Here is a 51,106-nt window from a genome sequence, read left to right on the forward strand (position 1 = left end):
TTTACCGCCGTTGTTTTGGCGACTTTATTATAATATCATTTCTTTTTTCTTATGTCAACACTTTTTGAAAAGTTTTTTTGGTGCGGCCGAGAGGACTTGAACCTCCACGGGGTCGCCCCCACTAGGCCCTCAACCTAGCGCGTCTGCCATTCCGCCACGACCGCTAAATACATAAAATGAATAAGATGCGGGTGAAGGGACTTGAACCCCCACGTCGTAAAGACACTAGATCCTAAGTCTAGCGCGTCTGCCAATTCCGCCACACCCGCAAGAAATGAAAATGAGCCATGAAGGACTCGAACCTTCGACCCTCTGATTAAAAGTCAGATGCTCTACCAACTGAGCTAATGGCTCTTTATGGCTGGGCTAGCTGGATTCGAACCAACGCATGACGGAATCAAAATCCGTTGCCTTACCGCTTGGCGATAGCCCAATAATTTTAAATGGCGGTCCCGACGGGAATCGAACCCGCGATCTCCTGCGTGACAGGCAGGCATGTTAACCGCTACACCACGGGACCATCCAAAATTATGTATAAAACAGTCAAATGGTGGAGGATGACGGGATCGAACCGCCGACCCCCTGCTTGTAAGGCAGGTGCTCTCCCAGCTGAGCTAATCCTCCACAGAATATGTGAATAAAAATCAATGGTGACCCGTACGGGATTCGAACCCGTGTTACCGCCGTGAAAGGGCGGTGTCTTAACCGCTTGACCAACGGGCCATTATAAATGGCGGAGAAGGAGGGATTTGAACCCTCGCGCCGCTTACACGACCTACACCCTTAGCAGGGGCGCCTCTTCAGCCACTTGAGTACTTCTCCATATGGCTCCACAGGTAGGACTCGAACCTACGACCGATCGGTTAACAGCCGATAGCTCTACCACTGAGCTACTGTGGAATAATATTCATCAGACTTCTTACATTGTAATCGACATTATATGTAATGTCAATAAGTTTTTGTAATTTCTTTGCCGTTTATTTGAGACGGCTTTATTAATTTATCATAATCAATCTATTTTAGTCAAGCATCTTCTACATTTTTTTTAATTTACCTTTACACTTCCCACACACATATTTAACCGTGTTCACTTTTCTTTTTCGAACATATTTTTGCTCACACTGCATACATACATATATGTGCTCTTTTTTCTTTCCATCACTTTCTTTTTTCAATGCCTGACAAAATCGGGGGGCGCCTACTTCTTTCATTAGGCTTTTAAAGTCTTGATCTCCATGCTTATACCCTTTCCCCTCAATATGCAAATGATAGTGACAGAGCTCATGCTTAATAATTTCTACTATTTCCTGTCTGCCATATTGTTCAAAGTATTTGTAGTTTACTTCTATATTAGATGTACGTAATAAATACCTTCCACCTGTCGTACGTAAACGAGAATTAAAAGTGGCTTCATGACGAAATGGTTTGTGAAACAGCTTCAATGAAATTTCTTCTACAAGTATTTGTAAATCCTTATCATTCATCTTATATACTCCTCTACTGTATGAAATCACCTGACTAGCTCTTTGGGCATACACTTCATTACATACTCACTATTTACCTTATCATAAATGAAAAGGAGTGATTGTCCTTATGCCAATGTGGCTACAAAAACAAATGAGGCGCGCTTATTCTGAAAAAGACCGTGCACAAATAAAATTGCTCAATCAATGTTGGTTTTTTTATCAAAAAAATAACTCCGCTTCTTAAATCACTTCTTTTTACAAATAAAATTGCCTTTTCAGAAAATCTGAAAAGGCAATTTTATTATTGATGAGGTGGAATCATCGTCAGTGCGACTCTTCCTTTTTTCATATCTACGTCTTCTACCCACACATTCACCAAATCTCCTACTGAAACGACATCGAGGGGGTGCTTAACGTACCGATTCGTTAATTTAGAAATATGAACTAGACCGTCTTGCTTAACTCCTATATCGATGAACGCTCCGAAGTCTACGACGTTTCGCACCGTGCCTTCAAGCTGAATACCTTTTGCTAGATCCTCTAGCTTCAAAATATCCTGACGGAGCAAAGGTTTTGGCAGTTCGTCACGGGGATCTCTTTCCGGTCTTACGAGCGCTTCTATAATATCTTTTAAAGTAAGCTCCCCTATGCTTAATTCTTCTGATATTTCGGGTAAAGAAATATGTTTTAATGCTTCTTTTACTTTCTCCGTTCCAAGCTCAGTCTCTTTCAATTCCGCTTTCTTTAAAAGCTTTTTAACGTCTCCATATGTTTCAGGATGGATACCCGTTCTGTCTAAAGGTTCTTCACCTTCTATAATACGTAAAAACCCAATACACTGCTCATACGTTTTAGCACCTAGACGCGGAATTTTCTTCAACTGTTTTCGGTTAGAGAATTTCCCGTTTTCATCCCGATATTTTACAATGTTTTGAGCAACTGTCTTATTTAGACCAGCAACGTATTGTAGAAGCGAAGCAGAAGCCGTGTTTGCATTTACTCCTACCTGATTTACTACTGTCTCTACAATAAAAGTCAGTGAATCATTTAATTGCTTTTGAGACACATCATGCTGATACTGCCCTACCCCTACCGACTTAGGATCAATTTTCACAAGTTCAGCCAGCGGATCTTGCAGCCTTCTGGCAATCGATACAGCGCTTCGCTCTTCTACTTGAAAATCAGGAAATTCTTCTCTAGCAACATCAGAAGCCGAATATACGCTTGCTCCCGCTTCATTCACAATCAAATAATAAACTGGGTTTTCAATTTCTTTAAGAACATCCGCTACAAATTGCTCCGTTTCGCGAGATGCCGTTCCGTTTCCAATTGCCACTACTTCAATAGGATATTCAGCGAACATTTTCTTTAATTTAGTTTGCGCTTCAGCTGCTTTTCTCACAGGAGGATGTGGATAAATAACATCAATTTTTAATACCTTGCCTGTTTCATCTACTACAGCTAATTTGCAGCCTGTTCGAAAAGCTGGATCTACTCCTAATACCACTTTTCCTTTCAATGGAGGCTGGAGAAGAAGCTTTCGTAAGTTTTCAGAGAAGATGTGAATAGCTCTTTCTTCCGCTTTTTCTGATAGCTCTTTACGGATTTCACGTTCAATAGATGGTTCTATTAAGCGTTTATAGGCATCTTCTATAGCTGAGATGATATAACCTTCAGCTGAAGAATCCCTTTTCTTGATTACTTCTTTATGTAAATATGAAAGAATACGATCTGTAGGCGCATCAATACTCACTTTTAAAATACCGTCTTTTTCTCCTCTATTCATAGCTAAAATACGATGAGGAACGATTCGTTTTACCGCTTCTGTATATTCATAGTACATTTCATAGATATTTTTTTCATCTTTTTCCCGATCTTTGACTGAAGTAACAATTATGCCATCTTTTACAGTGGTCGCACGAATCCATTGACGGTAAGATGCTTCGTCAGAAATTTGTTCCGCTACAATGTCTAGGGCTCCCTGAATAGCTTCGTCAGAAGATCGAACTCCTGATTCTTCATTTATGTATGTTTGCGCTTCATTCTTCACTTCAGAACGCGGAAAGCTTAGTAGCCACTGTGCTAATGGTTCAAGACCTTTTTCTTTTGCTACAGTTGCTTTTGTACGTCGTTTTTGCTTAAAAGGGCGGTATAAATCTTCTACCTGCTGCAATTTCTTCGCTTGATGAATTTGAGCAGCCAGTTCCTCAGTTAATTTCCCTTGCTCTTCAATTAATCGACGAACTTCCTCTTTACGCTCCTCTAAATTCATTAAGTAGTTCCAGGAATCTAAAATATTCCGGATTTGGACTTCATCCAAAGCACCAGTTTGTTCTTTTCTATATCGAGCAATAAAGGGAACTGTATTACCATCTTCTACTAAAGCAATTACGTTTTGTACTTGCTTTTGTGAAATCTCTACCTCTTTACTTACACGTTGGACAATTTGATTATCTAATTTCGTTGCAACAGACACAGCTTATCCTCCTACCTAAATGAAACTTTGTCTCTATTGTAACAAAACTCACATGCAATAACACATGTGAGCTAAAAAGAAAGGCTATGCAGTTGGAAGATGACCAGCGATATACGTAATATCGTCATTATGAGAGCGAATTGCTGCCTGTAGCCGTGTCGACAATTGATCTACATTCATCGAGTTAGCAAAAACAGATTTAATCTCTTTTAATTCTAAGCCATCTGTATGAATCAAAAATTTAGAACCGGAGTCATACGGGAAGGTTTGGGTGCGGAACTTTTGAATTTTCCCTGATAAAAAACCTTGAATTGGCAGAGGGTACGTTAATTTCCCCTCCGGAGAATACAGATAAAAGCGGATATTACCTACATTTGTGTAATGAAATTCGTTATGTTTTTTATCAATTTTCAAAATAGCTACTGCCGCACCTCTTGTGTGTCGAGTAGCTTTGTTGCACTTAGAAATGATCTCATCCACATCCAGATGATGATGAGCTTTCGCTACATCCGTAACAGCTACAGAAGCGGCTCTCGCTTGTTCACCGCTTCCTAATCCATCTGCCACTGCACACAGAAAATAGTCATCCGTTTCTTTGACATAGTAACTATCTCCACAACACACGTTCCCCTGCTTTGGTTCTTGATATATATGAGTTTGAATCGACTTTGTATTAGGGTCTACTGTCATCACGACATATACTCCGAATCGTTAGAATCTGAGCGAGCTGCAGTCCTTAGCTTATCAAGAGCTCTTCTTTGCAGTCGAGATACATGCATTTGAGAAATCCCTAGCTTCTCACCGGCATCTTTTTGACTCAGATTTTCGATAAATGTATAGCGAATTACTTCTTTTTCTCTATCGCTTAATACATGAAGAATCTTTTCTAACACTAAGCGCTGATCAGTTTTCTCATAACCCGACTCTTGTTCACCTACTAAATCAAGGATTGTAACAGTACTTCCATCAGAGTCTGCTTCAATGGAATGATCAACAGACAACGCTTGATAACTTTGCCCCATCTCCATCGTTTCTAAAATTTCTTCCTCTGTCACTCCGATATGATCAGCAATTTCTTTTACTTGAGGAGATCGCTGTAAACGGGTTGTTAGCTCTTCGACAGCTGCTTTAATTTTAGGACCTAATTCTTTGATGCGGCGCGGTACGTGAACACTCCACGTTTTATCGCGTAAAAATCGCTTAATCTCTCCAATGATTGTAGGAACAGCAAACGATTCAAAGCTTCTTCCAAATGAAGCATCATACCTTCTAATAGCTCCTAACAGTCCTAGCATCCCTACCTGCACAATATCTTCATGTAAGCTTCTGCCTTTTGAATAACGACGTGCAATAGATTCAACAAGGTTCTTGTAATGTACTACTAGATCACTTTGTGCTTCTTCATCCTGCGTCTTTTGAAAGCGCTCAATTCGTTCCTGAACCTGTTCTTTAGTTAATTTCATAGGTTGAGACTGTGTTTTCATCACTCTCCACCTGCTCTCTTTGCACATACTTAGTCATCATTAGCGTTACACCTTTTGAATTGACCATTTTCACTTCGTCCATTAGTGTTTCAATTAAATATAAACCAAGTCCACCTTCAGGAAGAAATTCAACTTCTTTTGATGTTTCATAAGGTCCTATATGTTCCTTAAGTTCTTCAAAATTAAAGCTTTCACCTTTATCGACCACCATGATTTCTAAACGGTCATCAAATAAACCAAAACCTACTCTCACTTCACCATTTTCTTCACTCTTGTAAGCATGCTGTACGGCATTTGTACATGCCTCACTCACGGCAATTTTCATATCTTCAATTTCATCATAAGAAAAACCCATCCGGTTCGCTACACCAGACAGCGTCAGTCGAATAATTGCTACGTAGTCTGGCTTAGCAGGAATCTTCATCTCAACAAAGTCATAAGGCTGTTTCATTTTACGCCACCTTCTACTTGTGAATTCACGTTTAAAATGTCTGTGAGGCCCGTAATATCAAATAAGCGCTTGATGCGCTCTGATACACCAACAAATTTCAAAGAACCGTTATTTTTCTTATTGGCTTTTAACAATGCAATAAATACACCTAGTCCTGTACTATCCATGTATGATACATCGGTTAAATCGACTATAATTTCCGGTTCAGTATGTTCAGTAATTTCCATGAACTTTTCTTTTAGCTTAGGTGCTGTATATGCGTCAATCTCTCCAGCCAGCTTAATACGATATGCTTGACCGTCCTTTTGTATATCTATTTTTAAATTCATCGTATTAGTAGACCCCCTCTAATTTTGTGCTATATTTTCTGTACCCTTATTTAGAATACTTAAACTAAACTCTTCAAAATAATCAATGTAAAGTCATCCCTCAATTGAAAATGCTGTAATTTCTCCAGCTCTTTATATACAGATTCTACAATTTCTTGAGGAGACAAATGCATGTATTTTCGAATTAATTTTATGATGTCCAATCTTTCGATAAATCCTTCTTCAGTTCTGCATTCTGTTACACCATCTGTTAATAGAACAATCATATCGTCTTTTGAAAGCTGCTGCTCGTACTGAAGATATTTCACATGACGATCGACTCCTAGCACGAGTCCTTTTGCTTCCAAATCTTCAAATGAATCAGCTTTAGCATCATAATAAAAGCCTGGCTCATGCCCTGCAGATGCGTAATCAAATAAGTTTGTCTCGGGATTATAGCTTCCGTAGAACATCGTAATAAACATACTTGGATCTACGTTTCGCTCTACAATATTATTCAAGTTCTCTAATACGTAACTTGGATTTTTTCTTGAGTCCGGTAAGCTGTCCATTGCATACTTGATCATAGACATACACATTGCAGCTGGAATTCCTTTTCCGATCACATCGGCAATGGCAATACTTAACCCACCGTGCTCTTCTTCTACAAAGTGAAAATAATCTCCGTTCATCTGTTTAGCGGGTACACTAATAGCGCCAATTTCTAAGGTTGAACTAGCCGGAACCTTTGTCCCCAACAGCGTCTGCTGGACGTTAGCGGCAACTTCAATTTCAGAACGAAGTTCCCGCTGCTTATTTTTTAATGTTTGGTGCTCACGAAGAGCAAGACCGTAGCTGATCATTACTTCAAGTAAAAAGTCTAGAGAATGCAGCACTTTTTCTGGAATATCAGAATAAATTTCTTCAATCACTTCTTTATGAATGCTCACAATATCTTCTGGCGATATTTCATTCTCTAAAGATTTTCTACTTAGTTTTTGTCCTTGATACAAAATTTGTTCATTTTGTGTTTGGATATAGTTCCCCAAAATATCTTTGTATAAATCTCTCATCTCTTTATCAAAAGACATTATCTATTTCCTCCTACCGGAGCCACTTAACTGCTTTAATCTCAGTACCTTCTCCGACATTTGTTTCGATGTCAAACTCATCCATCAATCGTTTTACCCCAGGAAGCCCAGCTCCTAGCCCACCCGATGTTGAGTATCCATCTTCCATTACTTTGCGAACGTCGGAGATACCTGGCCCTTCATCTGTTGCTACGACAAGAAGACCGTTTTTTCCTCCACGATTTAATTTCTCAATATAGATTTGACCCTTACCCGCATATAGGTAAATATTACGAGCTAATTCAGAAATGGCGGTTGTAATACGAGCTTGGTCAACTGTTCCAAACCCTAGCTCTTTCGACACATTTCTACCTAATTGGCGTGCCGCTACGATGTCCCATTCTGTTACGATTTTTACGCTGGATTGGAATTCCATATACTAATCCCCCAATTCCGATTGGAGTTTCTCAAGACCTTTTTCTAAATCGAGTGCAGTAAGAACATCGTTTAGGCCAATCCCTAACTCAACAAGTGTAATAGCTACTGCAGGCTGGATACCTGTTAATACTACTCTGGCCCCCATCAAATTAGACATGCTAACCACGTCACCTAACACTTTTGCGATGAATGAATCGATCATATCAATTGAAGTTAAATCGATTACCACTCCTTTTGCTCCAGTTTGATGAATTTTACTTAGCAAATCTTCTTGGAATTGAATAGCCGTTTGATCATCCAGCTCCCATTGAATGGATACCAATAAATAGTCGTACAATTTCAAAATGGGTATTCTCACGTTTATTCCTCCGATTCTATATCAACTATTTTCCGCTCAGTCATTTCTAACGCAAACTCTACACCTTTTTTTAAAGAGTTTTTCGTAATAATTTCGTTTAAGTTAATACCTAAGTTCACAATAGTCTGAGCAATTTCCGGACGAATTCCTACTAACAAACACTTGGCTCCAACCAAACGTACAGCTTCAGCAGCTTGAATGATATGATGGGCAACCATCGTATCTACTACTGGTACTCCGGTAATATCTATTAATACGACCTCTGATCGGTGTTTTACGACACCTTGCAGTAAATTTTCCATAATTTTCTTCGCGCGATCAGTGTCAATTGTTCCTACAAGCGGCATTACCGTAATTTTATCAAATACCGGTATTAATGGAGCAGACAATTCTTGAAGTGCAACTTTTTGCAACATAACTGTATTTTCCCACGAGTTGGAGTATTGTTCTACTATTTTGTTATAAATAGGGCTTAACCACTTGTCAAACCGATAGAATAATTCGGAATGAGTTTGATCAGCCTTTACATGTTCACTGTTTACATACCCTTCAACCACTACATGCCCCAAGTTACGTACACCCTGTGTCAAATAAGCAAGAGGCCATCCTAAACTCACAACTCGTCCTACTACTTCCTCTAGTTCCTCGGCAAAATTTTCCTGATCACGGAATGCTTTTGCCAAAAGTAAATTTACAAAATCAGAGCTTACATTTACGTACACTTGCTCGGATACAATGTTTTTAATCCGCTCTGTTTCCACATCATTCATTAACACTAGCCATCGATCAAAAATTTCTGATTTATGATTTTGTATATAATTGAATAAATCTTGATTCATGAGGTCCTCCTTGTGAGTCAATACACTCATTTATATCTATATATATATTATCATTTTTAAAACGTTTCTTATTACAATATACGTTTACTGATTATTCCTAGTCAAATTAAAAAAGTTGCTCATAAAGGAGCAACTTAGCATAAATGGAAGTATAATTCTAAAAGTCGATAAGTCCTACACTGATTTGCAAGGCTTCATCCACTCTGTCCATCATTTCATCATCTAAATGGGTAATCTTGTCTGTTAGCCTCTGTTTATCAATAGTACGAATTTGTTCTAGTAAAATAACTGAATCTCGCTCAAATCCATAGCGCTTTGCATCAATTTCAACATGCGTAGGTAACTTTGCCTTTTGAATTTGAGCAGTGATCGCAGCTACAATAACAGTTGGGCTAAAACGATTGCCTATATCATTTTGAATGACAAGTACAGGGCGAACGCCTCCTTGTTCTGAGCCAACAACAGGAGATAGGTCAGCAAAATAAACGTCGCCACGTTTGACTACCAAGTCATTACCCCCCGCTTACTAAACGATCCACAGTATGATCAGCTTCATACTCTGCTAGAAAAGCCTCGGAAGCAATATTTAAGTTTATCTTTGCCATCTCCATATATCCACGTCTCATTGATTCGCGAATATGGCGTTTTTTTCGCTCACGAAGGTACAATTTTGTTGCTTGGTGAATAAAATCACTTCGGTTGCCATTTTCTTGTTTAACCATAAGATCGAGCTCCGATACTAAATTTTTCGGTAATCTTACTAGGATTTCTGTAGTTGCGCTCGCTTCAGACACAAACATACACCTCCAACATCAATACACACACCAATAGTCTCATCTTTCCTTATCATAACATTGATTAGCTTTAATGGAAAGTTAATTCTGTCAATTTCTACACTATTATCGTCAATTGATACCCTCTTTTATGCATGGAAGTTATTATTTTATTGTCTTTTGTTCAAAGGCTTTTTATGTTGACTCAGGAAGATATATATTCAGCGCAAGATATAATTATTAACATCAATGTGCTGCGAATCTCTTGTATAAACCCTCGGAACCCTTGCTGCAATCATGCAAGGGATTTCATAATTGATTGTTTCAAGATGCTTCGCTACTTCATCAATTGTAATTTCAGCACCTTTTTGTTTCCCGATAAATGTAACTTTTGTACCCATTTTATACATTTTAGGTAATTTAATCATCAATTGGTCCATGCATATCCTACCAACAATTGGCATTTTAACTCCATCTACTAACACTTCAAAATTACTTAATTTACGAATCCAGCCGTCTGCATATCCTACTGGAATAGTAGCAATCCATTCATCTTCTTTAGCTTCATAAGTAGCTCCGTAACTGATATGACTGCCTTTTTTGACTTTTTTAACATGCACAATACGGCTGTGCAGCGAAAAAGCTTGTTTTAACGGAATTGGCAAGACTTCTTTTAATTCCTCAGAAGGACTTAATCCATACATAGAGATACCTAAGCGTACTCCATTAAAGATATCTTTGGGACGACGAAGCAAGGCTGCGCTATTTGCACAGTGAATCACCGGAGGTGTAAAATTATGCTCTTTTACAATTCGAACCATTTCCTCGAAAAATGTGTATTGGTCTTCAAAATAAGAAGAGTTTAGCTCATCTGCTGTTGCAAAGTGTGTAAACACTCCGTCCAGCACGAATCCTGAGTGGGAAGCGATGATGTTCATTGTTTCGTGTAATTCTTCTTTTGTTCTAATTCCCAAGCGCCCCATGCCTGTATCTATTTTTAAATGCATATGCAACTGACTGTTTTCACCGAGTACAGACGCCGCTTCTTCAATCCAAGCTTTGCTGTAAGCAGTGACCGTTACACCCCACTCCAATGCGGTTTGAATGTGTAAGGTAGGTACGGCTCCTAATACTAAAATGGATTCCTTTATTCCTTTTTTTCGAAGAGCAATAGCTTCATCCAAAAAAGCTACAGCTAGCATATCAGCGCCCGCTTGAAGCGCAATCTCTGCTACTTCTTTATCCCCATGCCCGTACGCATTGGCCTTTACTACGGCCATTAGCATTTTATGCCCCGGTATCAGTTCTCTTACATGATTCACATTTTGAAAAATGGCTTCTACATCAATTTCTGCCCATGTTTCTCTATAAAATGCATCCATTACTACGACACTTCCTTTTTTCAGAACCATTCTAAACGTACTTTCCTCTGTTAGTATAATACATCTATAGCCAAACTTCATCTCGATCTTTATTCAAATTAAGCAAGAACAAGCCTACATATATGCAGGCTTGTAAGCTTCTCTTATTTTCCCATCTGACTTTGCACAGATCTAGCAACTGTACTCAATTCATCTGGTGTTAGCTGATCAGAAGCCAGCATAAAGTCTACTCCATTATATGTCCAAGATAGACTTTTATCCGTTAAAGCTCCCACAGTAAAACCTAAATCAAATGGCTCTCCGGCAGTAACTGTAGATGTTGCTGTTTTAGCTACTTGAGCTTTTTCTTGTACAAGCGTAAACGGCTTTTCTCCTTTGTACATTAAAACAACTCTCTCGCCATTTTCCGTCTCAATTTTCTTTTCCTTGGACAGCTTTGTACCTTTTGGAACATCCTTAGGATAAAGAACGCTAAATGATTTTTGCTGAGCTAATGTCGGAACGTCAATCTTTGCACTTGTCATGTTCCTTTTTGTATCAAAAGCCCCTTTATCAAACTTAGAATCGAACTTCACCTTAGAGAAATCAACTTTTATTAACACTTTATTATCCGTATCCATGATTTTAACCGAAACAGGCGCTAAGTCACTTTTGTTCAGCGTAATTTCTTGCTTAGGAAGCATTGTGCTATTTTGATAGTTGGTTTTTGTTTCAAAAATATAATGCTTATCCGTCGATTTAAAACTTGCCTTTTCATCCTTTACAATATCTTGGACAAGGGATTCATACAAATAGGCTTGACTGCTATTTTGCGGCCAGTCGCTTTGAAAACGAAAGCTTTTATTTAAGGCAGGCGTTAAAACAAAAACCCCTTCATCATTACGCAAAATCATTTGGCTTTGATCTTTCTTTGTATTTTTCAAATTCACTCGATAATACATAGGCTTACTATGCCAAATCTCTACATCGTATACTTGAGCATCTTTCCCTGTATTTAATGTCATCTTAGCATCTGATTTATACCCCGCCATTTCTTGTACCTTGGCATCCAATGCATCTGTTACATCCTGCTGACTTTTTTCACCGCATGCTGATAAGGCTAAGAGAAAAAAGGCGCAAACAAATAAGCCAATCCATTTTTTATGCATTTCCCCAACTCCTTTATTTCGTATATTCACAACTAAACGGAGAAGCAAGAACATATCTTGTCTCCCCTATCCACACTATGAATATATGAACAAGAAATAGTGAATATGCAGACTAGCTTGACAAGCGTTCAATAATTACTTGAGCAATCGCATAGTGCGCACTGTGGGAAATAGATACGTGTACCGACGCGTCCAGTGGTTGTTTTGTAACAATGTGGGGTTTTCCTCTTTCATCATTCACGATTTCAATATCTTGGAAGCTGAAATCTTTTCCTATTCCTGTTCCAAGAGCTTTCGAATATGCTTCCTTCACAGCAAATCTTCCTGCTAAAAATTCGACCTTGCGTCGGCTTGATAGCTTTTCATAGCGTTCTCTTTCGTTTTTTGTTAAAATTCGAGTAATAAAAGCGCTTTGACGCTGCACCATTTTTTCAATCCGCTCTAACTCTGTAATATCAATTCCAGTTCCTATAATCATTTTCATTTAATCCTCTCTTACAGAATAGTATATAAAAATGCCTTTATAAAAAGGAGTGACAAATATGTTCGTACGCACAGAAAATGCAGCTGAATTTAAACGTTTTTATCCTGTTACCTTCACGCTTATCTGCATCCACATTGCGCTATGGTTACTTGCCGCTCTTCCCTCACACCTTGCAGAATCTTTTATACATCAGCTTATTGGTATGAATAGCTTAATTTCCCAAGGAGACTACTGGCGGCTTTTCACACCTATCTTTTTGCATCTAAGCTTTTCACACCTTCTTTTTAACTCATTTTCATTGTTCTTGTTAGGACCGGGTGCTGAGCGCATTCTTTCTTCTTATAAGTTTCTTCTATTCTACCTTACGTGTGGATTGCTTGGAAATATCGTTACATTTCTAATCCAACCTTCTTTTTACAGCCACGTGGGTGCATCCGGTGCCATTTTCGGACTGCTTGGATTTTACCTCTATCTTGTCATAAAACAAAAGCATATGCTTTCTAAAAGCAACCAGCAAATCATTGTCGTTTTTTTAGTTATTGGATTACTTTCAGGTCTGCTAACCCCAGGAACCAACAACACTGCTCATTTCGCTGGAGGTATTGCTGGATTTCTTCTCGCTTTTCTTATATTCAAACAGAAAAACAAGCCACAGATATGAGGCCTGCTTTAGGATTTAATATAAAAAGTGGATGAGTTAATAAATTCCACATCTTCATAAGACTTTAAATCTCTTACTAACTGAAAGAGTGCTTCATCTTTTTTCTTAGCTTCAATCATGCAATCAATTTGCGGTATTGTTCCATTTACTTCTTTTAAAAAGCTGTAAAACCCATTAACATCGATATAATCTGCATGAGCTCTAAATTCTTTATCACTTTTAGGACTAGATATATGCATTTTTAGAGGCAGCGTTTCATGTTCCCATGTTCGAATGATACGGTCCCAATGCTCTTGCCATGAAGTTTCATCGTTGTTCGCCTGATGATGATGAAGATCAAAAATGATTGGGACATTTAGTTTTTCACATAAATACAGGACGTCCTTTATATGAAAGGTTGTATCGTCGTTTTCCAACATAATCATTTGCTGAAGGGATTGAGGTACAAGCCCCCAATTATGAATAAACTGCTCCAGTGCTTTTTCTTTATCATTATAAGCTCCTCCAACATGTAAAACACAGCGATTTTGAAGCGGAATATTCATTCCTTTCAGCAACTTTTGATGCATGCGAAGAGTTTGGATAGAATGCTTAAAAACCTCTTTATCCGTTGAGTTTAAAACAACAAAATGATCTGGGTGAAAATCTACTCGCATTGGGTGTTCCTTCAAAAATACAGAAATACGCTGAAGAGCATCTTTTAAAGGAGCTATGTAGTTCCACTCTTTTAGCGCCTCATGGTTAGCTAATGGAATTAACTTAGAACTGAATCGAAAAAACTCAATTTCACTCCACGCGTTATGTTTTAATAACCGTAAGCAGTTTTCTAAGTTGGATATTGCAATACGTTCGAGCTTGCGAATGGCCGCTTCATGGTCTTTCACACGCTGAAATTGTGCAAAAGTCATGGTTTGAGAAGGAGAACTATTTTCCAAATGAACGCTCATCGCCACATAACCTAACCGAACAATGGTCGACATTAGTGAACACCCCATTTTATTTTACTCATAGTGTGCACCAATAAAATAGCAATTAACACATTAAAAAAAACGAGCCTGTTAAGGCCCGTTTTTATTTTACGCTTTGCTGCGAGAATCTTTACGATTACTGCTGCTATTGCGATTTCTATTATCACTGCCGTTGCTTCCACCGCGACGCTTGTCACCAAAACGCTTTGAGTTTCCACGACGATTTTGCTGTGAGTAGTTTTTAGAGTTAGAACGTGAACGACCTCCGCCATTTCCACGTTTGTTTTTATCACCTTTTGCAATTACCGGTGGTTCAGCAGTTAATTGAATTGGTGATTCGTTTGGTTCTTTTGTAAATAATTTGATTGCCGCTGCCACTAATGAAACTGAATCGTGCTCTTCAAGTAACTCTTCTGCCAACTGTTTGTAGTAAGATAAGTTGCCTTGTGTCACAGATTCTGTTAATTTGTCAGCTGCAATACGCTGTTGACCTTCCATTGCTTCATCAAGCGTTGGAGGAGTCATACGCTCCATTTTACGTTTTGTTGTACGCTCAATATTGTGTAACTGTCCAGTTTCTCTTGGCGTTACAAATGTCATAGCAGCACCCATTTTACCAGCACGTCCTGTACGTCCGATACGGTGTACATAGCTCTCCGGATCTTGAGGGATATCAAAGTTGTATACATGAGTAACACCAGAAATATCAAGTCCGCGTGCAGCTACGTCTGTCGCAACTAATACATCAATAGAACCTTCTTTAAATTGACGTAGTACAGATAGACGTTTCGATTGCGTCAAGTCACCATGGATACCTTGTGCAGAATAACCACGCATATTTAATGCTTCTGATAACTCATCAACACGGCGCTTTGTACGACCAAAGATGATAGCTAATTCAGGTGATTGCATATCTAAAAGACGAGTAAGGATATCAAATTTACGCTTTTCTTGTACTTCTAAATAATACTGCGTAATGTTTGGCATCGTTACTTCTTTTGCTTTTACTTTTACCACTTTTGGTTCGTTCATGAATTTTTCAGCAATGCGACGGATTGGAGTAGGCATTGTTGCTGAGAATAAAAGTGTTTGGTGGTTCTCAGGTACGTTTGATAAGATTTTTTCAATGTCTTCGATGAATCCCATGTTTAACATTTCATCTGCTTCATCTAAAATAACTGTATGAACGTCTTGTAGACGAAGTGTACGACGATTAATATGATCTAGCATACGCCCTGGTGTCCCTACGATGATATGAGGGTGCTTTTTCAATGCACGAATTTGACGACTGATATCTTGACCACCATAAATTGATAGCACGCGTACGCGCTTTGTTTGACCAATTTTGTAAAGTTCTTCAGATACCTGTACAGCAAGTTCACGAGTAGGAGCAATAATTAACCCTTGAATTGCATCTACGTTTACATCAACTTTTTCAATAAGAGGAATACCAAATGCCGCTGTTTTACCTGTTCCTGTTTGTGCTTGTCCGATCAAATCGTGACCTTCTAGTGCTAATGGGATAGTTTCTGATTGAATTGGTGTTGCTTCTTCAAAACCCATTTTACTCACAGCTTTATTAAGCTGTTGACTTAATCCTAAATCTTGAAATAATGCCAAGTTTTTCAAACTCCTTTTATATTTAGACTATCTATATTTTACAAAAAAAAGCATTCTCCGAGGAAACGGAAAATGCTCTAAACGACTACTTCAATAAATTCAACGTTTAGAGTATAAGCGCCTCAAGACACTCAGACTACATCATAACACTATGGCTTTCCGTTTGCAATAGAGCTTACTTATACTCTTTTTAATATCACGATAATTTATACATCATTTTTGAGATAACTTCCTCAAGCTTCATTCCTCGAGATGCTTTCACTAAAACCACATCTTCTCTTGTTGTAATCGCTGTTAATTTTTTAACAAGCTCATCTTTTTCCTCAAAGTGCATTACCTTATCTTCTGCAAAATTATTTTTTGCTCCTTGCTCAATTTCAACAGATAAGGGACCGTATGTTAGAACATAATCAATTTTTTCTGCCTGAATAAACTCTCCCACTTCTTTGTGGAACTCTTTTTCCTGATCGCCTAATTCAAGCATATCCCCGAGAACAAGAATTTTTTGCTTATAGCCTTCTAAATCATGCATCAACGTGATAGCAGCTTTAACGGACGTTGGACTTGCGTTGTATGCGTCATTAATGAAGGTCAGGCCATCTGTTCGTTTCACAAGCTCCATACGCATATTTGTTAGCTTTAATTCTTTTAAACCCTTAGCGATTGTTTCATTGTCTAGTCCAAAATAATGACCTACCGCAATAGCAGAAAGCGCATTGTGAACATTATGTTTACCTAATACCGGGATAAAGAATGAATATGTTGTTTCACGTGAAACAGTGAATGTTGTTCCTAACTCTTCAGCTGAAATAGCACTTGGATACAAATCGTTTTGTTCTGAGCTGCCAAATGTCACCGTTTCAAATAATGGATTAACTACGCGCGACGTTAAAAGTGGCTCATCACCATTGTAGACAAGCTGACCTGTTGGCGCTAAGCCGCTTGTAATTTCTAATTTTGCCTCCGCAATTCCATCACGACTTCCTAAGTCTTGAAGGTGCGATTCTCCGATATTTGTAATAATGGCCACATCAGGCTCCGCTAAATTAGAAAGAAACTCAATCTCTCCTCGGCTGCTCATGCCCATTTCTAAAACTGCAATATCATGAGTTTCATCTAAACGCAAAATAGTAAGCGGCATGCCAATATGGTTATTAAAGTTTCCATCTGTTTTCAGAACACAGTAAGTTGTATCAAGCACAGCTTTCACCATGTCTTTTGCGGTTGTTTTTCCGTTACTTCCTGTAATGCCCACTACTTTAATATCTAACTCGTGACGATAGGATTTCGCTAATTGCTGAAGAGCTTCTAGCGTATCATCGACTAAAATAACACTAATGTCTGTCGGTGGGTTTTCTTCATCTTTGTTCCACAGAGTAGCGACCGCTCCGTTTTCAGTTGCTTTATCGACAAATGTATGCCCATTAAAACGTTCCCCTTTAATTGGGATATATAAATTGCCTTGCTGAATTGTTCTCGTATCAATTGAGACTCCCTCAATTCCAGCTGCTTTGTTCCCGCTATGAAATACACTTCCTGGAATCATTGCAGCTAGCTGTTTAAGCGTACGTTTAATCATTGTTGGTTTGCTCCTCTCGATATAAAGTAAACTGTGGATACTATTAATTGAAACTAAACACAGAAACACTATTCATGATGAATAGTGTTGTGTGAGTTACATTGTGTGTTTAATTTGCTGCTTTTCGGTATGACGTTCAATTGCTAGTGATACAAGTTTTTCGATTAAATCTGGATATTCAACGCCTGCGTGTTTCCACAATAACGGGAACATACTGAAAGGTGTAAAACCAGGCATCGTATTCACTTCATTAATAATGAATTTACCTTCTGATGTTAAGAAGAAATCTGCACGTACAAGACCAGATCCATCAATTGCTTTAAATGCTTTGATTGCTAGTGCTGACATTTCTTGATGCTGTTCTTCTGTAATTTCAGCTGGAATAATAAGACCTGTATCGCCGTCTTCATATTTTGCTTTGTAATCGTAAAACGCTTTTTTAGGTAAGATTTCTCCAACTACTGAACAAGCTGCTTCATCATTCCCTAACACACCAATTTCAACTTCACGACCAACTGCTGCTGCTTCTACAATGATTTTTCGATCAAATAAGAAGGCTTCAACAAATGCCGCTTCTAACTCTTCGCGGTTATCACATTTGCTAATCCCAACGCTTGAACCCAAGTTTGCTGGTTTAACAAAGCAAGGGTATCCAAGTGCTTCTACTTTTTCATAAGCAGCCGTTCGATCTGCTTCCCACTCGCGGCGGATAAATGATACGTACTCTACTTGAGGCAGACCTGCCTGTGCAAACAGCTGCTTCATTACAACTTTATCCATACCAGCTGCTGAAGCTAATACGCCGTTTCCAACATAAGGAATATTCAATAATTCTAATAATCCTTGTACCGTACCATCTTCTCCATTTGGACCATGAAGAAGCGGGAAAATAACATCTAGCTGATCATCTGTTTTTGAATCTGTTAATGCAAACATTTCTGTATTCAATGAAACTGGTGAAATAGCTGTTCCGTTATCTTGAATTTCTAATTGGGCAACTGTTTCAAGCGGACCAGTCAGCTGTGTGCCGCGAATCCATTTTCCTGTTTCTGTAATGTAAATTGGATGCACTTCATATTTATCGTGATTAATTGCTTTTGAAACTGCTAGAGCTGTTTGTAAAGATACTTTATGTTCAGCGGATTTTCCTCCGTATAAAAGGCCAAGCTTAATTTTCACTGATGTTCCTCCTAACACATATTCATCTTTTCTATTTTATCATGCACGTTTAGATAGTAAACAGAAATATTAACTATTATTACGTATGTCAAAATAGCTAGGCTTGTGAAAGAAATTCCATCGCCTACCTTTATTATTTAGAATTACCTTTTTCTTTAGCTCATTTGCTTTTTCAAAAAACTTTATTGATTTTAAATCTTTTTTAAAAGTTTATTTGTACAGTTTATTTATGCTAAAGATAACCATCAATAATTGAAATTATCGTTCTGGTACAAATCAGGAGGTTCAACAAACATGAGTAAAATAGGAAAGAAGATGATTGCTGCATGCAGCGTAGCCATTGGAAGTATTTATGCAACGGGTTATATAAACACCCTATCTGACGCGCAAGCTGTTCAAGTCACGCCGGCTCATCATCAGAAAAAAACGACCGATCAGACAGACAATCAACCGATTGTCAATGACAGCTGGGGAGAAGATATAGCTTCGTCTAATAAAAGCCAGTCATCAGCAAGTACCAAAAGTTCTGCTCCTAAAACAAAATACAAAGATGGTACATATTCTGGCCAAGGAAGCAACCGTATCGGAACTGTCTACGTATCCGTGACCATTAAAAATGACCGAATTGATACAGTTGAAATTACAGAAGCGGATACTCACTATTCTCAAAGTTACATTGAGAACCTTCCGTCTCAAGTCGTACAAAGACAAAGCTCAGATGTCGATGTCGTGAGCGGAGCAACGCTTAGCACGGAAGATTTTCAAAATGCGGTGGATAACGCACTTCAGCAAGCAATGAATGCATAAAGGAGAAACGAATGATGCCCATAAAAACGTATAGCCGCTCTGTCTTATCTATGGGAACAATCGTGTCCATTCAAGTAATTGCTCCCCAATCAGAGGAAGCAAATGTCCTTCACCATATTTCAAAGGCATTTACTATTTTTAAGACCGTTGAAACGACATGCAGTCGATTTGATGCCAAAAGCGAAGTTATGAAGCTAATTAGACATATCAAAGAACCTGTTGCCGTTAGCCCTCTATTATTTGAAGCCCTTCATTTCGCTATCTTAGTAGCAAATGAAACGTATGGAATCTTTGACCCAACGGTAGGAAAACAATTAGAAAACCGAGGTTTTAACGAACATTACTTATATGGAAATTCCATACAAACGGACGAAGCAGTCGATTCTGGAAGGTATAAAGATATCGTATTGGATACACATAAAAAAACGGTTCTCTTACAAAAACCGATGATTATAGATCTTGGAGCGGTTGCCAAAGGATTAGCTATTGATCTGGCTGCCCGCTCCCTTCCTTATCAGCATTTTATGATTAATGCCGGAGGAGACATTCTAGTTAAAGGACTCAATCAACACGGAGAGTTATGGAAAGTCGGGATTCAGCACCCTTGGATTCAAACGCAGTCATTACTGACTTTACGTGTAACAGATACGGCTGTCTGCACATCAGGAAATTATGCTAGAAAAAATAAGACGCAACCATCCATGCATCATTTGGTTAATCCCTTATCCCCATCCACTCGAAGCAGTCTAATGAGTTGTACAGCGATTGCTCCTTCTGCCATGCTGGCCGATGCATTATCTACATCAGCTTTTATTTTAGGAGCGGAAAAAGGAGTGAATTTATTGAATGATGCCGACATACGCGGCGTACTCTTCGACTCTAGCTTCACTCCTTTTTTCACATCAGATATGGAGGAATGAATGAATTATGACCACACGTTCTGAACGAAGAAGCGGTGTTAAATATATTAGTACACCAAAAGGTTATATTATTGTAGATGAAAACAAACCAAAAGAAATAAGTCGGTGGGCGCAGCTAGTTAAAACACCTAAAAGATACGTGATGGCTATGCTGCTGCTTTTAACCTTATTAGGTGAATTCAACTCTTCTGCCTTTCAAGGATTAGGACACCTACTGCTTGCCATATGCTCGGCGGCCGCCTTAGATTTAGGATTTTCTTTCGCTTATAAAAAGAAAATTCAGCTCCCTGACGGCGGGATCATTACTGGATTAATTATTGCCTTAGTGCTTAGCACATCTACACCGCCTTCGGTCACATTTTGCACCGTAGCTGTAGCGATTTTATCCAAGCACTTAGTAAAAGTAAAAAAGAAGCCTATTTTTAACCCTGCCGCTTTTGGTCTTCTCTTTTCGCTTATTGTCTTTTCAAGCGGCCAAAGCTGGTGGGGAAGCTTATCTTTACTACCCGTCTGGCTCATTGTATTCGTGTTTGTGACAGGGTACCTTGTGACAAGCAAAGTAAATAAATTCCCTCAAGTATTTGCGTTTTTAGGCGTGTATTTTGCTGTTTTTGCGATTATGTCATTAATAGGAGTAGGTGATGTAGCGGATGCTTTAAGAGCTCCTTTTGTCAATTCTGCTTTATTTTTAGCCTTCTTTATGGTGACGGATCCGCCAACTTCTCCTGTGAAGTATAAAGACCAAATTAAATTTGGGCTGCTTGCGGGGGCAATTAGCGCCGTAGATTACTTAGTTTTTGGCGGTCTCGCCTATTTATTAATTGGCCTGTTAATTGCTAATGCGTGGAAAGCATGGAAGGCTGTAAACAAAAAAGTAACAAAAAAAGCTGCCTGACGACAGGCAGCTTTTTTCATAGCGGAATTTTCACATGAAATTCCGTACCCACGTTTTTTTGACTAAAAACCTTAATTTCTCCGTCATGAGCTTGTACAATCCATTTGGCAATCGCCAGACCTAATCCTGACCCTCCTTCGGCACGGGCTCGGCTCTTATCACTTCGATAAAAACGATCAAACACATACGGAAGATCTTTCGCTTCAATTCCAATGCCTGTGTCTTTGACAATTAGCGTCATAGAGTGGTGATGTTTCTTTAGACTAATATGAATGCTTTCTCCAGGTGGGGTGTACTTAAAAGCGTTGTCTAATAAAATCATACATAGCTGATGAAGTCGTTCTTGATCTCCTCCGCACATTAACGATTCAATTTCCCTTGTGAAGTGCAGCTCTTTTAGTTCAAATATAGGATCAAACTGATTAGCCACTTTATCAACCAGCTCACCCATATTAAAGACCGTTTTGTTTAGCAGCTGTGCACTTGAATCAGATCTAGCCAGTGTTAGTAAGTTGCCAACCAGCTTCGTCATCCGCTTCACTTCGTTTAAGCTTTGATAAATATTTTCGCTTTCTTGCTCAATCGTATGATTTGGTCGTCTAAACAATAGCTCGAGATGCGTTTGCATCACGGAAAGAGGCGTCCTTAACTCATGGGAAGCATCTGCAATAAATTCGACTTGTTTGTTCCAAGACTTTTGGATAGGTACAAGCGCTCGATTGGCTAAAAACAAGCCAGCTACAAGCGAAAGAAGCAGTCCAATAAAAGCTGAAATGATAAGAAGAAAAGCAAGGTGCTCTAAGGTTTGAGTTTCTGGATCTACGTTTAAGACAAGTTGAATTGTTGAAACGTTTTGATCTTTTATATATCCTTCGTTTTTCACATTCATCACTCGATAAGCATGACCGTTTACTTCTTGCGACGTTTGGATTTTTCCTTCTGAGAGTGCAGGCTTAAAGTCGTCAATATCGTTTGTATATAACCCTTTTTTAGGTGTAATTTTGATTAGTTTTTTATCACTGCTCCAAAGTAAAAACGCAACGCGCCGTTCTGTTTCTCTCTCATTGTTTTCTTGGATCTCATGTAAGTTTCTTTTTTTAACCTGCTCGCTCATCTCACTTAGCCGATTGTCCGGGTTTAAAAAAATAAGATGCTGCATGTAAAAATACAAAACTACACTAAAAATGCTCAAAATAACCATCAGCACCATTGTGTTAAATAACACAAGCCTGATTCTCGTTTTTTTAAACATGCTCTTCCCCTTTTAACATAAAGCCTACGCCTCTGACTGTACGTACATAATTGTCACAATTAAAAGGCTGAAGCTTCTTTCTTAAATGGTGAACATAGACGTCTACTACGCCCACTCCTACATCAGATGTAAATCCCCATACCCGATTAAAAATTTGATCTCGAATAAGGATTTGTTCTTTATTTCGAATAAAATATTCTAAAAGCTGAAATTCTTTAATCGTTAACGTTAGGGCACTCCCATTTATCATAACTTCATGATTGGCTTCTCGTATAGAAATGGGACCATATGAAATCATCCCTTCTTCTGCCTGCAAGTCTCTGAGCATTACCCTTAACCTCGCAAAAAGTTCAGCCATGGCAAAAGGCTTAACCAAATAATCATCGGCTCCATAATCGAGTCCTTTCACTCGATCTTCTACACTATCTTTTGCGGTGAGAAAAATAACTTTCGTCAGTACCTTTTGTTTCCTTAGCTTTTTTAGTATGTCAAGCCCTGTCATACCAGGCAGCATAATATCTAAAATTAAGGCATCATAAATATTCTGCTCTGCTAAAAACAAACCTTCATCTCCTTCAGAAGCACAATCAACTTCATATCCTTCTTCTTTTAAGCCTTCTACGATACCGTGTAATAATGAAGCATCATCTTCTACTACAAGTACACGCATATCAAATTCCCCCTTTTGTGCTTACCTCAATAATCATTATCTTAGCATGTCACTTTTAAAAATATTTTAAAACTAGCGCGTTATCATCTCTTATACTTTATAAAAAAAGTTATGTCTGCAAGCAGACATAACTTTTAACTAAACGCTATTTATGATCAGGACGTCGGTAAATGAACACCGCTTCTTTTGGCAGTTTACCAAACAAAAAGCTAGCAAACGGTAAAAGACGATGACATCCCCAGATAATTAGGTAACAGCCTGCTAATGTTAAAATATAGCGTGCCAAGATTTCAAAGTGAAACATGTAATTGCCTTGTATTGGTACTGCTTTTGCCACAAAGTTTAAAACCATTGGATGAATCAAGTAAAATCCAAAAGAGTACATGGCAATATTTTTAACAACCGTCACGGACTTCACAGAAAGCTTTTCAGCTAATATCTCTGCAATTCGGAAAAAGAAATAACTTCCCACGACCAAATAAATTGTATTAACAGCCTCATACGTAAAGCCTGAAATTTGAATTGTCTTCATTGTGTATAAGTGATAATTTAACAGTGAAATAGCTATTCCCGATCCGAGCGTCACCAGAAATAATACAATATTTGAACGACTATACTTTTTATCCACTTGTTCGCGATAATAAATACCAATCCAACCGCCGAGTAAAAACGTAGCCATCGTATTTAAAAATAAATTAAATGAAGTGATATGATACGTATTGTTAAGCATTAAATAACCAAGCTGAATGATAATACCAAACAGCCACATGTATTTTTTAAAAATGGTTACTTTTTGTGCTAGCCACACAAAAACCGGCAGCACAAGATACACTTGTACAATTAAAAAGATAAAATGAAGCTGATAGTAAGACTCTCCGCGTAAAATACGCCTTGCAATGTCAGCTGCATTTAATTCTGTTGCTCCCACATAATACGAATAAAATTCATAAATAAGTGCCCAAATAACATAGGGAACCAAAATATATGTCACTCTTCGAGCATAATACGTTTTCCATAAAGTCTTTGTTAACGGCTTGTTAATATAACTATAAAAGAAAACCAAACCTGTGATCACAATAAAGATGCCTGCTTCAATTCGAACAATTCGATTAAGAAAATGATATTTCTGATAAGCTTCGCTTGCAAATGGCAGTACCGTTGCATATGCCGCTGTTACGTGTACGAGCACAACCATCATCATAGCGAATAAGCGTAAAAAATAAATGGATTGAATATGCTGCTTTTGTTTTTGCTTCACTTTTTCTCTCCTATATCATGTGAAATATAAATTCTAGATGAATAATAGAACATTCAATTTTTTCTTATCTTTCCCGTTTTTACAAATAAAAAAGCTAATAACATAAAATAAATGTTATTAGCTTTACTCGTTTGTATTTTATCTTTCCTCTTGCTATGACGCAACTGAATTTACAAAAACAATAAAGAACTTAAATACAAAGACCTAATTAAATCCCTTTTATTTACGGTGCATTTTAAATTCTAAAAATAATTCGTTGTAATAAGCAAGCATTCGTTTGCCTAAGTTATTATATACTTCAAGCTTTTTTGTTAGTTCTTCCTCTGGATAAAAACGTTCATCTTCCGCTACTTCTTTCGGCAAATAATCTAACGCTTTTTTATTAGGCGTAGAATATCCTACATATTCTGCATTTTGAGCAGCGTGTTTAGGATCTAGCATAAAATTCATGAATTTATGTGCGCCTTCTACGTTTTTAGCCGTTTTTGGAATAACCATGTTATCAAACCATAAATTCGAACCTTCTTCTGGAACAACGTAATTCAGCTTATCGTTTTCACTCATAATTTCAGAAGCATCACCAGACCAAACAACGCCAACTGCCGCTTCTTCATTTGCTAGGAGCATCTTAATCTCGTCTCCTACAATGGCTTTGACATTTGGTGTTAATGTATCAAGCTTTCTTTTTGCTTCTTGAAGATGAGCTTTATTCGTGTCATTTAATGAATAATTTAAGCTGTTTAGCCCCATTCCCATCACTTCTCTAGCGCCATCTGCAAGTAAAATTTGATTTTTTAGCTTAGGATCCCATAAATCATTCCAACTCTTTATCTTCTTACCATGAATCATATCAGAGTTATAAACAATACCTACAGTTCCCCAAAAATAAGGAATAGAGTACTTATTGTCAGGATCAAAAGATAAGTCTAAAAAACGCGGATTAATGTATTTTAAATTAGGCAGCTTCGAATGATCAATTGGCAACAGTAAATTGTCTTCACGCATCTTGCTAATCGCATATTCAGAAGGCACGGCAATATCAAAAGTCGTACCGCCTTGTTCAATTTTGGTCATCATTGCTTCATTCGAATCGAAGGTCTGATAAATGACTTTAATTCCGGTATCTTTTTCAAACTGTTTCACTAAGTCAGGATCAATATAATCTCCCCAATTATAGACGGTCAGCGTATCTCCTCCCGAGTAACCTTCGGCATTGTTCAAATGATGAACCACATACATAAGAACGAAAGAAAGGATGACGATGAAGATAAACGGCTTTGCTAATTGCTTCATTTTCCAGTCGCCACCCCTTTCACTTTATTGCTATATCGCTGACTGATAAAGTAATAACCAATTACAATCAGCACGGTAAACATGAAAATAAGAGTAGAAAGAGCATTGATTTTCAGCGATACCCCTCTTCTTGCTAACGAATAAATTTCTACTGAAAGCGTAGAAAAACCGTTCCCGGTCACAAAGAACGTAACCGCAAAGTCATCCAAAGAGTAAGTTAAAGCCATAAAAAAGCCTGCAAAGATACCCGGACGAATAAATGGCAATACCACTTTCGAAAGTACTTCAAAGCGGCTTGCGCCCAAATCACGGGCTGCATCGAGCAGTGTCGGACTCATTTCCTGCAGCTTAGGCAGAACCATGATGACCACAATCGGTACACTGAATGCAATATGCGCTAATAATACCGATATAAACCCGAGCTTTACACCGATAATGGTAAATAGAATTAAAAAAGATGCGCCAATAATAACATCTGGACTCACAATTAACACATTATTAAATGTTAACAGCGTGTTTTGAACACGTCTGCGCTTCACGTATACGATAGCAAGTGCTCCTATCACGCCAATAATCGTTGAAATAACCGAAGACAATAGAGCAATAATTAAGGTATTTAAGACAATAATGAGCAAACGTGTGTCTTGAAACACTTCTTTGTACCAATCTAACGTAAACCCTTCAAATTCTCGCATGTTTCCTCCGCTGTTAAAAGAGTAATACATTAAATAGAAAATGGGCGCGTATAAAATGAAAAATACAAAAAATAAATAAAGGTGGCTGAACTTCCACTTTCTCTTCATTTTACACACCTCTCTTTCCAGTGCCTGTTATGAGCATCATAACGGCCATCGCAATAATTAAAAAGACGGCAATTGTGGCTCCCATGCCCCAATCCTGCGTCACTAAAAAATGTTGTTCAATCGCCGTTCCCAGTGTAATAACGCGGTTTCCAGCAATTAAACGCGTAATCATAAAGAGTGATAGTGCTGGAATAAAAACAGCCTGACAACCTGATTTAACCCCTTCTAGCGTTAGCGGAAATACCACGCGCTTAAATGTCACCCATGAAGATGCCCCCAAGTCTCGAGAAGCGTAGATAAGCGAGGGATTAAGTTCTTCTAAAGAGTTAAAAATCGGCAAAATCATAAAGGGGATAAAAATATACACCGATACAAATACAAAACTAAAGTCAGTAAATAAAATTTGATGAGTGCCAAGTCCCAGAAATTCAGTAAATTTATTAACCGTACCGTACGTGCCAAATATACCTAAAAAAGCATAGGCTTTTAATAATAGGTTAATCCACGTCGGTAAAATAATCAGTAGAAGCCAAAGCTGCTTATGCTTAAGCTTTGTTAGTAAATAAGCTGTGGGATAAGAAAAAACCAAGGAAAATAACGTAATTAAAAAGGCATACCAAAATGAGCTCAGCGTCATCTGTAAATAAACAGGGGTAAAAAATTTCTTATAGTTTTCAAGCGTCAGCTCATTATCAATGCTGAAAAAAGAATAATAGACAACTAATATAATGGGAGCAACTACAAAAAGCAAAATCCATAACACATACGGGACTAAATAAATATTTCTTGATTTAGTTTGCATGGTAATCCTCTTCATAACCTTCGAGTCGCTTATCGAATTCTTCTTCCGTTTCATTAAATCGCATAACATGAATAGCTTCAGGCTCAAAATATAAACCAATTTCTTCGCCAACCGTTGCCTTTTTCGTAGAGTGAACGAGCCACTCGTTCCCTGCATGGTCATAGCCTAAAATTTCATAATGGACTCCTCTAAACAGCTGTGAATCTACACGAACCTGCAGCTTCCCTTGATCGGAGCTTGTAATGGCTAAATCTTCAGGTCGAATCACAATTTCAACCTGCTCATTTTGGTTTAACCCTTGATCGACACATTCAAATTGCTGGCCGCCAAACTCCACTAAGAAGTCAGCAATCATTTTACCTGGCACAATATTTGATTCACCAATAAAATCAGCAACAAAACGATTAATTGGCTCATCATAAATATCTGTAGGTTCCCCGCTCTGCTGAATTCTTCCTTTATTTAAAACAAAGATTTCATCGGACATCGCAAGCGCTTCTTCTTGATCGTGCGTAACAAAAATGAACGTAATACCTAGACGGCGCTGTAATTCTCTTAACTCGTATTGCATTTCCGTCCGCAATTTTAGATCAAGAGCTGAAAGCGGCTCGTCCAGCAAAATAACTTCAGGCTGATTTACAATTGCTCGTGCAATGGCTACGCGCTGTCTTTGACCGCCTGACATTTCCTTTATTTCTCTTTTTTCATATCCTTCTAGGTTAACAAAGCGAAGGGCTTCTTTAACTTTTATCGCAATATCAGCATTTTTCATCTTCTTGATTCGAAGACCGAATGCTACGTTTTCAAATACATTCAAATGCGGAAAAAGCGCGTAGTCTTGAAAAACCGTATTAACCTGACGTTTGTTAGCCGGAACATCATTAATTCTTTTCCCATTAAAATAAATCGTTCCGCTCGAGGCCTCCGTAAAACCTGCAATTAATCGTAAAATCGTTGTCTTTCCACATCCCGATGGACCTAAGAGGGTATAAAACTTCCCTTTTTCAATTTCAAAGCTTACATGATCCAATACAACTGAATCATTATCATATTGCTTGGTCACATTTTCAAATTGAATAATTGCATTCGTAGATGTCATTTCACTTCACCTCTTTTGTTCTATAAATAAGACTCTGTCGCCACAATAATTAACTCTGTTATTCCGTCATGAGCATTTAAAATCTGATGCTCTTCAGAAGCTTGAAAATAGATGGTTTCTCCTTGTTTGGCTTCATATATTCTGCCTCCAAGCTTCACCTTCACACACCCGCGCAAAATATAGCCAAACGTTTCTGAAAGAGAAGGCTCAAATCTCTTAAATGCACCTTTTTCATGAAGAATAAGACGAATTGGCTCCATTTCTTTTTCATTTGACTCATGCACAAGCCACTGAATATGGTAACCTTTTTCATCTTCGCAATAACTCGTGTAGTCTTCCTCTCTGTATACAACCTTTTGAACATGTGTATCAATTTCAAAGAATTCTTTCGGTTCGCACCCCAGTACTTCCAAAATACTAAAAAATGTTTCTAAAGACGGCGAACTTAAATCGCGCTCTAGCTGCGAAATATAGCCTTTGCTTAAATCAGTACGTTCTCCTAGCTCTTCTTGTGTTAAACCTTTTTTTAATCGTAAATTTTTAATTTTCTTTCCTATTTCCATACTCTCGATCCTCAACTGTATTTAAAATTAGCAAACAGCATGAATGATTGTTCATGCTGTTTCAAACTCAAGTTTTGTTTTACTTAACTTAAAGTTTACTTTTAACCTTAAAATATTATACATGAATTATTTTTTAGTACAACCTTAAACACTTAAAAAATAAAAACTCCTTTTATTTAAAAGGAGTTTTTATTTTTATTTATACAACTTATGCGTTTCGTACTGTTTCCCCGATAATGTATCAAACTCAACTTCATGGTAATCTTGAAGGTCTTTTGCAGCTTTTTTAGATAGCGCTGCCGGCTCATCTACTAGCTTTCCTTTTGAGTTTATATACATATTTGAACGAAAAGCCGGCACTTCTGTTTTCATTTGATTCAGCTGATCGTAGAACAGATTACTTTTGTAACCAAGAGATTGAACAAGTGTCGGAGCAATATAAATAGGACTCATCGTACCAAGATTTTTATCTATTTTTGTATCGTAATTAGATAAAAATAAGAGCGGCGTCTCATAAAATTTTTGAGATGTTTGCTGCGTTTTCTCGTTTCCAAAACCCGTTTCTTTGTAAGCTTGAAGATTTTGTCCAAGTGCTGGCAAATGATCTCCCCAAAACACTACAATAGTCGGCTCATCCAACTTTTGAATTTCATCGTTTAATCGTTTTAAAGCAGCATCTGAACGTTTGATTCCTTCAGCATAAATTTCAATTTCCTTTTGCATTTCCGGTGATAACCCTTTACCGGTTACTTTAATTGTTTCCTGACCATTATACTTATCCGCTGAGTAAGGAAGGTGATTTGCAATCGTTACAGCATGCACAAATGCAGGCTTTTTCGACTGACGAAGCGTATCGAGTACTTCATCAACTACAGCTTCATCGGAAACAAATTCTTTGTTATCTTTTTGCGTATGCTTCATTTGATCAATAAACTTCACTTGATCAAATCCCAAATTTGGATACACATTTTGTCTCATATAAAGCATGCCGCTGTTTGGATGCATAGCTGTTGTAGCATAGCCTTGTTTTTCTAAATAAGAAACAAAAGACGGATATTCTTTTTTACTCAATACATGCTGATAAGGAAGGCCTCCAGGATTAAAGAAGGACAAAGAGTAGCTCGTCAGCGCTTCAAACTCCACATTAGCTGTCTCTCCGCCAAATGAAGGACTTAAAGACCACCCAGAAGGATATTTCTTTTGAAGCTCCCTTGTATTTTTCATTGGATCTTCAGAGAACGTCACGTTAAGCTTTGTTGGGTCCCAAAACGTTTCATTCATTACAAACACAACGTTTGGCTTGACTTCAGTCCTGCTTTCTTGTGTTTTCTCTTCCTTTGACTGAATGCGTTTTGCCACTTTGGCCATTACTTCCTGTGAGTAGTCATCCGGCTCTTGCAGCACATCTGTTTTAACATTTGAAATCATGCCAATAACAGGTCCATTATAGTAATAATTATTTTGCTGATTCCAAGGCATCAGCGCAGCATATTGATCATAATATTTTTGAGCAAACGAGTGTTCAAAGAATAAAAATGATTTCATTAAAAAGATAAGCGGCAGAATCATAATAATTCGAAGAAACCATCGAATTTTAATTTTCGGCAAGAAAAACCACAGAGCGATTAGTACGACAATAGATCCAATAACTCCTATTACAATGGGAATTGAAATCGAATCTTTAATCATCGGAATAACTTCTTTTAACTGACTCGCTTGAATAAAATCGTTCGGGAACAATGGTTCATTTCGAAAGATTTTTTTATAATAGTTTACAAGAGCTAAAATAAAATACAGAACAAAGGTAATTCCAGCCCCTAAATAAGCTTCCCCTACTAGCATAATGATCGCTAGTGTTAACAGCGAAAGTAAAAATACGGTAAAAAGATAGCGTTCGGGATATGCTTGCATCCACTCTATTGTTTTGCCTGGATTATGTATATCAATATGATAGATAACAAAAACCATAGCAGAAACGGCTGCTACCGTAATTGAAAACACAATTGCCGTAAAAATGGCGTACCACTGCGAACCTTGTATTCTCTCTATCTGATTAAATCGAAGCAGAAAATAGAAAGTGAGCGCCCATAAGACAAGTGAGCATCCCCCTATTAATACGACGAACCCAGCTGTATGGATTTGGGCCCAGTCAAACAATATCTTTGTGTCATTTGATATATTAAGCATAACAACACTGTATAAAAAAACGCTAAGCAGCCCATACGCTGCCAGCATTGGCAAAGAACGATACAAATGTTTAAACATAACCTTAAGCCTCCTATTTACAATATCTTAACACTTTTAATATGATTTTAACATTCCTATCTCTCTCGCCTTCACGCCTAATTTTCCCAAAATCACATCAATAACATTTCCCGAGAAATTTCACAAAAAAAAGCCCGCTTTTCTTATGAAAAGACGGGCCTCTTAGCCGTTTTATACGTATGTAAAAATTGCTGTTATGAACGCTCTTTCACTGCTTCTGCTTTTAGCAGATCACGAATTTCTGTTAAGATCTCTTCTTCTTTTGACAGAACAGCCACTTCTTCCTCTACTTTCTCTTCTTCTTTTCTCTTAAAACGATTAAAGAAACGAATAAATAAAAAAATCGAGAATGCAACAATTAAGAAATCAACAATTGTTTGAATAAAAGATCCATATAATACCGTAGCATCTCCAACCGTAAAGGATAAATCTTTAAAGTCTATCCCTGCTAACAACAAACCAATCAGCGGCATAATAATATCATTTACAAGAGACGTGACAATTTTTCCAAATGCAGCTCCAATAATAACACCGACAGCTAAATCTAATACATTTCCTCGCAAAGCAAACTCTTTAAATTCTTTAAGCATCTGTTTATTCCACCTCCTGCCCTTCATTTCAAACTTTCATGATAATACATCCTAAATTAAACAGACAAGGTGCATTTTCATTTTTCTCTTTTTCATGAGATATGTACCAGACCTTTAGTTGTATTTCTGCCCAGATTTTCACTTTATATTCGCGTGTAAAAACGCACTTTCAGTTTTCATTCAGGAAAGGTTCATATTCAGTCCATTTTTCTTTTATACACTAATAGCATGTAATTCATCAAATATGTGAACGAACAATAGAGGAGATGGCTAGAACGTGAGAAAAATTCTACTGCGAGCAGCGGCTTTGTGTCTCGCAGCTATTATCAGTATTTCTTATACAGCAGGCACGGCGGAGGCAAGTGAAAACACAGCAAATAAAGATTTAATTATTATTAATAAAAAAACAAATCAGCTTGCTTATTTTCATAATGGAAAGTTAGAAAAGACGTATTCAGTAGCTACGGGAAAAACGTGGAGCGATACGCCGGTAGGCTTTTTTAAGGTTGTTAATAAAATTAAAAATCGTCCTTACTATACAGGGCACATTGCAGGAGGCGCTCCTAATAACCCTCTTGGCTCCCGCTGGCTAGGGCTTAATGCAAACGGAACAATCGGCGACACATACGCTATTCATGGGAATAACTCAGAAGATAGCATCGGCAAATATGTAAGCCACGGCTGCGTACGAATGCATAATGCGGATGTCGAAGAATTATTCAGTAAAGTGGCGGTAGGAACATCTGTAACTATTACGTATTCATCAAAAACCTTTGAAGAACTGGCAAAAGTATACGGCTACGGACAGCTATGAAAAAATAAAAGCTTATCCAAGAAATCTGGATAAGCTTTTATTCTTCTCTATTCCCATACATGAGCTCCGTACTGTGTGAATATAGCTCAATAATATTCCCAAACGGATCTTCACAATAAATTAAGTAATAAGGTTTTCCAGGTCTTGTATTCCATACTTGGCTGCGCTTTTTACCTCCTGATTGTTCGATTTTATCCGCTAACTTTTCCACGTCATCGGCTATTAAACACATGTGAAAATAACTTTGATACTGCTCATCGCTGTCTTTTAATACAAGAGGCATTTGCGGCTTATTAAATTCAAATAGTTCAATGCCTACCTGGTTGTCAGCTGTCATGTGAGCATTTTTCATTTTTTTGATATGAGATCCCAGTAAATCTTGAGTCATATTTTCAGCTTGTTCTTCCTCCGCATTAAACGTATAGGGACCAGCAATTCTCTTGAATCCTAAAACTTGCTCATACCACTGCACGGCTTTTTCTACATCAGGTACAGCTAATCCAACGTGAGTAATAGCTACCATTTTATCATCCTCCTATACACAAACATTCCCTTTCTACAAAAAGAAAAACAGCCCATTTAAAATGGACTGTTTACACGCACCAAATTTATTCACGATTTTAAAGCATTGTATTGAGCAATGATTTCTTTTGTTAAATCATTACTTGCCTCTAACCCACTAACCTCTTTTAATACATACTCAATACCATACTCATGAATATTCGCTTGAAGCTTCATAGCCTCTTTATCTTCTTGCGGGTCAAATAAAAGCGCAGCGGCAATAGCCTTTGCTAAATAGGTATAAGAAAGGCCCGCTTTTTTTGCTTCTAGCGCTGGACGAACCAAACGATCCTGAGGTCCAAGCTTGCGAATTGGCGCTCTTCCTACACGTTTAACTGAATCATTTAGATGAGGATTTTTAAAGCGCTCAATAATTTTTACGATGTAGGCTTCGTGTTCCTCTCTATCTAAAGCATATCTCTTAATTAGATAGTCTCCTGTTTCTCGTAGCGTTTGCTGTACTTGTTCGTAAATATCTGAATCTCTTAACGTTTGATCAATCGTTTCTTTTCCTTTTAAATAACCAAAATATGCAATCACCGCATGTCCTGTATTTACTGTAAATAACTTTCTTTCAATAAAAGGAGCAAGGTCAGGCACAATCTTCATTCCTTCTACAAAAGGAATATCTTCAGGTGCCTCTACTACCCATTCATAATAGGATTCTACTAAAACATCAAGCGAACCTTGGTTGTGTTGAATAGGTACGATACGATCTACAGCTGAATTGAAGAAAAAGACCTTATTTACCATATGAGATTTTGTCTCTTCATCCAGCGCATCAAAAATATAGCCTTTTAATAAATCTGTCGCAGAGATTTGATTTTCACATGCAATAATATATACATTTTCGTCGCTTGTTTTCACACGCTCAGCCAAACCTTTAGCAATTAAAGGAGCAATGCGAGGCAGAACGTTCGGTCCAATGGCCGTCGTAATGTACGTTGCTTCTTTAATCGCTTTAATGACTGCTTGTTCTTGTGTCAGATTATTTAAACCAGATACGTTTTGAACAGCTAATGTCTCGGGGTGCTCTGCAGCTGTTATTACGTTATACCCTTCATCTGTGTTTAACTGATTAATAATCTTTTCCGCAATATCTACGAATGTGACGTGATAGTTGCTTTGAGAAAACAATGCTCCAATGAATCCTCGCCCGATATTACCTGCTCCAAAATGAATTGCTTGTTTCACAAAAATCATTCCTTTATCAAATTATTTCGAAGGTACTCATGAAACGTATCCTCTAGCTTTTTGCGAATTATCTCTTCATTCGAGGACGAAAAAATCATCATTGCTTCATGGTCTTCAATTAAACTCGTACTAATTAAACTTAAAATTTCTTGTTGTGCTTCACTTAACTCTTCAGGTGCGAGCATTAATAAAAGGTTGCGCACCTGCATGTTCGTTCCGTCCATGCCTTTAACTGTGCAAGGCTGTTCTAAATGTGAAACTTGAAAGATCAGCTCGTTCACGTGATGTTCACGGCAATGGAACAGTGCCATACTCGTTTGCGGAATGCCTAAACCGCCTTTGTTTTCTCGTTCCTTAAGCTGATGAATAACGCAGTTAGCATTGGTTATTAAACGCTCTTTTTCAGCGGCGTGTACTACGTGCGAAATCACTTGATCTTGACTCACTGCATCCGAAAATCGATACATTCTAAGGTTTTGAAGAATTGATTCGATACTTCCATGCACATCCTTAATTTGCTTCATCGTTTCCTCAAAAGACGGTTTTTCTATAGAAGTGGTCTTATTTTTATATTGGAACGAGCGATAGTCCTTATCCTTGGTTAACTTTTGAATGTTTTTCTGTAAAAAATTCTGGACGGATTGAATATCCTCTTCGGTTAAAAGTGGATTGACTAAAATGTAATCGACATTTAAAAAAGGCAGTCTTACTGTTGAAATCACTACGTCATACCCTTCAAGCGCAGCTTCTTTGATTTCTTTTACCGATTTAATGACAACTGAATTAATCTCCGGAATCTCTTTACGAATACGGCTAGCTAACATTTTCGAGGTGCCAATTCCAGTTGGACAGACAATCAGTGCCTGAATTTCCATGACTTCTTCTTTTAGCACTAGCGTTGAACCAAAATGCAAAACAAGATATGCTACTTCATCATCTGGAAAAACTAAATCCGGCAGCTCTTGATCGATACTGTTTCTCACAGCCATAAATAAAACAGGGTACTTTTTCTTAATCTCTTCTGTTAACGGATTAAAAAGCTCCATTTTCTGCTTGAGGCGAAAGATGGCTGGTTCCATATGAGCAAGCAGCCCTTGGTAAAGGGAAAAATCACCGGTTAAGTCGGTGTTAAGCTGAACAGAAACATGAGCAATCATATTCTTGATAATCTGCCCAACCACTACGCTGTCGTAATATACGTCTCTTGTAGTTTGGAACTTTGCTGCACGCAGCCGTACTGCTAAGAAATGAATATCTTTTTCTGTAAAAGAAAGAGAAAATACCCGTTCAATTTCACGGCAAATATCCTTCATTAAGAACATTTCACTCGCCAGCTCTTCCGTTTGGCCGCCGTCTTCTTCTAGATACATTTGCTTTTTCGTTCGCTGTATCATAATGCAAATATGAACAATGAGCCCTATATAATCGCTGTCAGCCAGCTTAGAATGATGCTGATTAATCGCTTCATGTACAATTCGGTCTACTTCTGCTAAATAATTCGGATAAAAATAATGCAAAATCGTTTCATCCGTATGCTGCTGATTTTCTGCTAAAAACAAGCACTCAATTAACTCTTCATTAAAGTGAAAAAGAAAATAATTGGCTAATGCGTTTCGTTTATTGGCTTCGGTAGCCTGAACCTCTACTCCCACCCCTCTTCTTCGATGAAGGAAAACGTCAAATGTGTTTAACCACTCCGTGAGTTCATCTAAATAAGCAGTGAGTGTAGTGATACTTACTCCTAAGTCTTTAGCCAGCGTTTGCAATTTAAAGGAATCTCCTTCTTCTAGAAGAAGAATTAAAAGAATTAATTTTCTTTCCTGTGGAGACTGATCCGTCGTTTTAATCTTCATCAGCTCTTGGATAAGACGAAAAATTTGTTCATTTTTACCTTCAATCATTAGCCCTTCATCTTGTGTACGAATCAGCTTCAAATTAAATTTTTTAAGTATTGATTCAATTGCCTTCAAATCTCGGTGAACGGTTCTTACACTTACGTTCAAAAAAGTAGCAAGGGTAAGTGCCGTATGCTTTCCTGCCGTTTTAATAATTAACTCAATGATTGATTTTTCTCTTGAAGTAATAAACAAGAACATCAACTCTTTTCTTATTTATAAACAAAGGATAAAAAGGCATCTTCATGCCTTTCTATCCCGTTAGTTACTTTGAATAATAGCCATCAATTCTTTAGCTGATTTGGCATGAACCATCTTTTCAATATTGTCCATATCGGAACATGTAATCGCGATACCAGATAAAATTTCTAAATGGGTGCCGTCTTTTCCGGCAATCCCAAAAATCAAACGAACTTTCTCACCATCAAAATCAACGCCTTCTGGCACTTGAATCACCGTAAAACCCGATCTTAAAACGTTCTTTTTCGCTTCTTCCGTACCGTGCGGAATCGCCACGTCATTTCCCATATAAGTAGAAGTCATATTGTCGCGCTCAATCATCGCTTCAACGTAGTTTTCTTCTACATATCCGCCTTTTACTAACACACTTCCTGCAAATCGAATTGCTTCTTCCTTAGAAGAAAAGTGCTGATTCAAGAAAACGTTTTCTTCTTTTAGTAAACCATCATTACTATCTGTATTATTTTCTGCAGATACTTTCTTTTCTTCTTCCTCGTTAGAAGTAGTATAATCATTTTTTAGTTGATCAATTAGTTTGTCATATTCCGGACTAGATAGAAAATTATCAACCGAGATATGATACGCATCTGGAACTTTGTTTTGAGCTCTTGGCGTTAGCTCTTCCTGTGTAATAACGATTTGAGCATCACTTGGAATATTACTGATCGCTGTATTTGTCACCGAAATATTTAAATCTGCTTGTTTAACTTTCTTGCGAAGAAGAGAGGCGCCCATCGCACTCGATCCCATGCCTGCGTCACAGGCAAAAACAATTTTTTGAACGCTTGCTGGTACTTCTCCTTGCTGTTTTGTAAAGTTTCCTGCTACAGAGCTCTTCTTGCCCTTCATCTCTTGCATTTTGCGAGCTGCTTCGTCTAAATCTTCTGTTTGCTTGCCTGTTTTTAAAATTAATGAACCTACAATAAACGATACGATGGCTGCAACGAGAACACCTGAGATATTTGCAACATAGCTGCCTGCATTGCCTGGTGTAGCAGCTAAAATGGCCAAAATACTTCCTGGTGAAGCAACCGCCTGTAAGCCTCCTCCTAAAAGAACAAAGGTAAATACGCCGCTCATTCCTCCTAAAATAGCCGCAATGATTAGAAGCGGACGCATTAAAACGTAAGGGAAGTAAATTTCGTGAATTCCACCAATAAAATGAATGATAGCTGCTCCCGGAGCTGACTGTTTTGCTGTTCCTTTTCCAAAGAAGCAATACGCTAACAGAATTCCTAACCCCGGACCAGGATTTGTTTCTAATAACAATAGAATGGACTGTCCATTTGTTCGAATTTGTTCTGCTCCGATTGGAGATAAGATACCGTGATTAATAGCATTGTTTAAGAATAAAATTTTAGCGGGCTCAATTAGAATACTTGTAAGAGGAAGAAGGCCATGCGCGACCATCCAATCTACACCAACTACAAGCGCACCTGTAAATCCGTCCACCGCTGGACTAACGCCTAAAAAGGCTAGAATTGCTAGAATGCCTCCAAGAATACCTGCTGAGAAATTATTAATTAACATCTCGAATCCTGTTTTGACTTTACCTTCAATAAACTGATCAAACTTCTTGATGATATAACCGCCAAGCGGCCCCATAATCATAGCGCCAAGAAACATTGGAATATCAGATCCAACAATGACCCCCATGGTTGCGATAGCACCTACAACGCCTCCGCGCTGATCGTGTACAAGCTTTCCTCCTGTATAGCCGATTAGCAGCGGCAGCAAATACTTGACCATTGGATCAACTAGTTTGGCAAGGCTTTCATTTGGAAAAAAGCCTGTTGGAATAAATAAAGCAGTAATAAGTCCCCATGCAATAAATGCTCCGATATTTGGCATAACCATTGAACTTAGAAAGTTCCCAAACTTTTGTACAGCTACTTTTATATTAGATTGAGCCATTTGCTCTCTTCCTTTCTCTACGTGATGATACTTTAATCGTAAGAGATTAAACGCTTTCATTCAATGAATAGGAAAACTAACTTTGTCGTACCACAGACAGACAAAGCTTTTAATTACATAAAAAAACAGCTGAATTGTAAAAATTCAGCTGCTTTTTAACTTAATATTTATCTAATTCACTTACAGGAGATTGAATAATAACTGGATTTTTCTCTGGATTTAACCATTTTAATATAGAGACAACTTGTTCCTTAGAAGTAGCTGTACATCCTGCTGTGTAATTTGTTCCTACATGGAAGAAGATTGCACTTCCCTTTCCTGGCGTTCTAGATTCATTATAATTAATGACAAACCCATAATCGTAAGCGGGAATGTCCATATTCTCAGCGCTCGCCCAGCGGCCATTAGCCGGCTTTTGCTGCCACGTATTATATAGAGAGCTTTTTGAATCGTCTACCCAAACATCATTTGAGGTAATCTTTCGATATGGAAGCTTAGTTCCAGGATTTGCATAGCGTCCGAATGCTGTGCCAATTGTATATTTCCCTGTCGGAGATTCCATATCTCCTTCTTTTTTCGATAAAGCGAATCCTTTTTGTCCAAGTACACCGTTCGCGGTTAAAACTTGCTTCCATTTCCCATCAACTTTTTCAAACGTTTGAATTTTAGCAGACTTCGTATCGTAGTTATCTGCTGTAACCAAGATGACTTGCTGAGCGTTACCTAACGTTTTAAAAGAATCGACTACGAGCTTTGGAGACGCTGTAGCTGAAGCCTGTACATAGTCACTGCTTACATAGCCCGTGCGGCCGTTGTAATTAATTTTGTACCAGCTTCCGCTTTTACTCACCACGGACAGCTTCTGACCTTTTGTCACACTTCCTATAGATGCATAATTTGTGCCCGCTCCGCTTCTTACATTCAGCTTGCTTGCCGTTACTATGTACGTTATGCTTTCTGCTGGTGGAGTTGTTGTTCCTGATGACTGTACATAATCGCTGCTCACGTAGCCCGTACGGCCGTTGTAATTAATTTTGTACCAGCCTCCGCTTTTGCTCACCACGGACAGCTTTTAGCCTTTTGTCACACTTCCTATAGATGCATAGTTGGTCCCTGCTCCGCTTCTTACATTCAGCTTGCTTGCCGTTACTGTGTACGTTATGCTTTCTGCTGGTGGAGTTGTTGTTCCTGATAACTGTACATAATCGCTGCTCACATAGCCCGTGCGGCCGTTGTAATTAATTTTGTACCAGCTTCCGTTTTTATTCACCACAGAAAGCTTCTGACCTTTTGTCACACTTCCTATAGATGCATAGTTGGTGCCCGCTCCACTTCTTACATTCAGCGTGCTTGCCGTTACTGTGTACGTTATGCTTTCTGCTGGTGGAGTTGCTGTTCCTGATGACTGTACATAATCGCTGCTCACATAGCCTGTGCGGCCGTTGTAGTTAATTTTGTACCAGCTTCCGCTTTTACTCACCACAGATAGTGTTTGATCTTTCACTACGCTGCCGATAATCCCGTAATTCGTTCCCGCTCCGCTTCTCACATTGAGCTTGCTTGCCGTTACTTTATATGTAACTGTCGCTGCATATGCCTTTTCTTGATTTCTCCCAATTGAGCTAAAGCCAGGCGTTACAGCCGTTGCAAGCGTAGCTGTTAACGCCATCCCCACCATTAATTTTTTCAACTGCTTTCCCTCCATTTATTCCTCATAAAATTCTACTATTTTCTATTCTTAATTCATTATCTTACCATATTCCAAACGAAGGGAAAGGGTCAATGGATGCTTTTCACACGGCCTATAAAAAAAGACAGACCTCTTTGATAGGTCTGTCTGCCTCTTTCACTATTATCTTAAATCAACGTTGTGATATACTTGCTGCACATCTTCTAAGTCCTCTAATGCATCAATCATTTTTTCAAACTGAGCTTGTGCATCTTCAGGAAGAGTTACATCATTTTGAGCAAGCATCGTTTGCTCAGCTACTGTAAATTCCGTAATACCAGCATCGTTGAACGCTTTTTGTACCGCATGGAATTGATCCGGATCAGCGTAAACAATTACAGAATCTTCTTCTTCTAAAATGTCACGCACGTCTACATCTGCTTCCATTAACAGTTCTAGCGTCTCTTCTTCATCCTTACCTTCTACACCAATAACAGCTGTTGGATCAAACATGTACGCTACTGATCCGCTTACTCCCATATTACCGCCATTTTTACCAAAGGCAGCACGCACGTCTGAAGCTGTTCTGTTTACGTTATTCGTAAGAGCATCTACGATAACCATTGATCCATTTGGTCCAAAACCTTCGTAACGAAGATTATCGTAATTTTCTTCTGATCCGCCTTTTGCTTTTTCAATCGCACGGTCAATAATTGCTTTTGGCACATTGTATGTTTTCGCGCGTTCTAATACAACTTTTAACGCTTGGTTTGATTCTGGATCTGGCTCGCCTTGTTTCGCAGCCACATAAATCTCACGGCCAAACTTGGCATATATACGACTTGTATTAGCATCTTTTGACGCTTTCTTTTCTTTAATATTGTTCCACTTACGGCCCATATTGTTTCACTCTCTTTCAAAATTGAATCTAATAAAATAAATAGGCAATGATATATCCGTTTTTATTATACATCAATTCCCTCTTATCTTTCGAGTTTAATACGTAAAAAAGAAAAGCAATATTTTGGTATATTTCGTTAACTAAATAAATGAGAAAACCATTTGAGAACAGGCTGAATGATTTTGATATATATTTTTTTAAGCGGTTTATATATACATGTCACCCAAAACCATCTTAAAGGGTAATAGATTATATGAATTCCAATCCACTTAAATCCCTTCCAGAAACAGAAAAAGATACGCTGAGAGAATGAAAGCACAGGAAGAATAATTTCATTGTAAAAAGGCAGCACAAGGTATTTCCATAACAGATAACAGGGGTAGCAAATTAGATACAAAATAGGGTAGACGACATATCTCCATATAAATCTAGTTATAGGCAAAAAACATCGTTTCCAAACGAAGAGAATAAAAGGATATATTATCTCATTCCATAGCCAAGAAATAGGGTAGACGAACAGAAAACGTATGATGTATATCCAAATAAAATAAATGACCGGTTGAAGGATTCTTTTCCCTATCCACATGAGGGGCTGAGCGATGAAATATATCCATACTTTACAAAAGACTTGAAATACAAAATAAAAGGGAAAATATAAGACAAAAAAGATGCCTCGCAACACGTACTTTATACTTTGAGTCACTCCACTAATGCTTTCCACATCCTTTTTAATAGCTGAGGTTCGTTCCTTTACCTATTTCATTATATAAAATAAATGGAGCAAGCAAATATATTTTTTAACTCAATGAGACTTCTAGCATAAACGTTGTTTGTTCTCTTTCTCAGACATACAAAAACACCCTTCTATAGCAGAAGGGTGTCTAGAACCTTATTATTCTACAGTAACTGATTTTGCTAAGTTACGTGGTTTATCTACATCGCAATCGCGGTGCAATGCAGCGTAGTAAGAGATTAATTGTAAAGGAATAACCGCTGCTAGTGGTGAAAGTGTTTCATGAACTTTCGGAATCACGTAGCGATCTTCCTCTGTTTCTAATCCTTTCATTGAAATGATACAAGGATTAGCTCCGCGTGCTACTACTTCTTTTACGTTACCACGGATGCTTAAGTTTACATGCTCTTGTGTTGCTAATGCAATAATTGGCGTATTGTTTTCAATTAAAGCGATTGTTCCGTGCTTAAGCTCTCCTCCAGCAAATCCTTCTGCTTGGATGTAAGAGATTTCTTTTAGTTTTAACGCACCTTCTAAGCCTACATAATAATCAACAGAACGTCCAATAAAGAATGCGTTGCGAGTTGTTGCTAAGAATTGAAGAGCAATGCTTTCCATTTCTTCTTTGTCGTCGCAAAGTACTTCCATTGTGTTTGCTACGATTGCTAACTCTTGAACTAAGTCAAATTCTAATTCAATGCCGCGTGTTTTTGCTGTTACAGCTGCTAGAATTGATAGGACCGCTAATTGAGCTGTATAAGCCTTTGTTGATGCTACAGCAATTTCCGGACCTGCATGAAGTAATAACGTATAATCAGATTCACGAGATAATGTTGATCCCGGAACGTTTGTGATTGTTAACGCTTTGTAACCTAGTTCTTTAATTTGAACTAATACTGCACGGCTATCAGCTGTTTCTCCACTTTGAGAGATAAAGATAAACAATGGCTTTTCAGATAGAAGCGGCATGTTATAAGAGAATTCACTTGCTACGTGCACTTCTACCGGAACCTTCGCCCACGTTTCAATGAATTGTTTACCTACTAGGCCTGCATGATAGCTTGTTCCACATGCTACGATATAGATGCGGTCTGCTTCATCCATTGCTCCTAAAATGTCTGCATCAATGTGCAGTTCATTGTTCTCATTTTGATACTCTTGAATGATTTTACGAACAACTAAAGGCTGCTCATCAATTTCTTTTAACATATAATGAGGGTACGTACCTTTTTCAATATCACTTGCATCAAGCTCTGCTGTATAAGGTGCTCTTTCTACCACTTCACCATCAAGCGTTTTAATTGTTACGCCTTCTTTTGTAACAATTACTGTTTCTTTATCCATTAATTCTACGTACTGATCTGTTACTTGAAGCATTGCCATAGCATCGCTCGCTACAACGTTAAATCCTTCGCCAACACCTACAAGAAGCGGGCTTTTGTTTTTAGCTACGTAGATTGTATTTTTATCTTCGTTATCAACAAGAGCTAGTGCATAAGAACCGTGAAGCAAGCTTACTGTCTTACGGAACGCTTCTTCTACACCTAAGCCTTCTGCTGCGATTTTTTCAATTAACTGAACGATTACTTCTGTATCCGTTTCGCTTTTGAACGTTACATCTTGTAAATATTCACGTTTCAAAATAGCATAGTTTTCAATTACACCGTTATGCACAAGTGTGAAGCGTCCAGATGTACTTTGATGTGGGTGAGCATTTTCTTGGCTTGGTACACCATGAGTTGCCCAACGCGTATGACCGATACCTGCTGGTGCTAAAACACTGTTATCTACTGCCTGACGCAATTCTGCAATACGGCCTTTTTCTTTGAATACGTGTACGCCTTCATTGTTAACAACTGCAATACCTGCTGAGTCATAGCCGCGATATTCTAACTTTTCAAGACCACGCAATAAAATTTCTTTCGAATCTTCTGTTCCAATATATCCTACAATTCCGCACATAGATAAAATCCTCCTTCATGTATGAAAAGAGAGTCTCTTTTCATCATCAATGATTATCATCTCAATGCTTTTGTCCAATAAGTCACCTCATTGTTTTTCACATCAAGTTTTCGGCCGTGATAATCAACAACCGGGAGGCATCCGCCGATACTTCGATAAACCTCCTCCTCGTCAACTAAGTCGTTTCCGTCCCTTTACTTAGTTCAGGCGCTTTGTATTCACTTTTAAACTAGATTGTTCACTCCTTTACATAAATTAAGAGACGAACAGATTTAATATTACAATAAGAAGTGAGAAAACGTCAATTATCTTCTTTACTATCTGTAAAAACAGCCTTTAGCATCAGATAATTTCCAAGAATTTTTCTCAACAATATAAAAATATGCATAAGCGGCTTGAAACGTCACCGCTTATGCATATAATTAATGAATTACTCTAAGCCCATTTCTTCTTTTACTACTTCTACGATACGCGTTACATAAGTTTCACATTCTTCTTGTGTTTGTGCTTCAACCATAACACGTACTAACGGCTCTGTTCCTGAAGGGCGTACAAGTACTCGGCCATTACCGTTCATTTCTTTTTCCACTTCTTCAATAACCACTTTTACCTTCTCGTTATCTGTAACATGATGCTTATCCGTCACTTTTACATTTACAAGAAGCTGAGGATATTTCTTCATTTCAGCTGCTAATTCTGATAAAGGCTTTTTCGTTGCTTGCATAATGTTTACAAGCTGAATAGCTGAAAGCATACCGTCACCTGTTGTGTTGTAATCTAAGAAAATGATATGACCTGACTGTTCTCCACCTAGGTTATATTGATTAGCTTTCATTTCTTCTACTACATAACGGTCGCCTACACCAGTTTGTGCACTTTCAATTCCGCTAGCTTCTAGTGCTTTGTAGAAGCCTAAGTTACTCATAACAGTAGAAACAAGCGTATTTTTCTTTAAACGTCCTTGTTCATATAAGTACTTTGCACAAATGAACATGATTTGATCACCGTCTACAATCTCACCTTTTTCATCGATTGCGATTAAACGATCTCCGTCTCCATCAAATGCTAACCCAACATCCGCTCCTTTTTCTTTTAAGAAGGCACTTAATGCTTCCGGATGTGTAGATCCTACACCGTCATTGATGTTTAATCCGTTTGGTGATGCCCCCATTGTAGAGATATCCGCATCTAAATCTGCAAATAAATGTGCTGCTAAAGATGACGTTGCTCCGTGCGCACAGTCTAATGCAACATGAATACCTGAGAAGTCTTCATCAACCGTTTGTTTTAAGTATTGAAGATATTTTTGTCCACCTTCGAAGTAGTCATTTACCTGACCTAAATCTCCCCCAACAGGTCTTGGTAATTGATCTGTTTCACTATCTATTAACGCTTCAATTTCATTCTCTTGTGCATCTGACAGTTTAAATCCATCTGGACCAAAGAATTTAATTCCGTTATCTTGAACTGGGTTATGTGAAGCAGAGATCATGACTCCTGCTTGTGCGCCAAGTGCCTTTGTTAAATACGCTACCCCTGGAGTTGAAATAACGCCTAATCGCATAACTTCTGCACCAATTGAAAGCAAGCCTGCAACAAGCGCTCCTTCTAACATATGACCAGAAACGCGTGTATCGCGTCCGATTAATACCTTTGGTCGCTCTGCATCTTTTGTTAGAACGTAACCACCTAAACGTCCAATTTTAAAAGCAAGCTCAGGAGTTAATTCACTATTGGCAACTCCTCGTACTCCGTCTGTTCCAAAATACTTACCCATTAATTTTCTCTCCTTCATGTCAAAACATTTAGTTTCCTGATGTATTATCTGTCTGTCCATCTACGGGTGTAGAATTTTCATCACTTTGATTACTACTATCGTCACCAGTTTCTGTATTATCTGTTGGTGTATCTGTATTGTCTTCAGGTGTGTCAGTCTCTTCGCTTGGTTTATCAGTTGAATCACCTGAATTTCCCGTCTCAGGGTTTGTTCCTGATCCAGTTCCCGTGTCTGGCTTTGTTTCTTTATCGCTCGTGCTTCCACTTGTTTCTTTATCCGTTTGCTCATCATTTGTCCCTGATTGTTTTTTCGCTGTTACACGAACTTTCGCCTGTTTAGTCGATAGTGTTGATGTAACAGAGTCGGGACTATTTATTATAATAGGGACCGTGTGCTCCCCAGCAGATAAATTCCCTACATTCGCTGACAAGCTAATGCCGCTTTTCGTCAATTTATCTAAATCAGATTTTGGTCCTTTTACATCCGCATCTACTGAAGTAGGAGAAAGCAGTTCATACGTGTACTTTGAGGATTGACCAGTTAAAGAAACCGGTAAATTCTTAAATGACTTAGTCTCATCTGCGCTTTCGTCCGTTTCTTCTGCGTCTTTCTCATCACCTTGTTTGTCTACTTCTACATGAACGGTAATTTGTTTAGGACTTACACTATCTATTCCGTCTGGAACAGGGACGTTCACCTTAATATCTTTAGATTTCGTAATACCGGTAACATCGACTGGAATATTATCAATTTTATCGATTTTTTCTAAAGAATCAGATGGACCGATAATTTTCACTGTATTTGTTTTAGGCTCTAGCTTCGTAATGTTGACACCGTCGCCTGGCGTGCCTTCTTGAATCACATCAACCGGCACTTTTTTACTAATATTTTTCACTGGAATTGTTACATTGACCGTTTCTGGTTGAACTGTTACATTTAATTTATTTAAATTCTTGTCTAGTGCGACAACAGTTGCTTGTTTTGTCACTGTTTTTGAAGCATTATCTAAATCAATAATAGCTTTCACATAAGCAACTTGATCCAATTGACTTGATGCGCCCGTTACCGTGACGGCTCTTGGACTAACGGTTGCTTCCCCTGCTTCATATCCATTCTTGACTTTGTTTTTATCATAGCTTGCCTCTACTGAAAACTGTTTTGAATCGCGTTCTTCAATTGTTACGTTTACAATATCAGGCTTAACCACTACATTTAAATTATCAGAGATATTTCGATACTGAACCTTGACTCTATGCTGCCCTAAGCTTAAATTATCAAGATCAATATAAGCTTGATAATCTTTTTGTAGCTTTGTTTGAGCCAAAATATTTTTAGGACCTTCCAGTGTCATAATGACCGTATCCGGAACACCTCTTACAATTCTGTTCTTCTCATTGTAGGATACTTGAACCGGAACATCTGTTAATGTTTCTACTCCAGTGTTGGCAGAACTGCTTCGGTTCAGAATTTTATTTGATGAACTGGCACCATCATCTAAATTAACAGATAAATATAACATGAAGGCTAACAGCAACGCGATAATTTTCATAACCCACGATCGATTCATCAATTTATCCATTCTTCTTCAACCTCCATTGCCAACGAGTGGAAGAAGTTGCTTTAGAAGTTGTGACTAATTCTTTTTCTAACATTTCTCTCAATGTATCAATTGTCAATTCACGATACAATTCACCGTTTTTGGTAACGGAAATGCCTCCAGTTTCTTCAGATACAATGACAGTCACACTATCTGTTACTTCACTTATTCCTACAGCAGCACGATGGCGAGTACCTAATTCTTTTGAAATAAAAGGACTTTCAGATAAAGGTAAGTAACATGCTGCAGCGGCTACTTGATCCCGCTGTAAAATAACCGCTCCATCATGAAGTGGTGTATTCGGTATAAATAAGTTGATTAATAATTCAGAAGAAATATTAGAGTTGAGTGGTATACCTGTTTCAATATAATCACCCATCCCTGTCTCTCTTTCGATTGAGATCAATGCACCTATGCGTCTTTTAGCCATATAATGCGTTGCTTTTATAATAGCCTCAATCGTAACGGTACGTTCATCTTCTTCAGGCAAATTACTTCGTGAAAACAAACGTCCTCTCCCAAGCTGTTCAAGCGCTCGGCGCAGCTCTGGCTGGAAAATAATAATGATAGCTAAAAAACCATACGTTAACGCTTGGTCCATTAACCATTGCAGCGTATTTAGTCCAAGGAAGTTACTTATAAAGCGGACAACTAAAATTACCGTGATTCCTTTTAAAAGCTGTACTGCTTTTGTACCTCTTATGACCATAATTAATTTATATATGACGAACCATACCAGGAGAACATCAACNGATTCCTTTTAAAAGCTGTACTGCTTTTGTACCTCTTATGACCATAATTAATTTATATATGACGAACCATACCAGGAGAACATCAACAATTTTTCCTAAATATGAGAGGATTGGCAGGTCTCCAATAGGCATCTTCTCACTTCCTCTATATATGTAATAAAGATAACATAACCGTTTTATTATACCATAAAACAAAATTACACTGTAAATTACATCTTATTTTTAAATCCTTGTTCCTATATATAATGTAGCCTTCTTTTTATATAAATAAAACCGTCCACTGTTCCTCTCTAACAAGATAAGCGGACGGCTTTATGTTTCAACTATTAAAAGTCAACAGCTTGTTTGGCATGAGTTTTGACGTTATACCATACCCAGTCAAAAATCTTGTCTAACTCTTCAATATTGCCTGTCACTTCTCCTGCAGAAGCTAGGTACTTATCACCATGTATAACAGTAACGTTTCCATCTACTTTTCCTTCAATTTTAATATCGCCATTTCTCACAGTAATATCACCTTTGACGGTCTCACCTTTTGGTACAACGACTGTTTTATCGTGAATGACCAGGTTCGGCTGCTTTGAAACAGAAAAGTCTTCATCCGTTTCCCAAGCTGAAAACACCGTGCCGGACATTAACAGCACAAATACAGCAGCTGCACTAAGAATCGGATGGTTTGTAAACCATCTATTCATTCGAATTCGATTCTTCTCACGTGGTAACCCAGCCATAACACCTGCTGTAAAGTTCATAGGTAATTCTATATGAGAAGTGCTTTGCACAAATGCAATGGTTCTTTTTAACTGATGCATATGCTGCTGACAACCTTTGCATCGATGCAAATGCTCTTTTAATAACAGTTCATTTTCTTTTGTAATATCTCCATCTAAATGCTCATGAATGAGGTTTACATATATTTTTGGACATTTCATTCTTAGTTCACTCCTTACAAGTGGCGAAGTCGATTCCTTAAAGCTTCACGTCCTCTGTGAATTCTAGTCTTTACCGTACCAAGAGGCAGGTCTAAAATATCGCTGATTTCTTTTAACGACAGCTCATCTATATATTTTAGGACAATGACAGTTCGATATTTCTCAGGTAGCTTTAATATTTCCGACTGAATGAATTCTTGCAATTCTACTTGCTCTAGCTCTTCCTCTGGTAAGGCCTGATCGGCAGCTATTTGAGAGTACATATTTAACCCGTCGGTCCCGGCTACTTCTGCATCTAAATAATAGTCTGGCTTTTTTTTACGAATTCGATCAATACAAAGATTTGTAGCAATTCGATATAACCAGGTGGAAAACTTTTTACTCGTGTCATAGCTATGAATATTTACATAGGCTCGAATAAACGCTTCTTGTGCAGCGTCTTGTGCTTCTTCCCGGTTTCCTAGCATTCGATAACATAGATGAAAAAGTTTATCCTTGTGATATTCTACTATGTCAGCAAACGCATCCTGGTCACCTTTTTTTACTTTTTTTATTTTTCTTTTTAATAATAAATCCATGTAACGGTTACCTCCGCCCATTGCGGGATAGTATATATACGTGTACTTTATCATAAAGTTTCACTTATGCTTAATTATTTTAACAAAAATTTGTCAAATACGTTTAAAAAGATCTTACGTAGGTTATGTAATTAGTATAGATGAAAAGAAGAGGAGTGGAAAGCTTGACTCATACAAAAGAAAACCTTTTGAATCAAATTGAAGAATGTAGAAATAACATGGTCACTCTTGCAGCAGAAAATCCTTTATCATCATTAACAGTGGTGAGAGTAAGTTCAGAGCTAGATGGTTTATTAAATGAATATGAAAAATTTTTCTCTATATAAAGAAGCTCTCGAATCCAAACTAAGAGCTTCTTTTTTTTATCTTCACATATGTTTCATGTACCTTTTGGTAGATACTAATGTTTTATACTAATTTTTCTCCTAAAAGTGAGCCCATTAATGCAACAGCTACGGTAGCTGTTTTATTTCGTTCATCTAAAATAGGATTCACTTCGACAAACTCGGCAGAAGTGATTAGCTGAGATTCTGCTAACATCTCCATAGCTAAATGACTTTCTCTGTAGCTTATTCCACCGATAACTGGCGTTCCTACTCCAGGTGCATCATGTGGATCCAGTCCATCTAAATCGAGTGATAGATGAACGCCATCTGTTTTATCACGCAAATATAAAATTGTTTCTTCCATTACTTTTGTCATACCCATTCGATCTATCTCATGCATCGTATACACTTTAATCCCTTTTTCCTTTATTAGCTCTTTTTCTCCGTCATCTAAAGAACGGGCTCCGATAATCACAATATTTTCGGGCTTGACTTTAGGTGTATAGCCACCAATTCGAGTCAATGCTTCGTCTCCTATACCTATACTTGCTGCCAATGGCATACCGTGAATATTTCCGGAAGGAGACGTATCTGCTGTATTTAAATCTCCGTGTGCATCATACCAAATTACGCCCAAATTTTTATAATGGCGACTTACTCCTGCTAGTGTTCCGATAGCGATGCTGTGATCACCCCCTAGCACTAAAGGAAACCTTTTATTTGTAATAACATCACTTACGGTCTGAGCAAGCCTCTCGCTAGCATCCGCTACAGCTTTTAAATTCTTTAAGTTTGTCTTTTCATCACTATGTACTCGTTCAGCTAAGGCAATTTCAATATTCCCTTTATCTTCTACACTATAGCCAATATTCTCGATGCGTTCAATAACACCTGCATATCGTATCGCACTTGGCCCCATATCCACCCCTCGGCGAGTTTGACCTAAATCCATTGGTACTCCAATAATTGAAAGCTTATTCATAATATGTCCCCCCATCACCAATGTTGCTACTCTCTTATTGTAACGGCTAAATGAGCGATGGCTCAACTCGACACTTTTTTGAATATATATACAATTCTAATTTGTAGAAACTGCACAAAAAAAACCTTTAAGCAATTTGCTTAAAGGTTATATGTTTATATGTATGGTGGAGCCTAGCGGGATCGAACCGCTGACCTCCTGCGTGCAAGGCAGGCGCTCTCCCAGCTGAGCTAAGGCCCCAATATGTTTTTTTATATAGAAATGGAGCGGAAGACGAGGTTCGAACTCGCGACCCCCACCTTGGCAAGGTGGTGTTCTACCACTGAACTACTTCCGCTTATTAAAATGAGCCATGAAGGACTCGAACCTTCGACCCTC

At 38.1% G+C, this 51,106-nt stretch carries 50 protein-coding genes and 11 tRNA genes; 7 read left to right on the top strand and 54 right to left on the bottom strand.

Annotated elements, in window-relative coordinates:
• Positions 1–78: 78 nt before the first annotated feature.
• The 10 genes from ACOZIR_RS26680 to ACOZIR_RS26725 all read right to left on the bottom strand — a co-directional run bounded on the left by ACOZIR_RS26680 (position 79) and on the right by ACOZIR_RS26725 (position 1,484).
• Positions 79–164 (bottom strand) — tRNA-Leu (locus ACOZIR_RS26680).
• A gap of 22 nt (positions 165–186) precedes the next feature.
• A tRNA-Leu gene (locus ACOZIR_RS26685) sits at positions 187–269 on the bottom strand.
• Between the two features lie 12 nt (positions 270–281).
• A tRNA-Lys gene (locus ACOZIR_RS26690) sits at positions 282–354 on the bottom strand.
• Positions 355–358: 4 nt separating this feature from the next.
• Positions 359–433 (bottom strand) — tRNA-Gln (locus tag ACOZIR_RS26695).
• Positions 434–444: 11 nt separating this feature from the next.
• Positions 445–520 (bottom strand) — tRNA-Asp (locus ACOZIR_RS26700).
• A 28-nt stretch (positions 521–548) separates the two neighbouring features.
• Positions 549–624, bottom strand: a tRNA-Val gene (locus ACOZIR_RS26705).
• Positions 625–648: 24 nt separating this feature from the next.
• Positions 649–723, bottom strand: a tRNA-Glu gene (locus ACOZIR_RS26710).
• Positions 724–731: 8 nt separating this feature from the next.
• Positions 732–822, bottom strand: a tRNA-Ser gene (locus tag ACOZIR_RS26715).
• Between the two features lie 3 nt (positions 823–825).
• Positions 826–900: transfer RNA gene (locus ACOZIR_RS26720), tRNA-Asn, on the bottom strand.
• Positions 901–1,034: 134 nt separating this feature from the next.
• Positions 1,035–1,484 (bottom strand): SprT family protein, encoded by a 450-nt coding sequence (locus ACOZIR_RS26725; protein ID WP_045295104.1) that lies wholly within the window; start codon positions 1,482–1,484, stop codon positions 1,035–1,037.
• Between the two features lie 109 nt (positions 1,485–1,593).
• Between ACOZIR_RS26725 and cmpA the strand changes: the two genes are divergently transcribed.
• Complete coding sequence (cmpA, locus tag ACOZIR_RS26730; protein WP_013055014.1) at positions 1,594–1,710, top strand: cortex morphogenetic protein CmpA; 117 nt, start codon at positions 1,594–1,596, stop codon at positions 1,708–1,710.
• Between the two features lie 57 nt (positions 1,711–1,767).
• Here cmpA and ACOZIR_RS26735 read toward each other — a convergent pair whose 3' ends face one another.
• From ACOZIR_RS26735 to acpS, 14 genes are all read right to left on the bottom strand, one after another.
• The gene (locus ACOZIR_RS26735; RefSeq protein WP_421536047.1) at positions 1,768–3,942 is read right to left on the bottom strand and encodes a Tex family protein; all 2,175 of its coding nucleotides are present in this window, start codon (positions 3,940–3,942) and stop codon (positions 1,768–1,770) included.
• An 84-nt stretch (positions 3,943–4,026) separates the two neighbouring features.
• A complete protein-coding gene (locus ACOZIR_RS26740; protein ID WP_033580804.1) occupies positions 4,027–4,632 on the bottom strand; it encodes a PP2C family serine/threonine-protein phosphatase in 606 nt (201 codons plus the stop codon).
• Positions 4,632–5,426: an RNA polymerase sigma factor SigB gene (gene sigB / locus ACOZIR_RS26745; protein ID WP_013055011.1), complete on the bottom strand. Its 795-nt coding sequence runs from the start codon at positions 5,424–5,426 to the stop codon at positions 4,632–4,634. Before sigB ends, ACOZIR_RS26740 begins: the two co-directional genes overlap by 1 nt.
• Entirely contained in the window at positions 5,392–5,877 is a 486-nt protein-coding gene (rsbW, locus tag ACOZIR_RS26750; RefSeq protein WP_025753516.1) for an anti-sigma B factor RsbW, read from the bottom strand. The genes sigB and rsbW overlap by 35 nt, the downstream gene beginning before the upstream one ends.
• Positions 5,874–6,206, bottom strand: a complete 333-nt coding sequence (locus ACOZIR_RS26755) for an anti-sigma factor antagonist (protein WP_013055009.1) — start codon at positions 6,204–6,206, stop codon at positions 5,874–5,876. Before ACOZIR_RS26755 ends, rsbW begins: the two co-directional genes overlap by 4 nt.
• Before the next feature lie 59 nt (positions 6,207–6,265).
• A complete protein-coding gene (locus ACOZIR_RS26760) occupies positions 6,266–7,276 on the bottom strand; it encodes a PP2C family protein-serine/threonine phosphatase (RefSeq protein ID WP_045295109.1) in 1,011 nt (336 codons plus the stop codon).
• A gap of 13 nt (positions 7,277–7,289) precedes the next feature.
• Positions 7,290–7,691: an anti-sigma regulatory factor gene (locus tag ACOZIR_RS26765; RefSeq protein ID WP_421536048.1), complete on the bottom strand. Its 402-nt coding sequence runs from the start codon at positions 7,689–7,691 to the stop codon at positions 7,290–7,292.
• Positions 7,692–7,694: 3 nt separating this feature from the next.
• Positions 7,695–8,051 (bottom strand): STAS domain-containing protein, encoded by a 357-nt coding sequence (locus ACOZIR_RS26770; RefSeq protein ID WP_013055006.1) that lies wholly within the window; start codon positions 8,049–8,051, stop codon positions 7,695–7,697.
• 2 nt (positions 8,052–8,053) lie between these two features.
• Positions 8,054–8,890, bottom strand: coding sequence for an RsbT co-antagonist protein RsbRA (locus ACOZIR_RS26775; RefSeq protein ID WP_013055005.1), 837 nt, complete (start codon positions 8,888–8,890; stop codon positions 8,054–8,056).
• 157 nt (positions 8,891–9,047) lie between these two features.
• On the bottom strand, positions 9,048–9,398 hold the full coding sequence (ndoA, locus tag ACOZIR_RS26780) for a type II toxin-antitoxin system endoribonuclease NdoA (RefSeq protein ID WP_013055004.1): 351 nt from the start codon (positions 9,396–9,398) through the stop codon (positions 9,048–9,050).
• A 4-nt stretch (positions 9,399–9,402) separates the two neighbouring features.
• Complete coding sequence (locus ACOZIR_RS26785) at positions 9,403–9,684, bottom strand: CopG family ribbon-helix-helix protein (protein WP_013055003.1); 282 nt, start codon at positions 9,682–9,684, stop codon at positions 9,403–9,405.
• A 200-nt stretch (positions 9,685–9,884) separates the two neighbouring features.
• Complete coding sequence (gene alr / locus ACOZIR_RS26790; protein ID WP_421536049.1) at positions 9,885–11,126, bottom strand: alanine racemase; 1,242 nt, start codon at positions 11,124–11,126, stop codon at positions 9,885–9,887.
• A 62-nt stretch (positions 11,127–11,188) separates the two neighbouring features.
• A complete protein-coding gene (locus ACOZIR_RS26795; RefSeq protein WP_045295112.1) occupies positions 11,189–12,247 on the bottom strand; it encodes a LolA family protein in 1,059 nt (352 codons plus the stop codon).
• Positions 12,248–12,305: 58 nt separating this feature from the next.
• Positions 12,306–12,671, bottom strand: a complete 366-nt coding sequence (acpS, locus tag ACOZIR_RS26800; protein ID WP_045295149.1) for a holo-ACP synthase — start codon at positions 12,669–12,671, stop codon at positions 12,306–12,308.
• A gap of 64 nt (positions 12,672–12,735) precedes the next feature.
• On the opposite strand from acpS, the gene ACOZIR_RS26805 reads away from it, so the two are divergent.
• Positions 12,736–13,338, top strand: a complete 603-nt coding sequence (locus tag ACOZIR_RS26805; protein WP_045295114.1) for a rhomboid family intramembrane serine protease — start codon at positions 12,736–12,738, stop codon at positions 13,336–13,338.
• A gap of 8 nt (positions 13,339–13,346) precedes the next feature.
• Here ACOZIR_RS26805 and uvsE read toward each other — a convergent pair whose 3' ends face one another.
• The 4 genes from uvsE to ACOZIR_RS26825 form a co-directional block, all read right to left on the bottom strand.
• A complete protein-coding gene (gene uvsE, locus ACOZIR_RS26810; RefSeq protein WP_045295117.1) occupies positions 13,347–14,318 on the bottom strand; it encodes a UV DNA damage repair endonuclease UvsE in 972 nt (323 codons plus the stop codon).
• A 96-nt stretch (positions 14,319–14,414) separates the two neighbouring features.
• On the bottom strand, positions 14,415–15,926 hold the full coding sequence (locus tag ACOZIR_RS26815; RefSeq protein ID WP_042992387.1) for a DEAD/DEAH box helicase: 1,512 nt from the start codon (positions 15,924–15,926) through the stop codon (positions 14,415–14,417).
• 196 nt (positions 15,927–16,122) lie between these two features.
• The gene (locus ACOZIR_RS26820) at positions 16,123–17,505 is read right to left on the bottom strand and encodes a UDP-N-acetylmuramoyl-tripeptide--D-alanyl-D-alanine ligase (RefSeq protein ID WP_045295119.1); all 1,383 of its coding nucleotides are present in this window, start codon (positions 17,503–17,505) and stop codon (positions 16,123–16,125) included.
• 96 nt (positions 17,506–17,601) lie between these two features.
• Entirely contained in the window at positions 17,602–18,684 is a 1,083-nt protein-coding gene (locus tag ACOZIR_RS26825; protein WP_028410441.1) for a D-alanine--D-alanine ligase, read from the bottom strand.
• 294 nt (positions 18,685–18,978) lie between these two features.
• On the opposite strand from ACOZIR_RS26825, the gene ACOZIR_RS26830 reads away from it, so the two are divergent.
• The 3 genes from ACOZIR_RS26830 to ACOZIR_RS26840 are packed head-to-tail and all read left to right on the top strand — an operon-like array spanning position 18,979 to position 21,306.
• The gene (locus tag ACOZIR_RS26830) at positions 18,979–19,491 is read left to right on the top strand and encodes an FMN-binding protein (protein WP_328121211.1); all 513 of its coding nucleotides are present in this window, start codon (positions 18,979–18,981) and stop codon (positions 19,489–19,491) included.
• Positions 19,492–19,502: 11 nt separating this feature from the next.
• A complete protein-coding gene (locus tag ACOZIR_RS26835) occupies positions 19,503–20,411 on the top strand; it encodes an FAD:protein FMN transferase (protein WP_045295123.1) in 909 nt (302 codons plus the stop codon).
• A 7-nt stretch (positions 20,412–20,418) separates the two neighbouring features.
• A complete protein-coding gene (locus ACOZIR_RS26840) occupies positions 20,419–21,306 on the top strand; it encodes an RnfABCDGE type electron transport complex subunit D (protein WP_045295125.1) in 888 nt (295 codons plus the stop codon).
• 16 nt (positions 21,307–21,322) lie between these two features.
• On the opposite strand, the gene ACOZIR_RS26845 is transcribed toward ACOZIR_RS26840, so the two are convergent.
• The 10 genes from ACOZIR_RS26845 to mscL form a co-directional block, all read right to left on the bottom strand.
• Entirely contained in the window at positions 21,323–22,558 is a 1,236-nt protein-coding gene (locus ACOZIR_RS26845) for a sensor histidine kinase (protein ID WP_310879127.1), read from the bottom strand.
• Positions 22,551–23,228: a response regulator transcription factor gene (locus tag ACOZIR_RS26850; RefSeq protein WP_045295129.1), complete on the bottom strand. Its 678-nt coding sequence runs from the start codon at positions 23,226–23,228 to the stop codon at positions 22,551–22,553. Before ACOZIR_RS26850 ends, ACOZIR_RS26845 begins: the two co-directional genes overlap by 8 nt.
• Before the next feature lie 145 nt (positions 23,229–23,373).
• A complete protein-coding gene (locus ACOZIR_RS26855) occupies positions 23,374–24,486 on the bottom strand; it encodes an acyltransferase (protein WP_045295131.1) in 1,113 nt (370 codons plus the stop codon).
• A 219-nt stretch (positions 24,487–24,705) separates the two neighbouring features.
• A complete protein-coding gene (locus ACOZIR_RS26860) occupies positions 24,706–25,779 on the bottom strand; it encodes an ABC transporter substrate-binding protein (protein WP_045295133.1) in 1,074 nt (357 codons plus the stop codon).
• Positions 25,776–26,582, bottom strand: coding sequence for an ABC transporter permease (locus ACOZIR_RS26865; RefSeq protein WP_013054988.1), 807 nt, complete (start codon positions 26,580–26,582; stop codon positions 25,776–25,778). Before ACOZIR_RS26865 ends, ACOZIR_RS26860 begins: the two co-directional genes overlap by 4 nt.
• Before the next feature lies 1 nt (position 26,583).
• Positions 26,584–27,384, bottom strand: a complete 801-nt coding sequence (locus ACOZIR_RS26870; RefSeq protein WP_045295135.1) for an ABC transporter permease — start codon at positions 27,382–27,384, stop codon at positions 26,584–26,586.
• Positions 27,374–28,483 (bottom strand): ABC transporter ATP-binding protein, encoded by a 1,110-nt coding sequence (locus tag ACOZIR_RS26875; RefSeq protein ID WP_045295137.1) that lies wholly within the window; start codon positions 28,481–28,483, stop codon positions 27,374–27,376. The genes ACOZIR_RS26870 and ACOZIR_RS26875 overlap by 11 nt, the downstream gene beginning before the upstream one ends.
• A 20-nt stretch (positions 28,484–28,503) precedes the next feature.
• Positions 28,504–29,046, bottom strand: coding sequence for a helix-turn-helix domain-containing protein (locus ACOZIR_RS26880; RefSeq protein ID WP_013054985.1), 543 nt, complete (start codon positions 29,044–29,046; stop codon positions 28,504–28,506).
• Between the two features lie 195 nt (positions 29,047–29,241).
• Complete coding sequence (locus ACOZIR_RS26885) at positions 29,242–31,311, bottom strand: LTA synthase family protein (protein WP_310879128.1); 2,070 nt, start codon at positions 31,309–31,311, stop codon at positions 29,242–29,244.
• Positions 31,312–31,505: 194 nt separating this feature from the next.
• Complete coding sequence (gene mscL, locus ACOZIR_RS26890) at positions 31,506–31,901, bottom strand: large conductance mechanosensitive channel protein MscL (protein WP_028411898.1); 396 nt, start codon at positions 31,899–31,901, stop codon at positions 31,506–31,508.
• Positions 31,902–32,178: 277 nt separating this feature from the next.
• Between mscL and ACOZIR_RS26895 the strand changes: the two genes are divergently transcribed.
• A complete protein-coding gene (locus ACOZIR_RS26895; protein ID WP_421536050.1) occupies positions 32,179–32,715 on the top strand; it encodes a L,D-transpeptidase in 537 nt (178 codons plus the stop codon).
• 37 nt (positions 32,716–32,752) lie between these two features.
• Here the strand turns inward: ACOZIR_RS26895 and ACOZIR_RS26900 are convergent, their stop codons facing one another.
• From ACOZIR_RS26900 to sigW, 13 genes are all read right to left on the bottom strand, one after another.
• The gene (locus ACOZIR_RS26900) at positions 32,753–33,238 is read right to left on the bottom strand and encodes a VOC family protein (protein ID WP_045295142.1); all 486 of its coding nucleotides are present in this window, start codon (positions 33,236–33,238) and stop codon (positions 32,753–32,755) included.
• Between the two features lie 89 nt (positions 33,239–33,327).
• Complete coding sequence (locus ACOZIR_RS26905; protein ID WP_310879130.1) at positions 33,328–34,470, bottom strand: mannitol-1-phosphate 5-dehydrogenase; 1,143 nt, start codon at positions 34,468–34,470, stop codon at positions 33,328–33,330.
• A gap of 5 nt (positions 34,471–34,475) precedes the next feature.
• Complete coding sequence (locus tag ACOZIR_RS26910; RefSeq protein ID WP_340141643.1) at positions 34,476–36,566, bottom strand: PRD domain-containing protein; 2,091 nt, start codon at positions 36,564–36,566, stop codon at positions 34,476–34,478.
• 60 nt (positions 36,567–36,626) lie between these two features.
• Positions 36,627–38,519 carry a PTS mannitol transporter subunit IICBA gene (locus tag ACOZIR_RS26915; protein ID WP_310879132.1) on the bottom strand — a complete coding sequence of 631 codons (1,893 nt, stop codon included), beginning with the start codon at positions 38,517–38,519 and terminating at the stop codon, positions 36,627–36,629.
• Between the two features lie 160 nt (positions 38,520–38,679).
• Complete coding sequence (locus ACOZIR_RS26920) at positions 38,680–39,579, bottom strand: SH3 domain-containing protein (protein ID WP_421536051.1); 900 nt, start codon at positions 39,577–39,579, stop codon at positions 38,680–38,682.
• A gap of 12 nt (positions 39,580–39,591) precedes the next feature.
• Positions 39,592–40,209, bottom strand: coding sequence for an SH3 domain-containing protein (locus ACOZIR_RS26925; RefSeq protein WP_421536052.1), 618 nt, complete (start codon positions 40,207–40,209; stop codon positions 39,592–39,594).
• A 162-nt stretch (positions 40,210–40,371) separates the two neighbouring features.
• Entirely contained in the window at positions 40,372–41,088 is a 717-nt protein-coding gene (locus ACOZIR_RS26930; RefSeq protein WP_045295580.1) for a YebC/PmpR family DNA-binding transcriptional regulator, read from the bottom strand.
• A gap of 893 nt (positions 41,089–41,981) precedes the next feature.
• Positions 41,982–43,784, bottom strand: coding sequence for a glutamine--fructose-6-phosphate transaminase (isomerizing) (gene glmS / locus ACOZIR_RS26935; protein ID WP_045295581.1), 1,803 nt, complete (start codon positions 43,782–43,784; stop codon positions 41,982–41,984).
• Positions 43,785–44,214: 430 nt separating this feature from the next.
• The gene (gene glmM / locus ACOZIR_RS26940) at positions 44,215–45,561 is read right to left on the bottom strand and encodes a phosphoglucosamine mutase (RefSeq protein WP_045295582.1); all 1,347 of its coding nucleotides are present in this window, start codon (positions 45,559–45,561) and stop codon (positions 44,215–44,217) included.
• 28 nt (positions 45,562–45,589) lie between these two features.
• Positions 45,590–47,140: a CdaR family protein gene (locus ACOZIR_RS26945; RefSeq protein WP_045295583.1), complete on the bottom strand. Its 1,551-nt coding sequence runs from the start codon at positions 47,138–47,140 to the stop codon at positions 45,590–45,592.
• Entirely contained in the window at positions 47,133–47,870 is a 738-nt protein-coding gene (cdaA, locus tag ACOZIR_RS26950; RefSeq protein ID WP_421536053.1) for a diadenylate cyclase CdaA, read from the bottom strand. The genes ACOZIR_RS26945 and cdaA overlap by 8 nt, the downstream gene beginning before the upstream one ends.
• 366 nt (positions 47,871–48,236) lie before the next feature.
• Positions 48,237–48,842, bottom strand: a complete 606-nt coding sequence (locus ACOZIR_RS26955) for an anti-sigma factor (RefSeq protein ID WP_328121343.1) — start codon at positions 48,840–48,842, stop codon at positions 48,237–48,239.
• 14 nt (positions 48,843–48,856) lie between these two features.
• A complete protein-coding gene (gene sigW, locus ACOZIR_RS26960) occupies positions 48,857–49,420 on the bottom strand; it encodes an RNA polymerase sigma factor SigW (protein WP_013054969.1) in 564 nt (187 codons plus the stop codon).
• Positions 49,421–49,575: 155 nt separating this feature from the next.
• Between sigW and ACOZIR_RS26965 the strand changes: the two genes are divergently transcribed.
• A complete protein-coding gene (locus ACOZIR_RS26965; protein ID WP_223260213.1) occupies positions 49,576–49,746 on the top strand; it encodes an aspartyl-phosphate phosphatase Spo0E family protein in 171 nt (56 codons plus the stop codon).
• 82 nt (positions 49,747–49,828) lie between these two features.
• Here ACOZIR_RS26965 and rocF read toward each other — a convergent pair whose 3' ends face one another.
• The 3 genes from rocF to ACOZIR_RS26980 form a co-directional block, all read right to left on the bottom strand.
• The gene (rocF, locus tag ACOZIR_RS26970; RefSeq protein ID WP_045295586.1) at positions 49,829–50,728 is read right to left on the bottom strand and encodes an arginase; all 900 of its coding nucleotides are present in this window, start codon (positions 50,726–50,728) and stop codon (positions 49,829–49,831) included.
• A gap of 164 nt (positions 50,729–50,892) precedes the next feature.
• A tRNA-Ala gene (locus tag ACOZIR_RS26975) sits at positions 50,893–50,968 on the bottom strand.
• A 22-nt stretch (positions 50,969–50,990) separates the two neighbouring features.
• Positions 50,991–51,065, bottom strand: a tRNA-Gly gene (locus tag ACOZIR_RS26980).
• Positions 51,066–51,106: the final 41 nt, after the last annotated feature.

Origin of the sequence: Priestia sp. D3YE.R1 (genome assembly GCF_049199565.1) — a bacterium.
Lineage (GTDB): Bacteria > Bacillota > Bacilli > Bacillales > Bacillaceae_H > Priestia > Priestia aryabhattai.

What these genes read in the sequence shown, in the direction of transcription:
- ACOZIR_RS26915 (WP_310879132.1), bottom strand. Translation starts at nt 38,519, where the DNA reads ATGGCTCAATCTAATATAAAAGTAGCTGTACAAAAGTTTGGGAACTTT.
- ACOZIR_RS26820 (WP_045295119.1), bottom strand. Translation starts at nt 17,505, where the DNA reads ATGATTAAACGTACGCTTAAACAGCTAGCTGCAATGATTCCAGGAAGT.
- ACOZIR_RS26910 (WP_340141643.1), bottom strand. Translation starts at nt 36,566, where the DNA reads ATGTTCTTGTTTATTACTTCAAGAGAAAAATCAATCATTGAGTTAATT.
- ACOZIR_RS26795 (WP_045295112.1), bottom strand. Translation starts at nt 12,247, where the DNA reads ATGTTCTTGCTTCTCCGTTTAGTTGTGAATATACGAAATAAAGGAGTT.
- mscL (WP_028411898.1), bottom strand. Translation starts at nt 31,901, where the DNA reads ATGCTTAAAGAATTTAAAGAGTTTGCTTTGCGAGGAAATGTATTAGAT.
- ACOZIR_RS26860 (WP_045295133.1), bottom strand. Translation starts at nt 25,779, where the DNA reads ATGAAGCAATTAGCAAAGCCGTTTATCTTCATCGTCATCCTTTCTTTC.
- ACOZIR_RS26865 (WP_013054988.1), bottom strand. Translation starts at nt 26,582, where the DNA reads ATGAAGAGAAAGTGGAAGTTCAGCCACCTTTATTTATTTTTTGTATTT.
- alr (WP_421536049.1), bottom strand. Translation starts at nt 11,126, where the DNA reads ATGAAGTTTGGCTATAGATGTATTATACTAACAGAGGAAAGTACGTTT.
- rocF (WP_045295586.1), bottom strand. Translation starts at nt 50,728, where the DNA reads ATGAATAAGCTTTCAATTATTGGAGTACCAATGGATTTAGGTCAAACT.
- ACOZIR_RS26955 (WP_328121343.1), bottom strand. Translation starts at nt 48,842, where the DNA reads ATGAAATGTCCAAAAATATATGTAAACCTCATTCATGAGCATTTAGAT.
- ACOZIR_RS26760 (WP_045295109.1), bottom strand. Translation starts at nt 7,276, where the DNA reads ATGTCTTTTGATAAAGAGATGAGAGATTTATACAAAGATATTTTGGGG.
- acpS (WP_045295149.1), bottom strand. Translation starts at nt 12,671, where the DNA reads ATGATTATAGGAACTGGAATTGATATTACAGAGTTAGAGCGGATTGAA.
- ACOZIR_RS26725 (WP_045295104.1), bottom strand. Translation starts at nt 1,484, where the DNA reads ATGAATGATAAGGATTTACAAATACTTGTAGAAGAAATTTCATTGAAG.
- ACOZIR_RS26740 (WP_033580804.1), bottom strand. Translation starts at nt 4,632, where the DNA reads ATGACAGTAGACCCTAATACAAAGTCGATTCAAACTCATATATATCAA.
- ACOZIR_RS26900 (WP_045295142.1), bottom strand. Translation starts at nt 33,238, where the DNA reads ATGGTAGCTATTACTCACGTTGGATTAGCTGTACCTGATGTAGAAAAA.
- ACOZIR_RS26850 (WP_045295129.1), bottom strand. Translation starts at nt 23,228, where the DNA reads ATGCGTGTACTTGTAGTAGAAGATGATGCTTCATTATTACACGGTATC.
- glmM (WP_045295582.1), bottom strand. Translation starts at nt 45,561, where the DNA reads ATGGGTAAGTATTTTGGAACAGACGGAGTACGAGGAGTTGCCAATAGT.
- sigB (WP_013055011.1), bottom strand. Translation starts at nt 5,426, where the DNA reads ATGAAAACACAGTCTCAACCTATGAAATTAACTAAAGAACAGGTTCAG.
- ACOZIR_RS26885 (WP_310879128.1), bottom strand. Translation starts at nt 31,311, where the DNA reads ATGTTTAAACATTTGTATCGTTCTTTGCCAATGCTGGCAGCGTATGGG.
- ACOZIR_RS26755 (WP_013055009.1), bottom strand. Translation starts at nt 6,206, where the DNA reads ATGAATTTAAAAATAGATATACAAAAGGACGGTCAAGCATATCGTATT.
- ACOZIR_RS26945 (WP_045295583.1), bottom strand. Translation starts at nt 47,140, where the DNA reads ATGGATAAATTGATGAATCGATCGTGGGTTATGAAAATTATCGCGTTG.
- ACOZIR_RS26875 (WP_045295137.1), bottom strand. Translation starts at nt 28,483, where the DNA reads ATGACATCTACGAATGCAATTATTCAATTTGAAAATGTGACCAAGCAA.
- ACOZIR_RS26930 (WP_045295580.1), bottom strand. Translation starts at nt 41,088, where the DNA reads ATGGGCCGTAAGTGGAACAATATTAAAGAAAAGAAAGCGTCAAAAGAT.
- ACOZIR_RS26880 (WP_013054985.1), bottom strand. Translation starts at nt 29,046, where the DNA reads ATGGAAATAGGAAAGAAAATTAAAAATTTACGATTAAAAAAAGGTTTA.
- ACOZIR_RS26765 (WP_421536048.1), bottom strand. Translation starts at nt 7,691, where the DNA reads ATGGAATTCCAATCCAGCGTAAAAATCGTAACAGAATGGGACATCGTA.
- ACOZIR_RS26775 (WP_013055005.1), bottom strand. Translation starts at nt 8,890, where the DNA reads ATGAATCAAGATTTATTCAATTATATACAAAATCATAAATCAGAAATT.
- ACOZIR_RS26840 (WP_045295125.1), top strand. Translation starts at nt 20,419, where the DNA reads ATGACCACACGTTCTGAACGAAGAAGCGGTGTTAAATATATTAGTACA.
- glmS (WP_045295581.1), bottom strand. Translation starts at nt 43,784, where the DNA reads ATGTGCGGAATTGTAGGATATATTGGAACAGAAGATTCGAAAGAAATT.
- ACOZIR_RS26830 (WP_328121211.1), top strand. Translation starts at nt 18,979, where the DNA reads ATGAGTAAAATAGGAAAGAAGATGATTGCTGCATGCAGCGTAGCCATT.
- ACOZIR_RS26845 (WP_310879127.1), bottom strand. Translation starts at nt 22,558, where the DNA reads ATGTTTAAAAAAACGAGAATCAGGCTTGTGTTATTTAACACAATGGTG.
- ACOZIR_RS26805 (WP_045295114.1), top strand. Translation starts at nt 12,736, where the DNA reads ATGTTCGTACGCACAGAAAATGCAGCTGAATTTAAACGTTTTTATCCT.
- rsbW (WP_025753516.1), bottom strand. Translation starts at nt 5,877, where the DNA reads ATGAAACAGCCTTATGACTTTGTTGAGATGAAGATTCCTGCTAAGCCA.
- ACOZIR_RS26835 (WP_045295123.1), top strand. Translation starts at nt 19,503, where the DNA reads ATGATGCCCATAAAAACGTATAGCCGCTCTGTCTTATCTATGGGAACA.
- sigW (WP_013054969.1), bottom strand. Translation starts at nt 49,420, where the DNA reads ATGGATTTATTATTAAAAAGAAAAATAAAAAAAGTAAAAAAAGGTGAC.
- ACOZIR_RS26870 (WP_045295135.1), bottom strand. Translation starts at nt 27,384, where the DNA reads ATGCAAACTAAATCAAGAAATATTTATTTAGTCCCGTATGTGTTATGG.
- uvsE (WP_045295117.1), bottom strand. Translation starts at nt 14,318, where the DNA reads ATGTCGACCATTGTTCGGTTAGGTTATGTGGCGATGAGCGTTCATTTG.
- cmpA (WP_013055014.1), top strand. Translation starts at nt 1,594, where the DNA reads ATGCCAATGTGGCTACAAAAACAAATGAGGCGCGCTTATTCTGAAAAA.